We start from the raw sequence: 56,337 nt of genomic DNA, 5'->3' as shown, positions 1-56,337 counted from the left end.
GTTTGGTCGCAAGCCCAGAAAGTTCCTCTTTTTGAGGTGGGTTCCAAAATAGAATATACAATTCGAGTTTTTTCCCTTCCGCGAGAAGCGAAGGAACTCGGCGAAAGTTTGCTAAAGAATTTAGGACTGCAATCGATTAAAGTATATGATTCATCGTATCGTCTCGTATATTCCAGTGAAGAGACGAAAGAAATTTTTAACGGGGATCTTCGTTTAGGGGACTTGAAAATCTTACCTTCTGAAATCAATTTCGACAGTTCTGGAATTCCGATCTATCGAAGCAAAAACGGAGAATGGTTTCTCTGGATGAAAGGTTTTATTTTAGGAAAACATATATCGCTTCCGTTTAACGTCAGAGATAAACAAGTCTATTGGATTTTTAAATCCGAAAATATCGGGGACAATTCTTTGATCGGCTCGAATGATCTTAGGTCGCTTAACTATCCGGATAATCTGGAGGAGATATTGACAGAGTTCAATAAACCTGCAATTGAATGGAAAGATCGTCCTCTTTGGGAAAAAAATAAAATGGGCGATCATGCGATTTTTCTTTCGTATGACAAGGGATCCAGAATAAAACAGTTGTTTCAGATTCTTGTATTCCTGTCTTTTTTACTCGGGACTTGCGGATTGGGAATCATATCCTCCACTTTGGTTCAATCAATCATAGTGGAAAAGGAATTTGTTCATAAGGAAAAAGTTCTTAAGCTGAGGGACGTTTTCTTGAGGATTGTACTGCTTTTGAAAAGGGACTTTTCATGACCGGACTCAAGCTAAGAATTGCAATTTTAACCGTATCGGTCCTTTCCTTTTTTTACTATATGCTCGTGCCGTATTTTCCGGATGGAGTATATTATAAAATTAAAATGAAATCCGTTTTTTTGAATTTAAATGAAGAGCTTCGTCGCCTTGAAGCGGGGCTTGGTAAAATAAATTCTTCCTCGGATTTAGAAAATCTACAGTTGGAATTTCCGATTGTTTCCGGTTTGAAGTTTGTCGCGGAGTCTAATCTCGTTTCCCGCAGAGATGCAGAAGGAAAACTTCTGGCGGAAGTCTTAAAAGCGGGAACAAGTCGTTTATTGTTTTTGAAACCCTCTTTGGTACTTTGTCTTCCGAATCTTAAGGAGAAAAAATTGATTCTCGCCGAGTTCAGAGAGGATTTGTTTCGTGTTTCTTTTTCCGGAGCTGAGTCCATGTTGATTCCCGACTTGAAATTCGGGGGTTATGTGGAACCTGGAAAACAATATGACGGCTTAAGTAAGGGTCGGATTTCTTCCCTTTTGATCGATGAGATGAACCGATCCCAAAGCGCCGTTCATCGGATTCAAATCGGTTCCGTTCCGTTTATTGGATATTATTACGCGATGCCCGAAAATTCTTACGGCTTTTTAAAGGGGATTCTCATCTTAAAACCGGGAAGTGAAGGACTTTTCTTTTTATTCCTTTCGGGGTTTCTCGCCATACTATTTTTGATCGATCTCATGATCAGAATTCTAAGAATAAAACGAAATCTTTTTACGAGTAAAGAAGGAAAAGAAATCCAGGAAATTGTAGGGCAGATCTCAAAGGGAATCGATGGACTTCAAACTGCTAAGCAAAAAGCTTTGGAGTTAACAGAAAAGGACAAGGTAGAAGAGATACAAACTTTAACCTCGGAAGAGGTGGACTTAGACTTAAATAATCCTTCGATCAGTCTGAAGGAGGTCAAACGGGAGGATGGTCCTTCCATTTTTGTTCTTCCTTTTGAGTTAAAAAAAGAAGGTTATATTTCTCCTGCCTTTTTAAGAGATCCAGAAAAATTCAAAACACATACGGATGTTCCGCCCGAAATTGAAAAAAAACGTTCCGAAATTTTTACTCCGGAATTGGAAGATTTGATTTCCAAAGTGAGCGAGCCTACCCGTGAAAAATCCATTTCTCCGGTAGAAGAAATCGCTGAATCGCAGTCGAAGCCGAAGTCAATCCGTTCCCGCGATATGGAGTTGGGTCCGGGCTATATGAAGTGGTTGAATACTCTTCAGATTCGGGACCGAAGAAAAATTTTGGAAGTTTTGGACGAGCTAAGTTATGGACTGGAATCTGAATATTCATTTATTCTAAAATACTATACTTCGGTATTTTCGAGCCTTAAACTTTTCGGATTTTCGATCCACTATTACGATAGAAGAAACGGAAGTTATAGTCCTTTCGTGACCTACGGACTGAAAGAACGCACGTCCGAAAATATGATTTTTCTCTACGACGATCAATACATCGGAAAAGAATTAGGAACATATTCTTACATCGAAATCACTGAAGAAAAAAAGATGGATCGTTTTTTCAGAAAGAAATTCGATCCGATTGATTTGGAATCTTGCATTTCCATTCTTACAATTCCCTTGTCCAATTTCGGAATTCCGTTTCGATTTTTTCTATTTTTCAAAGATCCGCTTATGGAAGAGAACGCTCAGGAAATTGAAAATTTGATCTTTCATTCTTTGGAACCTGTTATTCCTGCGTTCGAGGAATATGATCGAAAAATTCTGGGGGAGTTATTTCGAGACAAACGAGACGTTGTTTCTTCCCGAATTCATTTGATGAGAATTGCAACCGACGGTGAAAGAGGATTTATGAAATTTTTTCGAATAGAATTTCATGGAAAGGATTTCAAAAAACTTGAATCGCTTCGTAAGAAAGTGATGTCTCAGGTTTTCGGAATCATTGGTCCCGAAGATATGTGTTTCGGAATCGGAGTCGGTTCGTTCGGCTTATACACGAAAAAGGATTTGGAAGAACAGATACGTTCTTTGATGGATCAAACCGGAAACTCCTACGATTTTATAGTGGACGTTTATCCGAAAAACGGAAAGAATCTTTTCACATACCTGTAAATTCCTTTCGATTTCATTATGGTTCTTATTCGTTTATCAATCTGGTTTTTATTCTTAGCATTTTTTTGTTCTTCGATTTTTGCGGACGAAGAAAATCGGAAAGAATGGAACCGTGCGGTTAAAGAAAAAATTCTCAAGATGAACGAAGCTCAGGAAGAGACGGAATCGATTCCCTATCTCCAAAAGTTCGTGGAAAAAAATCCCGCAGATTTGACCGTTAAACTCTGGTATGCGCGAGCCTTATTTTATCGTAAGGATTTGGAAATTCCTGGATATGCAGAGGATATTTTTTCTAGGATGGAAAAGCTTAAGAAAATTAAAGGGAATTATTTTCTCGCGGCAAAAACGTTCGAGGAAGTTTTGGGATATCTTTCCAAAGCGACTCCAAGAGATCCCGATCTAGGTAAATGGCATTTTCTGTGGGCAATGTCGGAGTGGTACGCCGGAAGAGAGGATCGGGCGATTCAGATTTTTAAGAAATCTTTTAAATACGACTTTAGATTGAACGAAGCGAACTATAATATTGCGTGTATCCATCAAGGTTTGGGTCAATTGAAGGACGCTGATATCTATTTTAGAATGTATCTTAAAAACGATAGAGAGATGAGAGAAGAAAACTAATGGCGAAAGTGGATAAACGATTTCAGCTTCTGATGGCGGAGGAAGAACTGGAACTTCTCAAAAAAGAAGCCGAAAAAAGGAAACTTTCAGCAGGTGAGATGTTGAGATTATCTTTGAGAAACGAAGTGTATCGATCTGATTCTTACGAAAGATTGGAAGCTCTCCGTATTCTTGCAAATCTAAAAGAAGAATGAAATATTATCTTTCCAAGTCCTTATTGGAAAATCTTGTTTGGGATTCTTCCGGTTTAAAAAAGATCATCACAAATTCGATCGGAAAATTGATCAAGGAACAACATCTTTTTTATACAGGTACAATTTCCATTCTTCCTTTATTAGAAAAAGAAAAAGACCCTATCAAAAGAGAAATCTTCTGGAATCAAACGAAACGGCTTTGTTTGGACATTTTGGATTTTAGATCCGAAAATCTTTCTTTGGCACAAAAACTTTCCAAAGAATTCGGAGATTTGGAATTGATTTGGAACGAAATTGCAATCGCAATCGAAAAGGATTTAGATGGTTTTATCACCGTGGATAAAAACTTGCCTGATCAGAAAATGATTAAGGTTTTACTCGCTCAAGAAATAAACTTCGACGGGATCGCTTAGGGCGGAAATCTGATCTTTTCCAGTTTGGAAATGATAGAACTTGTTGTAAGCACTTATCCTAAAAAAGTAGGTCGTTCCTTTCTTTAAAAACAATTGATTTTTTTCCAAAAGGATTTCCGAGTTCAAGGAAATAGTTCTATTGTCCACACAGGTTGAAAGTTTATTATAATATTCTTGAATATTGCCCGAATTCTTTCCCGAAGGAAGGCCCGTGATGGGATCAAGATAGTCGGAAGCTGGGTGTTTTGGGCGGTTTTTTTTATTCGGTACTTCGTTCGGCGAGAAGGTTCCACGAATAATTCCTACCATTCGATCCGGATGAATTCCGTAATGAATGAAATAACCACCACCATTGATTACGTCTCTTTCCGGATTAGACTTCCAATTTAGGCATACGCTCGGTCCGAAATCGTCTACTCCATTTTCCGCAACTTTTAAACCGAGAGGACGTACGGGAGGATTAGTCTCTCGAAATGTTAAGGATATGTTTTTTAATTCGGGGGTTTGATTTCCGTTCGGATCAGCTTTAAGTTTAATTCTCCATTGATAATATCGGAATGGAAGCAAGTCTTCTTTGTCTTCTGAAATCCCTAAAAACTTTTTAAGGGAATTTTTTAAAGGAATCCTGTAGAGGTCAGGTTCGAGAGAGAGTATTTTATAATTTTCTAATTTTCTTAAGTCTAGACTAATCCATGCAGGAGATTCCGAGTTAGGAGTAAACGGAGTTGGAGATACTCTGAAATACAGTTCCATTGCAGAAGAAGTCGGAATTATTGCTTTCAACTGAATCTCTTCCAGAAAGGAACTCGAATACGCGCTCTTATAAACGGGAGAGATTCCGGTTCCGAACTTGGATTCGGAAGTATGCGTTTCAGGATCAAAATCTTGGACAGAAAAGAAAGAATCTTCTGAATTCGGTTTTCCTTGAAAGACCGCGAAGTTTTCCATCCAACCATAATACGAACTGGCGATTCGAAAGGAAGTTGTATCGTCGGGATGAAATCCGATCCGAATCAAATTTTGATTATTTGGGATTGAACCTCTCGCTGACTCTTTACCGTTCAGATATAATACAATTTCTCCGTCTACGGGATTGAAATGGAGAAGAACTCGATTCCATTGATTCTTTTTCAGAGTTGTATTAGAAGTTAGATGCAGGGAAAGAAAACGTTTTTCTTCCGTTTCAAAGAAGGAATAAAATCCCGCTTTGAGTTTATCGTCTACGATCTTTAAATTCCAACCATAACTATTTCCGGATGTTTCGTAAAGTTTGGAAATTAAAGTTGCGTCTTTTTCAACCGTTCCTGGAAGAAAGTTGAAGCCGATGTAAAATTCCTTTGTTAGATCTTTGGAGGTTAAAAGACCTGAGTTGGAATGTGCGATTTTGATTCCGGTGCGTTTTCCGGAAAAACGCGCGCTTCTTTTCGAATGAAATACATTTTCCGAATCTGGCAAATAGGAAGACATAAGAATTTTATAATTTCCTGATAGATCCTTCAGATTGGAAGGATCTCCGGATTCAAAATTCAAATAAAGATCGGAACCGATGCTACGATTCTTAGTTTGTAATTTTAGAGTTTTACTGTTTCCGTTTTTTCCCGAAAGTTCGAGTCCGTTTTTTTGTAAGTCTTCTAGCGGAAGAATTTTGGTTTCGGGAAAAAGCGAAAAAGATGAAAGGAGGAGAAGTAAAACAGCAGAAGAAAAGCTGACTTTAGAACTTGGAATCAATCCCATTCGGTTTTTTTGTTAAGAATTTAAAGATTCGAGTTGGCTGACTCTTCTTTCGTGACGACCACCTTCGAAAGCGGTATTGACCCAGGTACGGACGATATTGAGAGCGAGTTCCTTACCGATGATTCTTCCTCCCAAAACAAGAACATTTGCGTTATTATGGCGTTTGGACATTTCCGCGGTGAACTGATCGTGACAAAGTGCGGCACGGATTCCTTTCATACGATTTGCGGCAATGGAAGCTCCGATTCCGGTTCCACAAAGAGCGATTAAACCTTCTACTTCTTTGGAAAGAACTTTTTTACAGGCTTCCGAAATAACGATCGGATAATCCACTGAGGTTTCGTTTTTGGTTCCGTAGTCTACGATTTCCAATTCTCTGGAAAGAGAATCGCGGAGAAATTCCTTGAGTTCAAAGCCTCCATGATCCGAGGCGATTCCGATTTTTTTCATGACCTATATTGGTTATGTTCTGATTTGATTCAGGTTTCAAGCAAATAATTCTTTTAATACTTAAATCATCCCGTTGAACGATCCTAAAGTCTAAGGTTGGCTAACTAGAACCAAATGTAGGCTCTTTGCGAAAACAACAAGCGGGTTTAAAGAACAGAATCTTTGTAAGTTTTAGGCATCGCATCCCAAAACTCTACTTGGAGGAGGAATAACGAAAGATAGATCATTGAAAAATTTTCTTCGGAGATTTTTTCTCCTTTGAGCGCGAAACCGGTCGCATGGTTGAGCCGGGTCAAAAGCTCTTTTTTTTGTTTAAGGTATGTCATGAGAAGTTCCCATTCGATTGAGTTTAAGGACCTTGTCTTTTCATCCGAAAGAAGGTAATTTTCATAGTAAGAATTCAGTTCTTCGTATGTGAATAGATGACGATTCCAATCCAGAAGAAGTTTTGCATGGTCCTCCTCTGATAAATTTTTAGTTTGAATACAGGAGATTGATTGAAATCTAGATTTTCCTTCTTTGTATGAGATCTTTTCTGCGATCCTTTTTTTTTCTTCCAAAGGAAGCGAGGATTTATATAAGTTCGAAAGTTCGGAAGAAGTGATCTCGTTTGTAAAACAATCTTGAATCGGGGATTGTGTATTGAAATTCAGTCCGGAAGCAATAAGACTTCCGGAATAAATTCCGATTAATATCAAGGTCAGAAAGTTATTTCTAAAAGGTGAAAATTTCATCAAGTTTTGAATTCGAATTCCTTCATAAAAGAGACGAGTTTTTGAACACCTGCCAGAGGCATGGAATTATAGATCGAAGCTCTAAATCCTCCTACCAATCTATGTCCGCCTAAACCGTGCAAGCCGTTCTTTTCCGCTTCATCCAAAAACTTAGAATCCAAATTCTTGTCTTTGAGTAGAAATACGACGTTCATCTTGGAACGGGATCTTTTTTGAACCGGGCACATATATAAGGACGAAGAGTCTATAAAGTCGTAGATCAAATTTGCTTTTTGCTCGTTAACCTTTTCGATAGCTTCGATTCCGCCTAACTTTAAGAGCCACTCAAAAACGAGTTTGGCGATATAAATAGAATACGTGGAAGGAGTGTTGTAGAGAGATTGGTTCTTTACCATCACGGAATAATCTAAAAGAACCGGAATTTTTCTTCCTGAAATTCCGAGTAGATCGTTTCGGATAATTGCAAGACTGAGTCCGGAAGGTCCGATATTTTTTTGAGCACCGGCAAAAATGACTCCGAAATCTTTCACGTTGATTTTACGGGATAAGAGTTCGCTCGTCATATCGGCAACGAGAGGAACCTGTTTAATTTTAGGGAGTTCGGGATATTGAGATCCGTAGATTGTGTTGTTAGAAGTAATATGAAGGTATTTTCCTTTTCCGGAAAGGTTTGCGTCGGTCAATACCGGAGTGTCTGTGAAATGATTTTCCGTTGCGTCGTGGATAACGTTAACTCCGTTGAATTTAAGGCCTTCTTCCCAAGCTTTTTTTGTCCAGATTCCGGTGTGAGCTATGTCGAAACTTTCTCCTTCTTTCAGAAGATTGAGAGGTAAAGCGGAGAAATGTAAAGTGGCCCCTCCAGAAAAGAATGCGACGGAGTAATCGTCTCCAAGATCAAGAAGCTCGCGCAAAAGGATTTCCGCTTTTTTGATCACATCTTCAAAAAGAGGCTCTCTGTGACTGACTTCCATAACGGACATTCCGGAGCCTTTATAATTTAAGAATTCGGCCGCTGCGATTTCCATCACTTCGTTGGGAAGCATTGCCGGACCCGCGCCGAAATTATAGATTCTTTCTTGGAACAGATACATAAGGGATAGGGTTGCAGAAGGGAGGTTGGGGATCAACTTTCTTCCGACAAAGAAAACTCCAGATCGGGAAAAATCCTTGTCTCAATAGAATGCTTGAGAATAACATATTCTCCGATCAAACGAGTCTTTCACTTCGGGAAATAAAAGGAGAATTTTAGAATGTTCAGAATCTGGTTCATATTTGTATGTTTTGGTTTTTCTTTATCGTTATTTTCTCAGGATAATTCCAAGCTCGGAGAAAAAGAAATTCGATCTTCTCAGAGAGTTCGGTTTATCAATCGATCCTCTGCGAGAGCAGGCGAGGAGGTGCGAGGAACCAACGAGAAAGTAGGTTTAGGTCTTGCGGACATTCTGAAAAAGGAACCCGATAAAACTCATACACAAGGTGGAATTAGCGTGACCAGAATCGCTCCCGAGGGAAAGAAATTCGGAGCGGACGTTTTTGCGATTTCAGAAGATTCTGATTACGGACATGTCAATTCGATTCAAAGAATCCTAGCCGGATTTGTAAAATCTAACTTCGGTTATGACGATAAAAATTCTGAGATTCTCGCCACTTATATTTTATACTACAACGCCATTCATAGGAAAGATAAGAGTTATATCGGAAGAAAATATTCCAATTCCGTAATTAAGTTTGTAAACCCGAATTCCATTGGAATTTCCAGACGTTATTCCGAATGGCCCGGAAAAACTCAGATTTTGATTCCTCTTGTCGAAGACGTTCTTGGTAAGGACGTTCATACAGACGAATTGGAAGACGAGGTCAATAAGGAGTTGGATAAGAAGAAGGAAGGGCAGTCCGAAAAGGATAAGTTTGGTGATCTTCAGAACGAAAAAAACAAGAAAGAATTAGAGGAAGTAAAGCGCAGAAAAGAAGAGAACCAGAACAAACAAAAGGAAATTTCCGATAAGGAAATAAAAACCGATAAGGAACTCCAAGAGCTCAATAAAGATCCGGTAAAAAATAAAACTCAGATTGCAGAAAAGAAAAAAGAAAAAGAACAGATTCAAAAAGAAAAGGAATCCGTTCAGAAAGAAGAGCAAAAGTTAAAAGAAAAGGAAAAAGAGGTCGTTAAAAAAGACGAAGAGAGAAAAAATAATAAAACGAATTCTTCTACTTCTTCCAGCTCCTCAAGTTCCTCTAAATCTGATTCTAAGAGCAATTCCGGTGGTAGTAAATCCGGAAGTGATAACCGACCTTCTTCCGATAACAAAAAATCGGAGGCGGAGTTAAAGAAAGAGCTCGCAGAAACTAAGAAGGAATTGGAAATCAAAAAGGAGGAAGAAAAGAAAAAAGAAGAATTCGATAAAAACGTGGTCGGAGGAAAAATTCTTTTCTTAAAAACTCTGAAATACTTGGATAAAGGACACTATAATAACGAGCTCCAAGTTTTAGATCCTACCAAGGACGACACGATTTTTAGAGGAGACTTCAACAAAATCTGCGGTAGGACTTTTGAGATCGTGGATGGAAAGGCTTTGGTTATAGGCTTTGAAGACGGTCATTCTTCCAATCATAAGTTGATTTTGATCGATCAGGAAACTTTGAAACCGACTCTTTCGGCCGTGGACAATATTTTCTGGAGATCTCCTATGATCGTAAAAGGTGATGAAATCTACGCCTTTGAAGAAGTTGAGGAAAAATATTATCTTTCGCGTTTCGGCAAGGATCTGAAAAAACAGGCCAAGTCTTCGGAAGAGATCAGTCCGAATTCAAACGTCACCTTTTACGGAGAAAAGATCTACGTTACCGGCAAGGAAGAAAGTTCCGGTAGTATTCAGATTACCGTTTTCAACAAAGCGGATCTGAAACTGATTAAGAAGATCAAACCGTAGTTTTAAAAAACAGCCGTCGTGCCTTTCTTTAGGTCGACGGGTTTTTGTTTGCGAACGTTTTATAGGGATATTGAATTTATAATTCAATCATTTGATATGCGGATGTACAAATTGCGATTAAGGTTTATCTCAAACAATTCCAATTATCTTTTAAGGTTTTGGGACGGCTCTAAAAGGTGAATTTTCTACGTTATATATTCCAAAGTTCATGCAACGCAGATCGGGCAAAATACACTCTTCCAACTCTTTATAAATCCTTGAATCGATTTGGAAAAGCAATTTGTGAGGTTGTCCCGGTTAGGGACAAAACCTTATCTTAGGGAGGTGAGTTCTCTATAAGCGCGGACCACTCCGTCGGCGATCGTCTTTGTGAACGTCAGAGCCACTCTTGCCTTTTCAGAAGCGATCATCACTTCGTGAGCGTCTACGGAATTCGGATCGAAAACCATCTTTTGAGTTAGCTCGTCTGCTTCCACTTGAAGATCGTTTACGGAAGTTAGGGCGTTCTTCATCGCCTCCGAGAAACTTTCCGCGACGTAATCGGGAGAAACCGGTTGTTTTACGTCTTTGTAATGTCTTTCCTCTGTAGTCGATACTTTTACGTTATCACCCTTGGGATTGAGAGGATGAGGTTTATTTCCCGTATAACCGGAGTTATATGTATACCAAAGAGAAGAATTAGAATTGATTTCCATGATTAAGCTCTACCTATTTCCAAAGCTTTATTGAACATCGCTTTGGATCCGTTGATCATTTGAACATTTGCTTCATAGGATCTGGATGCCGAAATCATGTCCGTCATTTCCGTTACGATGTTTACGTTAGGCATTTCCACATATCCTTTTTTAGGGCCGATTTGAATCGCGTCCGGATGCGTCGGATCATAAACCAATCGAAGAGGGGTCATGTCCTTTTCTATTTTCATCACCTTCACGCCCTTGCCTTCTCCGGGAGCGACTCCAAACGGGTAAACTGGACTTCTCCATCTGGTCCTCAAATTGATCGGAGTCATCACAACTCGATCTCTTCTAAATGGACCATCCCCGTTTGTATTTCGAGTTGTGGTCGAGTTTGCGATGTTATTGGAGATAACATCCATTCGGAGTCTTTGGGCGGATAAGCCGGTTGCAGAAATATTAATCGATGAAAAAAGTCCCATGGCTGCTTCCTAAAATGTAAAATTATGCCTCATTAAAATAGATACAAAAAGATTCAAACCAAATTTTTAAGCCATTCTCATAACCTGTTTTAGGTCTCTGTAGTTCTGATTGAGTCTTTCGGTCATTATCATGTATTGCATTTGAGAATTGGAAGCTTCCACGACTTCTTTTTCGACATCCACGTTATTCCCATCCGCTCTCATGGTCGTTAAGTAATCTATGTTTGCTTTCGGCTGGACCTCTCGATAATCCAACGGTTTGAAAAATTGAATATGGCGCTCATCCGAAATTTGAGTCGGTACTTCTTTTAAAGTTTCGATTTTCTCGGACTCGATTGCTCTTTTCATCATCGATTCGAAGATCACTTCGGATCTTTTGAAATGAGGAACATCGGCGTTTGCGATATTGTCCGAAATTACTTTTCTTTTGAGAATAGAATTATTCATTCCTCTTTCCAGGAGGTCCTGGGTTTTCATGAAATGGGTTTTCTCGAACATTATTTTTTCTCCCTCCAAAAAATCGGTTGAATTTGCGATTTCCAAGAGAGATTTTTTCAAAGAGAAAGTTTTTTGTCCGAAGTTTGCGGGGCATAATGGAGAAACTTTGAAATGAATTCTTATGTCAGAAACACCTGAAACGATCGAAATCACACCTGATCTTACGACCCTTTTTAATGATTATTATACGTTCAGAAGAATGCTTATGGACGCGATCGATAAAAAACCGAAAAGTATCGTTCTCAACTTGGGAAATATTCCTATGATGAATTCCATTTCAATCAGTTCTCTCGTTTGGTTTTTAAAGAATGCTCGTTCTGAGGGAATTTCCTGTACAATCAGCGCAATTCATCCCGACCTTCTCAATACGTTCGAAATTCTAAGCTTGAAAGAATATTTGGACATTCGATAAACCCTCGCTTGAATCTTTGAAAATTATTTCCATTCCGTGTTGGACCTCTTGATTTGTTTCTTAAGAGGGTGTGATTTTCATTGGACAGTGAGAGCCGGATCTCTATGTTTGAATCTATGAAAAAAATCTTTCTCGTTTCTACTTTGATTCTATTTTTATTTGTCGTTTGTAAAAAAAAGGAAGAGTTGATTTTAGGAAATTGGATAAAAGTCAAAGAATGTTCTGAAAAAGGAGAATGTGTAAGTCCTGATAAAGGAAGTCATCTACTTATTCTTCCTGATGGTCTTGCCAAATACAATAATTTCCATCTTACTTATAAAATGAAAGAGGACGATATTAATTTCAATCTTGCCGATCTTGCATTTGACCTTGAATATAGAATTCTTAAAGTAAACGAGAAAGAATTACAACTCCTCAATAAGAAAGAAGATGGTATTGAATATTTTGTAAAGGGCGAGTTCAGCGAACTTCAGAACGAAAAAGAATTAGAAGAAATCAAATATAAAAAAGAAGAAAATCAAAACAAACAAAAGGAAATTTCCGATAAAGAGCTCCAGGGTCTGAATAAGGGCTCCGTAAAAAACAAAACTCAGATCTCGAAAAGTAAAAGAGAAAAAAAGCAGATCCAAGAAGAGGAGGAAGTCGTAAAAAAAGAAGAGCAGAAGTTTAAAAAAGTCGTTAAGAAGGGAGAAGACAGGAAGAGCAGTGACAATTCTTCGAATTCCTCTAAATTAAATGACTCTAAAAGCGATTCCGGAAAACTTGGAAGCGACAGTAAATCTTCTTCGGGCGAAAAGAATTGAATCAAGTTTGATTCTTTTCGGATAAAGACAATCGTATGAATCGTCTTTTGTTTTCATGTCTGTTATTGATTTTTCTTGCAGGAGAAATTTTTCCGGATGACGAACATGAGAATCATAGTTCTCCCATTTTTAATTTGGATAATTCTCCGGGAAATCTCGACACGGCCCGTCGTAGAGTTCAAATCACCGCTTTGAACACTGAAACTGTAAATCTCATTCGTGCCAACAACCTCGCTAAAGCTTCCGTCAACATAGATAAAATCAGAAAATTGGATGCAAGTTCGGTGGAATACCACTATTTGAAGGGTTCTTATCTTTACGCGCAGGGAAAATATCCTCAGGCGGAAGATTTTCTTTTGAAAGCGGTTCAGATTCATCCGAGTCACGATCCGTCTTATTATCTGTTGGGAATGATCTTTGTTCAAAAATCCAAATGGGCAAAGTCCTTGGAATATTTTCAGAAAGCGGCGGAGCTTTCCAATTATAATCCGTTTTATAGAATCAATTTGGCGTTGGCTTATTTTGAAACCGGAAACTTTCTTCGAGCGAAGGCCGAAGCGGAAAGAGCGATCGAACTCAAACCGAATTTTAGGGCCGCAAAACTTCTTCTTCTGAAATCCAATTTTCTTTTGGGCAATAAGGCGGATGCTTATTCTCAGTGTGTTGATTTCGTTAAGGAAGGATTCGTATCTCGAGAGTATATGCTGATCTATGCGAGACTTGTAATGGAAATTCATCAGAATTATAGAAAGGCGATTGAAATTTACACTCAATACGGAGAACTCCCTTTTCAAGAAAAGCGATTCTTAGCTCGCGCTTATTACAATATAGGAAATTATAGAGCGGCAGCCATAACGTATCAAGCTATCGTTCAGTTGAAAATTGCCCAAGAAGAAGACAAGATCGAATACATTCGTTCTCTTTCTTTTATTAAAGACTATAAAAGACTCGAATCTTTTGTGAATTCCTGGCTTCAAGAAGAACCGGAGAAGAGAAGTAAAATTCTAGAGATTTTGGATGTTGCGGAACTTCTGAAGGAGAACGATTCTAAGGTATTTCACATGTTTCCTTCGCGATCTCCATACTGAGCGCTTTGAATTGCGGTCCATAAAAGCCAAAACCAAACCGTCTAATGTGTAATTCTTTACGGAGATTTTTCGCGAAAAAACGGTTTAAGATCGCAAAAATAATGTAAAGCAACATAATCTTTGGGAATTTCCATACTTTTCTCTTCGAGTTTTGGAACAGGTTCTTAGTTTTATTGCCTAAACTTCCTTACATATCGAATTCACGTTAAGTACAAATTTTTTTGATTGAAGTACTTCGTAAAATTGAGCCAATATAAAAATGATGCGTCGTCCTACGGACTTACCGAAACTGAACGAATTAAGTCCGACTTTACTACATGTAAAATTTTATAGAATCGTTCTGTCTCTTTTGACCCCTTTTGTCTGTTGTGGTGTTTATTTCTATTGTGCAATACAAGATCTTTGGTTTTTCTCTGTTTGTATCCTTATGTATTTGAGTTTCGTTACGTACGCTTCTGTTTCTCACGATTTAGTTCATCGTACGTTAAAACTTCCGAAATTTTGGAATCATTTTTTTTTGACCTTAATAGAACTCTTAGCGTTACGTAGCGGCCATGCCTATCAAAGGGCGCATTTACATCACCATCGAACTTTTCCAACAGATAAAGACATTGAAGGGAACGCCTCTAAATTGCCGTTTTTAAGCGTTTTGTTTTGTGGGATTACATTTCAGAGCAGAATTTGGTTATGGGCGCTCAAAGCGAACGGACGAGAAAGAGTGTTTGTTTTGATGGAAGGTTTATTATGTTTTTTGATTATTCTAAGCGCTTTACTTCTTTATAATGTATTTCCGATATTTTCCGTTTACGTAAGTTTGATGATCGCCGGTAGTTGGGTAATACCCTTTTTTACTTCGTATATTCCTCACGATCCTTTTCAAGAAGATCTTTTGAAACAAACTCGATTATTTCGTGGAAGAGTAGCTTCCTTTATCGCTATGGAACATCTCTATCACCTGGAGCATCATCTTTATCCTACGGTTCCGCATCACAATTGGCCGAAACTGGCAAAACTACTTGATCCTTATTTCGAAAAAAAAGAAATTAAATCGATTCGGTTTTTATTTTGAACTAATGAGATCGTTTCCACACGTTCCGTCGTTATTCCCGAAAAACAACCCAAAAGCAATCGTTTACTTTTGGATACGTTATTGGATGTTATTTTTTATTTTTCTTCCCTGGATATTGGTTCGGCAGATAGGGATTTCTTTTTTTAATCTATTGGCTGCGTTATGGACTTGGAATAAAGAAATTGTTTTACTCTCGGATACGTTACGATTAATCTACATGAATCATATTTCTTCTTTATTCTTGTCCGTGATTTTCGGAGAACGTTTTACGGCTATTCATTACCGTGATATATTGTTTGATCCGGGGCCTATTTTTAGTTGGAAAAAAATTAAAAAGTACGTCGCAAGGCGACCGAACGTCATTCATACTCTTGTCCTTACCCACGCGCATGAAGAACATATCGGGAACGTCCCTACGGTTCTTTCCGAACTGGACGTCCCGGTTTACGCGACTTCTACCACGTTGCAAGCTATAAGGAATCCTGAAAGTCTTTCGATAGTGCGAAAAGTATTTATCGGACAACCTGTTTCAAATGATACAGAGAATATGAAATCTCTGGAAACGACGGTCGATACCCCGGACGTTTCACTGCAGGTAATCCAATCACCGGGACATTGTGACGGTCACGCTTCTTTCTATGATCCTGAACATTGTATTTTGTTTGCCGGGGATTCTTTTATGCATACCGTATTTACATCTCCTAACCGCGATGTGTCCGGCGCCGACTGGATTAGAACATTACAAAGTTATAGTAACCTGGATATACGCACTATGATTGGTGCTCACGGTTACGTTTATACTTTGGATGAAACGATCCTACGGAGTCGTTTTGTAGTTCGTCGTAAAGATCCTAAACAAATGATCCTGGATAAACTTCGTTTTATGGAATGGGCTCGTGATGTAGTGATGGAAGGCGAGGGTCGCAGACTACCTTATTCCGTAATCGAAGCTTGTTTGTTTCCGTGGCAAAGTTGGTGGTCATGGTATACTTGGTTTACGGATGAATCGGGGCGTTTGTTTAGTGCGGGAGAATTTTCTAGGACCCATTTCTTACGGAGTTTTTCGTCCTTTCCTGAGAATGTGCCTTTTCGATTTCCTATGTTTGCCAATTTGGTAAATCGGTTTAAAAAAACTTTAACAAGAAAAAGTTTCTAAAGTTCCGTGGTTTTTCTATATTAGAAGATCTGCATTTATGTTCGGATCCAAGTAACTTGGGAGTAAGCTTTCTCAAAATCAAAATGAGGCGTTTTATTCTCGTTTTTCTTTTACATCAATGATCTTTTTCTAAGACAAAATGGCGCCCCTTCTGGGCTTGAAAAGCGTGGGTTAGATGCAAGCATTTACCACAAAACAAGAAAACCAACAGAAGGAACGTAATGAAAAGAAAAGTATATGTAGGAATGGATGTCCACAAAGAAACGATTAGAATTGCGAATTTAACGAACAATACAAAGGAAATAGTAAAAGAACAGCAGATAAAACATAATGAGGTTCAGATCAAAAAGTTCGTCAATAAACTAAAATCAGAATGGAACGAGATACATAGTTGTTACGAGGCGGGAGTAACCGGTTATCCACTTTACAGATATCTAAAGTCTTTGGGAGTGAATTGTATCCTTGTAGCACCCGGAAAGATACCAAGACAAAGTTCGGATAAGATCAAAACGGATAAGAGAGACGCGATCAAGTTAGCAAAATTATTACGAAGTGGAGAATTAGAATCGATTCATGTACCGAGTGAAGAGGACGAAGCGGTAAGGGATTATTTGAGATCCCGTGACAGCCTTCGTTTGGATTTAGGAAGGAATCGTCAAAGGTTAATGAAATTCTTATTAAGAAAGGGTATAACTTACTCAGCAACAAAGTATTGGACAGTCAGTCATAACAAATGGTTGAACAATCTACAGTTTAACAACGAGATCCTTCAAGAGACATTTAACGACTATTATAGTCGAGTAAGAGTTCAAGAAGAGAATTTAAAAGCGATGGATAAGAGAATACAAGAGATAGCGGAAAGTGAACCGTATCGAGAGAAAGTAGGAATATTAAGATGTTTCCGAGGAGTGGATTATCTAACCGCAATGTTTTTACTTTGTGAGGTTTGTGACTTCAAACGATTCAAAACAGCCGGTTCGTTCATGAGTTTTTTAGGACTTGTTCCGGGAGAATATTCCAGCGGTTCCAAAAGAAAACAAACAGGGATAACAAAAACTGGAAGTCCCAGACTTCGAAGAATATTGACAGAAGCAGCTTGGCAACATCGTTTCCCTGGAACAGGAAGTAAGATTGTAACCGCACGTAGATCGGGACAACCTGCGTTAGTTGTTGCTTTGGCGGAAAAAGCATCTCTCAGATTACACAAAAAGTTTCGTAATCTACAGCAAAGAGGAAAAACTCCTCAGGTAATGATAACGGCAGTTTCAAGAGAGTTATCCGGATTTCTTTGGGCGGCGATGAATCTGGTTGCATAGAGTTAGAGTAATGTTTCATCCAATAATTGAATTCGTTAGAGAAGATGTACGATAAAGGAGGAATACTTGTTGGCTCAGTGTTGAAGCAAATTTGACCTTCGTTTTAAGACTAAGAACAGCTCCCGATGTATAGATTATCCTGCGGTATCCAACCCGCGAATATCAGTCTGATCAATCGTCGCGAATGCTTTTCTCTAACGAGTTAAATTATTGGGTGATTAAAAAAAAATGCGAAAAAATATTTACAGCTCCGGATGGGGGCGCCATATCAGGGCCTGTCTTAAAAATCGTTCAAGAAATCAGTTACAATGATTCAGTAAGTTCGTAATAAAATATGGAAGCTCCACAAATTACGTCCCTTTGGTAGTTTACGAGCTTTCAAGCATATTTTATAACTGTTAAGTTCTCGTCGAGGTTCCTATATTCTGAGTTATTTAGAACAGGCTCTAAAATTCAGACTCTTGGTTTTGTAGGAATCTGAATCAAGTAAATCACTACAAGAATTCCGATCAGTGAAACTAGGATTTTTACCGCTAAAATCGGAATAAAGAAAAAGACCGTGGTTCCAATCGTCAAAAAAATCATGGAAATAGCGACGATTTTAGCTCTGAGGGGTATCGTTCTATGAATTCTCCAATCGCGAATATAAGAACCAAAGTATCGGTTGTTCATAAGCCAATTGTAAAATCGGTGGGAAGCTCTTGCGTAACAAGCTGCGGATAAAAGTAAAAAAGGAGTCGTCGGAAGAATCGGTGTAAAAATTCCGATGATCCCTAAAATTAACGAAACAGAACCGGCGATCAAAAGTAAAAAACGAATGATCTTCGATCTATGCAAACGAACTTCGTCACTGTAATCTTTTTTTTCCATATTCATAGAATTGAAAACATCCGAAGGCAGTTCAATTCTTTTCGCCGTTTTGCTTTTAAGAATTCAGAATTGAAAGAAAGTGGTTTTGGCTCGTCGATCTTTTAATCCTTCCAAACACGATCGTCTTCCAACCAATCGTTTAGGAGTTGCACGTTCGTATCTTTCGCAAATTTTTTGAGCGGTTCCAGTTGAGAGGAAGAATACTGTTTTGCAAGACTGAAAAGAACGTCCAATTGAGCCACGGTATGATCCAAATCCAAAGAGGCCAGGTATCTTAAATACAAAGGAAGATACGCGAGATTTTTTTGAAGCAATCGAAGAATCGTGAATGTTCCGGTTTCCAATTCTTCGTGCGTAGCAAGACCTTCTCCGGCCGTTTTCTCAAGATTGTATCGGATTAAAGTTTCCATATAACGCACCAAAGACGTTTCCAGAACAGGGTCCAAGGATTCCAGTTCGGAGAACAGATCCTTTTCATAGAAAATCTTTCCTTTTAAAGAAACGCCGAATCCGAACCAAGGATCGGATTCTTCGAAAATCGGATCGGAAAGGACGAGGTCTTCCGCGTGTTTAAGGATTTCCGTCCATGTGTCCACCGCTTTGCAAAGTGTCGGCGAAGTAAGATCTTCCACAGGAATTAAAACGAGATTTCCGGTGAATCCGACCTCCTCGTCCATTTCTACTATTTTGATCGAAAATTTAATTTTCATGAAATTAATTCTGTATTTTATAATACTCTAAAATATTATCCGATTAGGAATAAACTTCCGGAAAAAAATCTATATCCAGAATTCTCTGTGCGAGAACCCGCAAAAGAATCTGTCCGAACAGAAATTGGTCGGCCTCTTCGATTCGAACCAGTTCACAATCTTCGTGGGAAATGAATAAATAACCCGGTTCCTTATGAATCGTTTTTTGAGAGGATCGCTTAAGATCCAATTCTGACCGAACTCGATGATACAAGGAACGTCGTCTATTGAAAGTTCTTTCTCTTCCAGGGTTTCGAGGTATTCTTCGTTATCGCCTTCTTCCAGGGCTTCCGGTTCCCAGCCGCCTTCGATAATTTTTCCCTTTTCGCTGATTCCAAAATAACCGATGGCGCCTCCGCCGAGGTCTTCGAAATAAATTCCGTTGTGAACTTGAGCGGTCTTCACATAACTTTTCGGTAATCCTTTTGGGGGCGCCCCGGTGAAAGGAGGATTACAACGAATTTCGCAAAGTTCCGAAAAATCGGGATCGCTGTATTTCAGTTTCACGATGAGAGCTTCTTCCTGATCGACATGTATATGCACGACTTGTGCGGCGAGTTTTGAGAGAATTTCCTTATCTTCGTTCGATTCGGCTAAAAAAGAGAAGTGTTTAAAAAATTCTTCCTTGATATTTTTGCTTGCGCAAAGTTCTTTCCAAGTTTCGAGATAGTTCGAGGAAGAATTTTCCTTATAACCTTTTTTTAATTTTTCTTTTAATAATTTCTCGGCTTCTTTTATGCAGGTTTCTTCGTTTTCGAACGATTTTGTTTGAGTCTGTCCGGCTGTTCCCGATTTACCGTATATTACAGTAAACGAATTTCCCGATGTTTCTATGTTCCAAAACTTATCGGATGATTCGTCTTTGTAAGTGAGTTGATGTTTCACGAAGGTGTTCCTATTTGACTTTGTTGCATTCTATTAAGAGGTTGTCCCAAAACCTCCTTGTACTTGTAGTCTCAGGAAATAGATATGACATATGAAATCAGATTTAGGTCATTTAGATATCCCTGAAGAGATTTGGAAACGCCTTCATCCCTTGCTACCAAAGCGTAAAACAAACTCCAAGAAAGGAGGTCGTCCTCGGCTTGATGATAGAGTGGCGATGGCCGCAATATTTTACAGGGTAAGAACAGGAATTCAATGGAGATATATACCTCCGATGTTCGGTTCAAAATCAACGTTACATAGAAGATTTCAGGAATGGGTAGCCAGCGGAGTTTTTGATAAAATTGAAAAAGAAGCATTAAAACTTTATGAGCGCACTGTTAAAATTAGAACTAAAAGAATGGCATCTGATGGTAGCTTCGCAAGAGCTCCCAAAGGGGGGCTTTCACGGGTCCAAACCCGACGGATCGCGGCAAAAGAGGCCTTAAAAGGCATATTCTCGTCGATCGGCGTGGAGCACCTGTAGCTTTTGTAATCGCTTCGGCAGGAACTCACGATTCTAAATTACTTTTTCCTACTTTAGAAAAGTTCAAAGTATTTAGAAACAAAAAATTGCTTAAACCAGAAATCCTTTCTTTAGATAAGGCTTACTCTAACAAAACGATTAAGAGCCGGTCTCAAAACTGGTTGTACAGAGAAAGTGTAAAAATATAAATGTGAAATGGACAAATATTATTCAGAAATCCCCGATGCGCTTTGGGAAAAAATAGCACCATTGATTCCTAAAGAAAAGCCCAATCTTCAAGGAGGTCGCAATCGTGTTCCTTCAAGAATAGTAATGGCAGGTATCATCTATCGAATGAAAACAGGCTGTCAGTGGCGTGCAATTCCCAATGAATTTGGATCTGGTCAAACTTGTCACAGAAGATTTCAAGAATGGGAACGGGCAGGGGTATTCAAAAAGATCTATAAATCTATTTTAAAATATTATGATGTAAAGAATCAGATAGCATGGGACTGGGCTTCGATGGATTCGGCAATGGTTAAGGCTCCCAAAGGGGGAGTTTAACCGGGAAAAATCCTACAGACCGTGCCAAATTAGGGGTTAAACGGCATATCCTTACGGATGGAAATGGAATTCCTTTGGCAATTACGTTGACTGGAGCTAACGTTCATGACAAACACGGTGTAAAAGATACGTTGAATTCAATCCTAATATTTTCCGGAAAAAGAAGAAAAAAGCCAAAACATCTTTGTTTAGATAAAGGTTATGACTTCCAAGATATAGAAGTTTTAATCAAAAGAAGAAACATTCAATCTCATATTCGGAAAAAAGGTGAAAAGCCTCTCATCGGTAAATACAATGGAAAATCTAGACGATGGGTCGTTGAAAGAACTAACAGTTGGCACAATCGATTCAGAGCTATCCTAATTCGTTGGGAAAGAAAATCTGAAAATTATCTTGCATCTCTTTATCTCGCAAGTTCTATCATTGCTTTTAACTTTTTTGATAGGTAGTTTTGAGACCGGCTCTAAGAACAATTTAAAAAAGAAGAATATTCAATATCGAATTCCAAATAAAAAGAATGCGAGAAATCCTGAATGGATTGCTCCGCTAAATCCTTTTAGATGGACAGTCGAACGTACTTTTGCTTGGTTTAATGCATTTAGAGCCATAAAAACTTGTTGGGAATTCAAATTTGAAAATTATAAGGCATTATTCCAAATCGCATTTGCTATCATTTTAATTAGAATGTCCTGGAAATAGGTTTTGGGACAAGCTCTTAATAAATTTTTTCGTAGTCGGATTATAATTTTTTTCGAATGTTTCCGGATTGTATTTTGCGAAATGTCATTTTATGGATTGTACAGTTGAAAGAAGTTAACCGCTTCTTGATCCGCGTTCGGTTTTGCGATCACATCGTTATTGTCGAATTTGGAAGAAACACTTTGGGCCTCGTCGAAGCTATGATGTGTATTTGGATATACGGTCATCGAGATCGAGTTGTTCGTTGCGGCACTTGCGCCTAAGGTTTGAGCCCTTGAAACTCTCGTATTGCAATAACCTACTGTATAAAGCGGGTCCGCTCCGGCTGCAAGAATTTTAATATGCGTATATGGAAGGTATTGACTTGCAGAAATTCCACCGAATGCGTTGTTGAGTCCACATCCAGGATAAAAGGAAATAACCGCTTTAAACGGTTTCAGATTTCCCGGACGATATTGGATCGTCGAATTTGTATCCACTGTTGAAAAAGTGCTACTTCCTCCGTGAGACCATCCAAGTAAAACGATTTTATCGTTGTTGATAACTTTGGATCTTTTTACGTAACTCAAAGTTGCGTACGCATCCGTCGGTCTGTCCGTAACCTCCGATGTTCCGACGTTGGCACCGTTATTACATTGATTTTGTCCTGCGTTTCTTGTTGTAAAGCTATCGATTAAGAGAGTAGAATATCCTAAGTTTTTTCCTCGGTTGGCCCATTCTGTGTAAAGAGAAGCAGGAGGTTTTGTGACGTCACTATTCGAATGTGCGCCTGCACATCCGTGCATCATGACGATCAAGGGAAACGGTCCCATTCCTGCTGGTTTCGAGAAATAAGCTTCAAGAATGAATTTTTGAGTCGGATTATAAATTTTAAATTTGTAGTTTGTAAGTTCTGTTTCTTGATCGATCAACACCGGACCGGAGATTAAGTCTTGAATTTCAGTTTGTTGTGTGATTGCTAGAAGAGTTCCCGCTAAAAGTAGAGGAGATTCCTCGCTTGGATTCTTACAGCCGAAAAGAAGAAAAAAAAGGATCAGTCGCGGATTGATTTTGAATAACTTCATATAAGATACAACAAGATAATGGGAAAATCTTCCATTTAAAATGAGGATTTATTTTGAGATATTACACCTATTTTTTTAGGGTAGGTTTTAATATTATACGTAATCAAAATTCTAAGAAATTTATGAAAAAGTTTGGAATTTTAGAGTCGGCATCAAAATAAGGCCTGGATCGCACTTAAAATATTTGTGTTCTCGGAATAAGTTCCTTTTCTTATGAATCAAGACAACGTTAAGTAAATGCAAGAAGAATGAACACAACCTCCCTATTTTATTTCTTAGAAAGTTTTACGACGAGCTTACAAGATATGAAAATGCTAAAGAACATTGAATCGGACTGGATAGAGCAATCCAATGTAATCGGGAGCAATAGAAAATGAAAATCTTGTTCAGAATGATGATAATGATCTCGATGACCGCTCAGATGGATTGCGCCACAATCCTAATGCTTAAAGAAGCCAAAATTTTACCCACACGTGTTTGGTCCATGGCAAGATATGCAGATAAAACCATTTCTCCGGAACTGTCTAAAAATCTTAGCGCCTTGGATCCTCCTCTCTGGATTTATCCAGGGACACGACTCTACTGGATGATTGGTATAGATAAGCATTTTCCTTTTAGTATTATCGATCTTCCTTTGTCCTTCTTGGCGGATACAATCCTACTTCCTATTACAATTCCGTTGACGGCATATTACTATTCGGAAGTCCCTGAGGCCTGGAAATCAGGCCTTCTGATCGGAAGTATCGAAAACAACGATCTATCCGGGGTTCGCCGTTGCATCGAGACTGACGCCGCGGTTGTGAATTCCACATTCATTGGTCCATCTCCATTGTATTTTGCTATTAAGAACGAGAACGTTGAAATTGTAAGGCTCCTCTTAGAGAAAGGCGCCGATGCAAATGCGAAGAATTGCGATGTTTTTCGTCGTTGTAATTATCTATTTTTCAACGTGATAGAACACTATTCTAATCTTCCGCCAAAAAATGATAGAAGATCCGAAATAATTAGGCTGCTCTTAGAAAAGGGAGGAGTCGATGTCAATGCTACTTTGGCGGAAGACGGGAGGAGTCCTCTACACTACGCAGTAGAGAAAAGACACAACATTCAAATTGTAAAACAATTAGTAGAACACGGCGCTAATGTAAACGGTAAGGATGTTTATCAGCAGACTCCACTGTATGATGCAAGCTCGAAAGAAATTGCACAATATCTTTTGCAACAAGGCGCAGACCCAACCGTAAAAAACGGCTCTGGGGAAACTCCTCTGAAATATGCAAAATATTTAATGAACTTGGGCAGAAAAAATAATTATGATGCGCTCAAGTTTCTTGAAGACGCTCCATAGTTGCCAGAAGTAGTACGGATGTTTTTAGCAAATCCGTTTTTAAAAGGTTTTGGTCTTCTACTCATCATTATTTCGGAATCGGAAGAACTATAATCCTCAGTTGCGTAGAAATGAGTTGGCAGATGATCTCTATAAGGTATTCAAAGAGACTCTCAAAGTTTTGATATCTGTGTCATTGATTTCCTGGACTTTATCAGTTGTTCAATCGTGTTCTTCTTGATTCTTCGTCATATTGTGGTTTACGGGTTATGCTTTTTATCCTTTTTCTTGGGTAGGCACTGTCCACGAATTCGGGGGAGATTTAACTTAAAAATCGAACAAGTTTGATCCTTAAGTGATGCTTAAAAGCCGATTCAGTTTTAAGCTTATATTTTCATTCTTACTGTAAAAAAACCGTCTTGATATTTTTTAAAAAGACAATCGAATGTTTTTGTAAGCAGAATTTTATTTGAAAGTTTAGTTTTCTTTTACGGAACTGAAAAGAAATTATTTCAATGATAAAAGAACGGATTTAAGATTTCGGATATAAAATGCGATCATTTTATTCAGGCTTAGAATGAAGAAACGAGTCTAAGTCTTTTCACTCTAAAAAGAAGTGGCCGACACTTGACTTTGAAGCCAATTTCGTATTAGAGGTATTAGTATCATTTATAACAAAGTTTGGAGACGTAAATGAAGACCATGTCTGGAATGAACTTGATCCTTTGTATTATGATAGAGTGGGTTTAAACATTTATGCTCAAAACGTTCAAAAAATTCTGTAGGGGTTTCTTCTCTAGGTTGTAGAGTCAAAAGCCACTTGGGACGGGCCCTTTGAGTGGAGTGAATTCATTTCAGTTTTTAAGGAGGCATCTATATAAGTTCGGATTAAAAATCCGAAGTTTTCCGGTTTTTGTTATGCGGCTTTAAGCAGAACATGGCCAAAAAAATTCTTTCTAGGTAAAAGTCTATGAAACAAACACTTAAAGCAAAAGATATCTTAGCGGTTCATCCTGATTCTTCCCAAGCAAAAGGATTGGAGAAAAGTTTAGAAAACTATATTGTAGTCGAAAAAAGTCTTTTTCGCATTTCAAATCGTGCCTTTTTTCTAGGCCTTTTATTTTTACTTCTGGGTCTTTATACTTTAAAATCTTTTCCAGATGCAAAAATCTCGGAAGGATTTGGGGGAATTAGCGTATACGGTCTTTTTATTACCTCCGGTATCATTTTAATGTCTTGGTTTAAAGCTGGTGAGATTTTAAAAACCGTCGGTGACTTTATTTCCAAAGCCAAAGGGGGAAGTTAATAACTTATGGAGCGTCTTAAGTTGTTGTAATTTTCAAAGAAATCTTATACTCAAAAATTTTTAAGAGAATGATGTTTGAAGGAACTGTTTTCCAAACGTAAAACCGTTTCTTCAAACACATGAACTTTTACGACTCCTTCCTATTATGTCGTTTTAACAAAAACTAAAATTTATGAGAGATTATTCTTTTTTATTTTCAATAGAGATAAAATAAGTCAATTTGCGTCTTTTATTTGTCATTTTGAATTGTGAATCTTTTTCTTTGTAGGAAGATGACAAACAATATTGTACGAGGCGAAAATTATGAAAAAAATTCTAACGGTATTTGTCAGTTCTCTCTTTTTGGGAACTGTGGTGAATCTTTATGCACATCGCGGAAAAGTGGTGCAAAATCCAATCGACATTTTTGAGAAATCGCACGAGAATAAGGTTCTTAGTTTGCAAAGAAAAACCCAAGTTGATATGAACCTTCCGATAACTCGGGCACTTTTTTATGGAACTCGTAATTCTTACAGCAGTAGCGCTTACACAAAAAGTGGCTCCTTTTTTACGAACCAGAAATACACAATTGGTGATCAACTTCGTTTAGGTGCGCGTTATCTCGAATTGGAAGTTCATTGGACTACCGGAAGTAAAAAAGGCATCAAAGAACTTCTTCTTTGTAGCGGTGCAGCAAATCATTCTGGTTGTAAAACTTCCAGTCGTACTTTTCATCAAGGTTTGGAAGAAATTCGTGATTGGATTTCCAAACCCAATAATAGAAATGAAGTCCTGCTTATTTATATAAAAGATCATCTAGACGGGCATTATCCCGAAGTTCTTAAGATTTTGAAAGATTCCTTGGGCTCATGGTTATATCATTATTCTGGAAGTTGTTCAAAACAACCTTCCTCCGCAGATATGCCGAAATTGAAAGATATGGTTAACGCAGGTCAAAGGATTCTCCTTATGAGCAACAGCTGCCAGAGCGGTCAAGGTTCGGAAGAATGGAATAAGTATTTCAAAGTGCAGTTCTTTGGGGGAACTAAGGAAGTGCCAAGCATGCAACTTTCGCCAAAGGTATTTCGCAATCACAATTGTGTTTTTCCCAGAACACTTTATCAGTCAGCAATCGTTCGTGTCGCAGATAGTTCAAACGGTCATGGAAAGATCCAAAGTTCATTCACAAATAGTGATATTCAGTCCATGCTTGCCTGTGAAGTAAACGTTTTTGGAATTGATCAGTTTGATGTCGATTTTGCGAAACAACCGGTCTGGTCATGGGGCAAAGGTGAGCCGCGCAATGCAGAGGACAAAGAACATTGTGGACGGATTTGGTCGGATGGAAACTGGTCCACTTGTCATTGCGATATCTGGCATCAATTTGCATGCAGGGAGAGGAAAACTGGAAAGTGGGTCGTAACCAATCGTAAAGGTCGTTGGGGTGATGGGCTCAGCGTATGCCTTCATTACTCAGAACTTGGCAGTTATGTGTATGCCTCTCCCGAAACCCCTTATGAAAATAAAAAACTTCAAGAAGTTGTAAAATTAAACGGTAATAATCTACCCGTTTGGATCAATCTGATCAAGAAAGAAGGGGAAGACGTTTGGGGCCCGGACGATCGGTTGAATGCCTTCCTTCCGCCACTTTGAAAAAATCGAACGAACCATTTTATTCTACTCAGATCTAAAAGTGGTATATAGTCAGCATGTGACACGGAATATTCGCAAAGGTTGGAGAAAGAAATATTGAATGAATTTGTCAGGAACTACTTTTGTCAGTCGCGAACTTTTTTAGTATTTTTCTTTCTCCTATCGTTTTGGCCTACTTTTCCTAAACGGATATTCCTAACTTGAAAATCTTTTGGAAAGAAGAATGTAATCCGTTATATATCTTCTTTTAATTTGGAAAAATATTTTAAACACAGATAATTTTTTTGATGGTAATGTTGGTGATTTATCTGATTTTACCAGCGCTCTACTACGTTATTTCTTGAATTCTTTATCACATTGTGTTTTAGGGATTATTCTTGATATCCTTTTTCTTACACACGATAACATTCAATTTTTCAGGGAAAATTCTCTTTTGATCAAAAGCAAAATGAACGCAATCGCACTATTTTAATGTCGCATATGTTCTGTTTTCAAGTAGGTTCACTTCGATTGATCTCTTTCAGAGTGCTGATTGTCCTATAGTTTCCGTTTTCTTGTTATTCCTTTTTAAGAGTGTCAGAGATTAAATTGAGGTTTACGGATAAGTTATCGAAAATGAATTTTTTAAATTTATCTCTATTTTCAAACCCTGTCGTCGATTATTGTTTTAATTGGCGAACTTCGGATGTTTCTTTTTACTTTAGAGTCTGTCCGCAAACCTCAGAATATAGGAATTTCGACGAGAACTTAACGGTTATATAATGTGTTCGAAAGCTCGTAAACTACCAATAGATCGCTTTTGTAAGTCGTTCGATGGTTTTGGGACAAACTCTTATCAATCCATTGTCTTAAAAACCAAACTCGCACAAGTTCCTCTGTGTTTTTCACTTTTCAGGCAAAATTCTGCGTCAATCAACTGAGCGAAATCTCTGCAAAGTTTAATTCCGAGCCCGGATCCGTTTTCATTAAGAGTTCCGATTGAGGAATAAAATTCTTTGGAAAAAATCTTTTCTAATTCCTCGGAGGACATTCCTATACCTTCGTCGATTATTGAAATATGTTGATAATCCGGAGAAATTGTTCCTCTTAGAAAAATCTTTCCACCGGAATTTGAAAATTTAAGCGCATTTACGAATAAATTACGAACAATCACTTTGAAAATATTCACATCACTAAATATTTTAAAATCCTCGTCAAATTCCAGATTTACTTGAAGACATTTAAGTCGGATGTAATCTTTATAAAGCATCGTGATTTCCTGCATGATCAAGATCGGATTGAAGGAGATCTTGTTTGCTACGATACTTTTCGAGTTCGTTTTCACCCAATTCAGCGTGTTGTCGATCAAGTCGATTGTAAGATGGGTTTGAATGTTTAATTTTGAAAGATGTTGATGAAGATCGATGGAGGGGATTTCCTCGTTTTTAAACAAAGAAAGCAAAGAAATGATCTGTATCAGAGGTGTTCTTAAGTCATGTGCAAGAATAGAAAGTAATTGAGATTTGAAGGAATTACTGCGAATTAACTCTAAGTTCAAAGTTTCAAGATCGTGAATGTCCTGAAATGCAAACGCATTTAACTCTCCGAACTCCGTGCTTCGTAGATGGAACCACTTTTCTCCGTGCGATTTGGTTCGAATTTTTGTCTTCATTAAAATGTTATGTTTTTTACTTTTTCTTAATTTGGTCAGCCAATCTAATTTGACCTTCTCTCTATAATTCTCGTCCGGATAGGCTTGGATAAACCAATCTTCTATGGTGGGGATTTCCTTAATTTTATAACCGACAATTTCTCGAAAACTTCGATTTAGATAAAGAGTTTGGAATTGATCTCCTTTCACTTTTGAGAGCAACACAGGATACGGAATAAATTCCACGAGATGGATCTTATCTCCTATGTTGTCTAAAACTTCCTGAATCAATTCCATTTTTTTAAAATCCCAAGTTAATCCAAAATTATATTTTTAAATTTTTATAATATAGAAGCATCTATGTTATAAATAAGATTGTTATAATATGCCTCAAAGCCTGAAAAGAAATCGATTGCAGTCATTCCATAAGTTCATAATAAAGCGCAGTAGTTCCTACGGATTGGGTGGTATGGGATTTCTGATAGACTCTTATATAGAATCTGTCCTTGAACGAGTCTTAGCAAGCTTATAATTTTATTTTGTGGAGATTTCATAATAAATATCAGACGACCTATCCGACTAAAATGATCATCAAACAGAAACGTCTTTTGCAAAGATAAAATCGGCTTATATACGTGTGAGTCTATCATAGATACTAAATGGGTATACTTTAAGATCAGATTTGAAATCGAAATATTCCCTCACTCCTTAAGAAATATATAGTAAAAATAGAATATATTTTTTCAAGTAAACAGAGGCAATTTTTAAAATTCGTGAAATTGTATGTAAAAATTATAATATATTTGATTTCTATTTGTAAAATTTAAAAACGATGTAATCAAGGTCTTATCTGATGTGGGATGAAATTTCTGAATATGAAAACAGAGTTTTCGAATGCGAAAGCTCTGAAAGGTAAATTATCTCAAAAATATCTTAGAATGATCGGAATCGGCATTTTAGGTAAAGGTAAAGTATTTTCGGGATGGCATACTATAGCCTAAATTCTATTTTTGAAGGACGTTTTTTGACGATCTTAAAAAAAATGTCGGAAAAATAAGGCAAGATTGGAATATAATCCTGGAATTTAAGGAGCTGATGCTTTTATGAAAGTTGCACCGACTTATTCTATTTTATTGGCTGAAGACGACGAAAATAATGCGGAACTTTTAATTCGTTATTTGGAAAGATATAATTTCGACGTAGATCATGTCATAGACGGAGTCGCTGCCGAAATAAAATTGAGAAAAACCCGTTATGATCTTATTTTAACGGATAACCGAATGCCGAAATTCGACGGAATCGACCTTTTGGAAAGAATTCCTGAAATGAATGGAATGACTCCGATTATATTCTTAACCGTAAGCAACGAAAAAGAAACGATCATCCAAGCCGCTCATAATAGGAAACTCGTAGCCTATCTTTTAAAACCGATCGATATGCGGGTATTAATCGAAAAAATATGTCAGGCGTTGAAAATCGGAGCGGATTCATTGATCGATAAAAAAGAATACCCTTTCGAAATTACTCTCCTTAACCATACACAACAAGGAGTGGAAATTGAATTGAAAGGTTGTCCCTACGGTAAGAATATAGAAAAACTTGTTCAGGAAATTTTCCTCTTTTTAAAAGAACTTCCTAAACCTAATAGTATTTTAATCAAAGTGAATCCGGAATTTTTTTATTTTAAAAACGGGACCCAAGTTCTTTACGCTTTAAAAGTTCGTTTAGCGGCTAAATACGAAATTGGAAAAGAAGAGGTTATCATTCAAACGGAACATTGAACTATCGAAATTCAAATTTCCACTGCAAAATCCCAAACCGTAAGGTGTATTATTTCGTTTGAACAAGCAATAAACTCTTATTTTCAGATTTGAATTTTTCAACGAACTGTAAAATTGTATCCTTTATGTTTTCTTTTGAAAGTTTTGTAGAAAGAGATTTTAACTTGTTTTTAAAACGAAATTAAGCGCTGGGAAGTAGGGGCCACACATGAGACAATTTGAAAACGTAACGGTCATTAAAAAAGCGAATGTTTACTACGATGGAAAGGTGACAAGTCGGACCGTTTTATTTCAGGATGGAAGTAAAAAGACTTTGGGGATTTTAATGCCGGGTCAATACGATTTTGGAACCGACGAAAAAGAAATTATGGAAATCTTGGACGGAGATATGCTCGTTAAACTTCCGGGTGAGGATTCTTGGAAGGAAATCAAAGGTGGCCAATCTTTTGAAGTTCCCGCAAAATCCAGATTTCAAATGGATGTGAAAAAAATCAGCGATTACTGCTGTTCTTACATCGTTTAATCTGATTTTAGATCTTTTTTGTTAGTTTAGGTTATTCTTCGGAATGTAGACTTTGCTTTTAAAAATTTTGTATTAATTGCTATCAATAATAAAGTAGAATTGAAAATCCAAAACCTTATAAGAGTTTTAAAGATCCTTTAAAATAAGTTTGATAAACAGATTGTTTATCGAAGGAATTATATGTCCAAATTGAAGTTGGCTGAATTATATAAACTGCTTTTTTTGGAATTCAATCCCAAGAGACTGAACCGATGAAATTTTTATCCTGGATAACTCATCCAGTTTTGATTCTTCCTTGGGGAATTGTCATCGCTTTTAATACAGGCGGTAAATACAAACCCTGGCAAATCGCAACTGCGAATATTCCTATCTTTTTACAAGGCGGAACGGATTGGGGAGGATCTTGTCTGTTTGCCGGTTGGATGGCAAATTATATATTTTTTTCTTTTGCAGCTCCGGTTTATGCAATAGGCTTAGTCGTTAACCCTGAACAAAATTTCATAACGATTGTAGGATTGATCTTAAGAAGGATGAAATGGCATATTCTTTTCTTTCTTATTTTAGGACCTATTATGATTTTTGATGATTCGAATATAACTCCGAATGATCATAGAAATTTATTTCTTTTCTTTTTGGTTTATTATTCATTCTTAATTCTTTTTATATCAATACTTTTGCGCTTTAAGACGCATTTCAGTTTGATTTTTTGCATTATGCCGTCTTTGTTTCTTCTTTTTCTGTTGAGCGATGGTGTGACTACTAAGGCGGGGCAATGGAATCAGTCAGGCGTGGATCCTGAAATCAGGATCCGCGGCTTTCGGCATAAAATATTCTTAGATTGGCATTCGATTTGTGATGGAATTTTTGGGAACGTTGAAATGAATTACATTGAAAAGATATCAATAAAGATTGAAGATATTTTATTTTCAATCTCAAAGACGTATTCGAATTAAGGATTGAAGTGCGAATAAAAAAGTCGAGGTCTGATTCCTCGGCTTTTTTATGCAAGGACGATTGTATTCGAAGTCGATATTCACTGGTTCCCCTTTACTTTACAAAAAAGTGCAACGACTTCGTTTAACAAATTACTGGTAGCTTTCCACCGGAAGACAAGAGCAAACTAAATTCCGATCCCCATATACGTTATCCACTCTTCCTACAAAAGGCCAAAATTTATGATCCCTGCTCCAAGGAGCAGGATATGCTGCGCGCTCTCTGGGATAAAGATGATCCCAACGATCCGAAGTCGCCATTGCCGCGGTGTGCGGAGAATTTTTAAGAGGGTTATCGATTTTATCTAAGGTTCCGTTTTGGACATCTACAATTTCCTGATGGATGAGAAGCATCGCTTCGCAGAAACGATCCAATTCTTCCAAAGACTCCGATTCCGTCGGTTCAATCATCAAAGTTCCTGGAACCGGAAAAGACATTGTAGGCGCGTGAAAACCGTAGTCGATCAATCTCTTTGCAACGTCTTCTACTTCGATTTCAGCGGACTTTTTAAAAGGTCTTACGTCGAGAATACATTCGTGAGCGACAAAACCGTTCTTTCCTTTGTAAAGAACCGGGTAGGCTTTTTCTAGACGTTTTGCAATGTAATTTGCGTTTAAGATCGAAATCCGAGTCGCATTTGTAAGGCCTTCGGCCCCCATCAGAGCAATGTAAATCCAAGAAATCAAGACGATACTCGCGCTTCCCCAAGGTGCCGCGGAAACCGCCCCGTGTTCATTACCGGTTGTATTATCGATTAGTACGTGTCCGGGTAAAAATGGAACGAGGTGTTTTGCAACTCCGATCGGGCCTACTCCGGGACCACCTCCTCCATGAGGTATGCAAAAAGTCTTATGTAAGTTGAGATGGCAAACATCCGCTCCAATTTCACCTGGACTTGTTAATCCGACTTGAGCGTTCATATTCGCTCCGTCCATATAAACCTGTCCACCACGAGAATGAACTATCTGGCAGATTTCTTTTGCGGATTCTTCAAAAACCCCGTGGGTGGAAGGATAAGTGATCATCAAAGCGGCGAGGTCGTTTTTATGTTCTTCCGCTTTTATTTTTAGATCTTCTAAATCTACGTTTCCGTTTTGATCGCAGGAAACAACTACAACTTTAAAGCCCGCCATCGCCGCACTCGCAGGATTTGTTCCGTGGGCGGAGATGGGAATTAAACAAACGTTTCTATGGGCTTCTTTTCTACTTTCATGATATCTTCGAATAGCCAAAAGACCGGCATATTCTCCTTGAGAACCCGCGTTCGGTTGTAAGGAAACTCCTGCAAATCCAGTAATTTCGCAGAGCCATTTTTCCAATTGCTCAAAGATGATCTTGTATCCTTTGGTTTGTTCAGAAGGCGCAAACGGATGAATTGCTCCGAATTCGGGCCAAGTAACCGGATACATTTCCGTCGTAGCGTTGAGTTTCATTGTGCAGGAACCGAGTGGAATCATCGAAGTTGTTAAGGAAAGATCTCTAGATTCAAGTTTACGAATATAGCGGAGCATTTTCGTTTCAGTATGAAATGATTGAAATACGGGATGAGTTAGATAAGAAGTACTTCTTTTGAAGGAATCGGAAATATTTCCCGAATTTGAAAAAAGTTTTTCTATATCCGACTGCTTTACTTGGAAAATCTTAAATAGATCTTCGATGTCCTCAAAATTCACAGTTTCATCTAACGCGATCCCGATTCTTCCGTCCTCGTATTCCCTTAGGTTGATCCTTTCGGAACGAGCCCTATTCAAAATATCTTTTGCTTTTGAGCCTGCCTGAATCGTAATCGTATCAAAGAAGAAATCGTTTGAAACTGTAAAACCCGAAGACTTTAATGCGTCTGCAAGGATTGAAGCAAATTTATGAATTCGAGTCGCAATATCTTTGAGTCCTTCCGGCCCGTGATAAACCGCATACATAGAAGAGATCACCGCAAGTAAAACCTGGGCCGTGCAGATATTGCTCGTAGCCTTATCTCTTCGGATATGTTGTTCTCTGGTTTGAAGAGAAAGTCTGAGTCCTGGATTTCCTTGGGAATCTTTGGAAACTCCAATTAATCTTCCTGGCATACTCCGTTTAAATTCGTCCTTGGTCGCAAAGTAACCTGCGTGAGGACCGCCGAATCCCAAAGGAAGACCAAATCTTTGAGAGGAACCGACGGCGATATCGGCTCCCATTTCTCCGGGAGATTTAAGAAGGGTAAGAGCTAAAAGATCGGCGGCAACGGCGGAAATTGCTCCAACGTTATGCGCTCTTTGAATAAAAGAAGTATAATCAATTATTCTTCCGTCGGTCGCGGGATATTGAAGAAGAACCCCAAAGAAATCCTCATTCAGTTCAAGTATTTCGTGGTTTCCGATTTCAACCTCGATTCCAAGCGGATTGGCTCTTGTAACGACTACGTCTATGGTTTGAGGATGACAGAGTTCCGACACGAAGAATTTTTTAGCGGTTTCGTTCTTGCGGACGGAATAAGAGAGAAACATCGCTTCTGCTGCCGCGGTTCCTTCGTCTAAAAGGGAAGCATTTGAAATCTCAAGCCCGGTCAGATCGATAATCATCGTCTGAAAATTTAAAAGCGCCTCAAGACGACCTTGGGAAATCTCTGCTTGATAAGGAGTATACGCAGTATACCAACCCGGATTTTCCAGAATGTTCCTTTGAATTACGCTGGGAATAATACAGGCATTATAACCCGCTCCGATGTAAGAACGAAAAACTTGATTTTGAGAAGCGATATTTTTCAAATCCTGAAGGATCTTGTGTTCAGTGGAAGCCTTTGGTAGATCCAGTTCTTTTTTAAGACGAATTCCTGCAGGGACCGCTTTATCGACTAACTCCTCCAGAGAAGAAAGTCCCAATTTTTTCAACATCTTATTGATTTGCTGTAAATCCGGCCCGATATGTCTTCTTGGAAAAGTATCCAAGGGATCCGTACTTACCCTTTCAAGATTCGTTATGTTTTGATTCTGGAGCGTGGAATTCATGTTCATCTGTTTCTATCCGTATATTAGACTTTGATGTTATTCGAGTTTGGCGACGAGCGCTCTGTATTTTTCTGGACTCAAAAGTTTCTCCAATTCGGAGGTGGAGAAACCTTTTACCTTAATCATCCAAGAATCAAATGGTTTTGCGTTTACGTCGCCTGGGTTTTTAGAAAGAGCCGAATTAGATTCGATTACTTCTCCGCTGACAGGCGCATATAAATCTTCCGCCGCTTTTACCGATTCGATTGTGCCAAAGGTTTCAAACTGTTTAACGGCCTTTCCTGGTTTTGGAAGATCCACAAAGACAATATCACCGAGAGCGGATTGAGCAAAGTCTGAAATTCCGATAAGGGCCGTGTCTCCTTCTACTTTTACCCATTCGTGTTTTTCCGAGAAGAAATAACCTTCGGGTGCTTGTGTTTCTGCCATGATTCGTTTTTCCTGATTTAATTTTTTCTGATACTGCCCGGAATAAAAGGCTTTGTTGTTATGATAGCTTGTTTGGGTTGCTCGCGGATTTCAATCTGAATCGGTTCGCCATCTTTGATTTTTTCGGTTCGAATGGAAGCCAAACCAATTCCTTTTTTTAAAGAAGGAGAGAATGTACCGGACGTGGTTTTACCAATTTCATTTCCTTGAGAATCTAAAACTCTGAAGTTTTCTCTTGGAACACCCGCTTCCGTTAATGCGAACGCTACAATTTTAAATTTAGTTCCGTTTTTCTTTTGGGAAAGAATTTTCCCGGAAGAGAAATAAGAATTTTCTTTTTCCTTCACAATCCAACCGATTCCCGATTCGATCGGAGTCCATTGGTTGTTGAGCTCATGTCCGTAAAGAGGATATTTTGCTTCGATTCTCAGAGTATCTCTTGCGCCGAGCCCACACGGAAGGAGTCCCTGAGGTTTCCCGAATTCTAAAAGTCCATTCCAAAGTTTTAAACCGAAAGGAACGGAAGAATAAATTTCAAATCCGTCTTCACCGGTGTATCCTGTTCTGGAGACGATGATTTCTTCTCCTTGATGGTTTAGAAGAGCGAAATGATAGTATTTAATTGAATCCAATTTTCTATCTAAGAATTTAGATAAGATCTCATTTGCTTTCGGACCTTGCAGAGCGATCTGGTGCCAGTTTGGACTTTGGTCATTCACTTTGACACCGGATGTGGGTAGATATTTGAGTAAGTGCGCAGCCACTGTTTCGTAGTTGGAAGCGTTGGAACAGATCATATATTTTTCAGTGGAGAATTTATAGATCGTCACGTCGTCTACAAGTCCTCCGTTTTCGTTCAAGATAGCGTTGTATTGAACCTGAAAATCGGAAAGAGAAGCGATTGAATTACAAGTGACCGATTCCAAGAAATCAAGAACTACTTTCGGTTCACCCGTGATAAAAATTTCTCCCATGTGAGAAACGTCGAAAAGTCCTGCCGCCTCTCTGGTTGCGTTATGCTCTGCGATAATTCCGGAATATTGAACCGGCATATCCCAACCCCCGAAAGGAATCATTTTGGCGCCTAGGGCGCGGTGAGTTTCATAAAGTGGTGTTCTCTTAACTTGGGACATAAAGCTTTCCGAGTACCAATTTTTACGGCTTTTGTACCCGGACAAATGGATTTTTTGGGAAAATTTTGATTCTAACCCGAAAATGCCTTTCTCTTGAAGGCCCTGAATTTTTTATCGAGTAAATTATTGACATCTTCTTTTTAAACTTTAGACAAAATCGAGACCGATTTTAATTACGAATCTCGTTTTATGATCGTTTCCGTTTTTCATGCGGTTTTAAAAAAAATAGATTCAATTTTTTTGATGTTCTCAGCCAATTGCGTTCGATTTTTATACTTTATTTCGCAATCGTTCTCTCCATACATCCAAGACTATTATAACCCGTCTCGTTTTTATTTAGAGTGTCCCTTAAATAAGCTTTGGGACAAACTCTAAATACAGTCATTGAATTCCCCAGTATGTGATTTTATGTTCCTATTTAAGTGTTTCTAGGTATTTACCAAGTTTGCCAATGTGTTGAATACCACCTTCAATTGCACCATATTTGTTGTTAACTCTTTCAAGTTCTTCTTTGCTCGGGAAAATCTGTTCCATTGTTAGGTTTGTACCTTCACCAACTTCTTCGAATATAATTTTCGATTGAAAATCTACATCCTCAGCACCTTCACCATCACCAAGATGTTTATAGTAAATGTAATGAGGTTTTTTAATGTCTATAAATTGAATTCTGTTTTTATAGTCGTGTCCGTCAGGACCATGCATGATGAAGTCCCAAATTCCACCATTTGAAAAATCCATACTTTTAATCGTCAATGTAAAGCCATCTGGTCCCCACCACTGCGAAAGATGCTCTTGAGATGACCATATCTCAAAGAGAAGATCGATTGATACATCAAAGTATCTCTTATAAGTGACTTTGTTACCTTTGATGATTGTCTCAACGTTATTTTTTATCACGGGATTTCTCCTTTTTTATTTTTAAAACATATTTATCCAAATTATCTAAGCGTTTATTCCATAGATTTTTAATATCTAATAGCCAGTTTTCCATTTCATTCATCCCCGAGTCGTTAAGGCTGTAGATACGTTTTTGGGCCTCTTTCTTCATGTGAAGAACTTTCGCCTCTTTTAATACTTTTAAGTGTTGTGAAATAGCGGGTGGACTCATTTTAAAATTTTGGCTTATCTCGGTCGAGGTAAGTTCTCCGTTCTTAGCCACCAATTTCACAATTTCTCTTCTCGTATCGTCTGACAAAGCTGCAAAAGCATTCATGTAACCATATTAAAGTATTTGTTTAATTAAGTCAATTCTTAAATATAAATTTAAAAGTATGGAACTAACAATTTCGGAGAGTGTAAAATTCCAGACTGAGGAGTAAATATGGCAACCGATTTCCAATGATGTATTCATAAGAAAATGAAGGTTTTACAATCATGCCAAACAATCCTGTAATGTCTCGAAAACATGTGGGTATTTTGGAATATCAAGAGAAACCTTTTACCAATTGAAAAAAGCTTTTGAGAAATATAGAGAAGAAGGATTACTACTTGGACGTATAAAAAGAATTCTGTAATAAATTTATTTCAAAAGTTAGAATGTTAGATCTTCTTCAAAAAAGCAAATGATTTCGAATTTGGCGCAATTTTGTGAGGACTTCTATATCTTTGCAAAAATCACCTGTTAATTTTTGGTACCATTTTGACGCGTCCGAGTAGTAATTGATAAAAAGCCGGGTTTTCGCCTTGGTTCATGTTTATAGGAAGAGCAAGGACATAGAAGAAAAATATTATATTTATGTAAAGCTATCATTTTAGCCCGCAAGATATCTCGTAGTATTTGGAACGATATCCTGCAATCAAAATTATAGCAACCACTGCATACTATGTTTTAAAGTGAAACGGGATAAATAAACTCCTAGGAGAATCAAAGAAAATGATCAATCTCTACATCGTTTATCCGATATGGAAATATATTATAATTTTCAACGATTTTCTTAAAACTTTCTGCTTTTATTATGGAAATCTCATTTATTTGAAAAATTTTTTCTCTTGAAGCCGTTTGAATTCAAGGCATTTTGAATTATAGCGACGAAATATGAATCATTCAGGAAATAGGATATGAGTTTAAAAAATTACAACGGAAGCTGTCATTGTGGTAGGATTCGCTACGAATTGGTTCTTGATCTTTCCCAGGGAACTAGCAAATGCAATTGTTCTTTTTGTTCCAAAGTAAGAAACTGGAGTTCTATGGTAAAACCGGAAGCATTACGTTTACTTTCCGGCGAAAACGAACTTCAAACTTATCAATTTGGAACAAAAAGTGCGATTCATAAATTTTGTAAAAACTGCGGAGTAAGAATGTTTACCGAAGGTTATCTTGAAGAACTAGGTGGAGCGTTTATCAGCGTAAGTTTAGCTACATTAGATAATATAAACCTTGAAGAATTGGTTGCGGCACCTCTTCGGTACGCGGACGGACTTCATAATAACTGGCGGAAACAACCTGCTGAAATACGCCACCTCTGATAGATATATACATCAAATCGAACGAAAAAGGTGAAATCCTATCTTGTCTTTGGAATAAAATCTCCGAGACTGGGAAAGATTCAACGTCGGGTTGATTTTGGTTTGTACGATTCTTTGGATGTAAATTGGGTATGTGGGATTATGATCGATCTAAATAATCCTAAAATGCCAATTAGAACCCTTAAGGTTCGTATTAAAAAACATTTCTCTCCTACTAGAGTTATCTCAAAAATTCTCTATCTTAATTTGGGTTTGGTGTAAGAAACCCATTTTTTAAAAGTTAACCTCTTCCGCAAAATAATAAAATTAAATGTGGGAACTACTATATTTTTAACCTTTAGAAACCAGAAGATAACCGAGTTCTATCTTCGTAAATATAGGAACTTTTACTTTTAGAAAGATTTTTCTAATTTTTTTATGCCGAACTCGCGTTATCTTATTCTAAAATACTGTCGTATAACATCGTAGAATGTTTTTGAAACAACTTTAGTAACATAAATTGATTTTTAAAAAATGCTTCCCGCAATTTGAAAATGAAAAAAAATCCGCTTAAGATGAATACAAAAATCAAAGCTATCTATTCTTTAAAAATATTATTCGTTCTAATTCTTTACTTTGGGGCAAATTCCTGTTCAAATGCGCCGGTTATCAACAAACCCTTGGATAAAAGTTTGGACCTACAGGGCCACCGAGGTGCGAGAGGTTTAAGGCCTGAAAATACTTGGCCTGCTTTTGAAGAAGCGATTCGATATGGAATGACCACCTTGGAATTGGATACGGTTCTGACCAAAGATAAGAAAATCGTTATTCATCACGATTTGGATACGAATCCTACGATTTGCCAAAAAAAGGACGGAGCACCGATCGTTCCTATTTCTCTGTACGACTTAACGTTTGCTGAGCTGAAAGAGTTGGATTGCGGAACGAAAAAGAATCCGAAATATCCCGAACAAATTTCTGTTCCCGGGACCGAATTGATTACGATCGAAGAATTTTTCGTTCTTGTTGCAAATATCGAAAGTAAAATTCCGAACCGGCCAAAATTAAAATTCAATATTGAAGTAAAATTTCCGGACGAAGATCAAGAGACGTTTTCCATTGAAAAAGTAAAGGATCACGTAAACTTATTGGTCCAAGTTGTAGAAAAAGCGAAAGTTGCAGATCGAACCACGATCCAATCTTTTTACATACAAGCACTCCCTCTCGTAAAAGAAAAAAATCCGAAAATTAAGACAAGTTCTCTTTTTTCTCTTACTTATTTTCAAGGAATAATGATGAAATTGGGGTTCGGAAATGGAACACGCCAAGACGTTCTTAAAAAGACACTGGAAGTAAAAGCAGACATTATTTCTCCCTATTTTTTATATGTAACTAAAGAGTTTGTAGAGGAAGCTCATTCCCATAAAATATCGGTGATTCCTTGGACAGTCAATGATCCGGAAGATATGAGAAAATTGATGGATGCGGGAGTTGACGGAATGATCAGCGATTATCCGGATCGTTTGGCTAAAGTGATTAAAAATTGATTATATTACAAAAATTTGAATTATTGTTTCAAATCTTCAGAAACCGTCTGGAAATAATTTTAAATATTACATAAAACCTTTTGACGAATAAAAAGTTTCTGAAGGATTCCTATAGATCCGTACCTCAACGTACCCGTTTTTTCCATGGTCGGCCGACATAACTGTGACACGTCGTTCGATTTGAGAAAAATCTCTAAGTTCTGCGTAAACAACAGATACTGATTCGAAACATTTTGAACGATTCTCGTTTTTTAAAATAAAATCTTCACTTTCGGTCTTAGTTTTTTAAACTTTGCTAGATTTTCTTCCGGAATTTTTAAAGGTATTTCCGTTTCCTACAGCTTTTCAATTCCACGAGAGGAATCCGATTTCCGTCTAACCAAAGTGTTTTGATCTTCGCAAGATTCAGCAGGGAGGTTCATTTAGCACGTTTCAATATCTGTAGGAAATCTTTTTTTTGTTCCTTTTCAAGAAACATCTCCATACGACTCAAGACATGATCGATGATGATTTGTTGTGCGTCGTCGTCACCAACGAGCGTTTTCATTTTTCTGATGGATGTGCAAACTTCATCTAGACTTTTCTTGTTGATTGTGTACGAATTGTCTAATTCCGAAATGATCTCTTTAAGCAGTTCTCTGTTTTGGGGTTTTGCAACCTTTAGCTTTTCCAGTTGGTTTTTGTAAGTTGCTAATTTTCTTTGAAAAACGACTTTTGGTTTTGGCAATCCTGTTGCCGCCTGGAGTCGTTGGTCATAACCTTTTTCTTCGCTTCCGGTCAAGCCGATCAAAATCGATTCGCAAGCGGTGCATAACTTGGTTAAAACAATTATTTTGTCTTCTTTTGAGATTTTATCCAATAATTTTTCACCAATGTCCACAATTTCATGAAACTCGCTCGTACTGAGAAAATCGCCTATGGAATACATCTCGGCATTTGGAGACGCACTTTTTCCGTTTTTTTGTGAGAGGTTAATCTTCACGTATCCCTTCTTCAACTTCTCACTCAAAAGCTGAACTGCTTGTATATTCTGAAAGAGAAATGAATCGAATACCTTTAGGGCTAATTTTCTGAATTTCCGAAACTATACTTTCATGTATTATATAATAGTCACAACCATAGGACATCTTGAATATAGCGCGTCTTTCAAATGGAATTTTTTTTAAAATCGTTTTATCTAATACAATGGAATCAACTTCGAATATCTGTCCGCTTGGGTGAATTGTCAAAGCAGACTTTTTTTCATCAAGGCATTGAATTGTCGCTACATGAAGAACATAGTAGTTTGAGAAAGTTTCTTGTTGTGTATCGATAGTAGCAGGAATAAAATTGATATTGCAAACTGGAAGCTGGTCAATTATTTTTTTTATTCTTTGGGAGACGACAGGCTCAGGCAAACTATGATGATCAACTAAAGTATATTTTTTAGGAATCGGAGCTCCCAGCTTTAGCTTTAACTTAAAGTCAGAGGGTGCGATGAAATTTTTCCCTTTAAATCTATAAAAAAAACTTATGCCATCGTAGTACGATAAGAGAGGGTGTGAATCATTGTTTTCACGTTCTATAACAAAATAATTCATTTCTGATTCAGGGATATCTTCAGGAGAATAGTTTTCATCTTCAATTTCAAAAAAGTACTTTTTAAATAGTGCTTTGTATACGGTTGAGTTTTTGATGTCCTTAAAGTCATCATGATTGAACAAGTGATAAGATTTTCTTTCTTCCAGAAATGTCTTTAGCCATGCAACAGCTTTCTCTGGATCATTTAATTTACTATATAGCGTAGCTATCCCGTAAGTTGGAAATGTCTTAAATGAAGGGAACAAGGTGATCATTTTTCCATACATCGACATTGCTTCAGCATAATCTTTTTCATGGTTTAATAAAATAGTATAATGATCATAGGATGAGTAATTCATCGGATTGGCATCTATTGCCATCAAATAATGTTCTCTAGCTTTTTGAAACTCTCCCAATTCATAAAAGTAACGACCAGTCAGAGTTTCCAGTTCTGCTTTTTGAGAGTTCGATTGAATAAGCGGTTTAGCTTGCTCACATAATTTGGCTACTGAAGCCAAATCCTTTGATCCCAGAAGCCTGTAAATAAGGCCGTGATAGGTTTTCCAATCTTCCACATAACCTTTCTTTAATTTTTCACTGAGTAGTTTCTTTGCCTCTTTCAGGCATTTCTCTTCGCTGTCAAAGTCCTTCGTTTGTGTTTGTCCGCTCGTTCCGGTTTTACCGTAGGTTACTGTGAACGAAGTTCCGGAAACTTCTATGTTCCAGAATTTATCGGACTTGTCGTCTTGATACGTTAAGTAGTATGTCATGTTTTATCCTATAGATTTATTGAGTAGAGTAGTGTTTTTAAAACTCAAGGTTTGTAACTTTAGCTCGTGTGTCGTAGGTTGATGTTGAGATAGACTTCTTCGAAGAAATCTATGTCCAAAATTCTCTAAGCGAAAATGCGGATCAGAATTTATCCGAAGATTCGTCTTTGAAGAAGAATTGGTGTTTCACGCTGTGATTCCTATTGATTTTGTTCGATTGATTTTAAAAATTTCGTATGTAATCGCTTGAGCCGTTTTCGTTTCTATTTATAAATTACAAATTTTGCATGAAAAACGCGTGAACTCATTCAGCGACTGTGATCTCTTTCAACGCTTTCTTAAAATTGTCTTTTGTGGCTAACGTATATTCCGAAACCGTTTTATTCTTTTGAGATACGGTGATCTTATCGACGGATCCGGAATTCGTAAGAAGTTCTTTGGCCGCGGTTTCGTTCATATAAAAGTAAAGAACGATGGCGCCGGAAGAGACATCGTATTTATAATAACTTCCGTTCAAACTCTTCTTTCCGGCTTTGAAGGAAATCTGTGAAAATTCTTCCCCTCCCGAGTAAACGTAATTATTCATCCAAAATTCCACGTTGTAAGCGATGTAGGAGTTGTTCGGAGTTATGACCTTCGTGAATACGAGGAAGTGATTGTATCCATCTTTATCCTTTACGGTGATATCAATGTTTTTTGTGGAATGAGTTTTCTTTTCGTCTTCTTGTGCGGACATTTCGAAAGTCGTAAAAAGAACCGCGAGAAGAAGGAAGGAAATCAATGTCGCCGAAAATTTCTTGAGGGAGCCATGGAAGAAACGTTTCATCTTGTACATCCTTTTGAGTTTTGATTCTAACAATTTTACCAATCGTTAATGCGAAGAGGGTAGAAGTTTGCGCTTATCGAAATTATACTGAAACTCCAAAGAATATCTTGCCACGTTATAGAATGGACTTGTTTTTACTTTGAAATACGTGCCTGATTTTAGGGATGTGATACAAATGGGAATTTTTCCTTGCTTTTGGTTCAGAACAGGCACGAGAAGATGAGAGAGATCGAGCGAAAAAAATCAAAGCGATTCGCAAATCTTAAAATTTAAAATTCGAGATAAGCAATTTCGAAAAATTTCGAAATCGGCAACGCGACATTCTGAATTTTTTAAAAATTGAATTCGTTTTAATTCAGGATTGAGTTTTCGGCTTTAATGAAAAACAAAACCAGATTATCAAGCAATATACGGTCATGATAAGCGGGCTGAACCACCACGGAAACCAGGCAAAATAAGACGAGTCGGCGGTGTACATATAATACAGATGACCGGGAATGCTGGCGGTTACATAATAGGTTATCAACCAATAACCTATTTTACGACCGGTGCTTTTATCAAAGCCGTAGGTTTTAAAGAAGACTTTGTATTCCCAGATGAGCGCAATAGAACTGTATAACATTACGACGAATAGACCAAAATCAACGAGCGGCGACATGAACAGACCCGGGTCTAATTTTCCGTTTCGTAAGTAGGTGGACAAGTTTATTAAATGAACCATAAAGCCCATTGTGAATAGAATTGGTAGGGATCTTTCTGCGTGCAACTTTAGCATTGTCTTTTACCTTATGTTGATTATATAGATTTATTTTTATAAATCTTGTTTCTTTTTATATCTCTTTGAAATTTTGAAAGCGTTATAAGTAATGACTCAATCAGGATTTTCAATTAAAAGGTCTGTCGCTGGTTCTTGGATTATCCCAATCTACGAATTTTATGTCCGACTCCGTAATAAAGTGATCAAACTTCTTTTAAGATCGCTTTCACCTTTTGTTTTTTGTAATTCATGAGAATTTTCTAATGAGAGTTATTTTTGGGGAGAAGAAAAATCGAATGATATTATTGTATAAACGTGAGTTCGGCGTAAGAACGCCATGATTCATTTTTCTGTAGGAAGTTGGAATTTGAACTTTGTAAATTGATTCTTAAAATGCGGGGAAATTACTACAAATCATGATTTTACGAACAAATTCTAAAATTGTAGGAATTCTCGCTTTTAGAAAATTCTTTCTCATTTTCTTACACTGAACTCATGTTTTTTAAGATACGTCCTTATTGTTTTAATAATACACCTTGCACCATGGCATGGCATTTTTAATGTCTTCAGTCCTATCAACCGAACCATCAGACAGATCAATACTTTTTAATGATTCTAATTTATAAAGCGGCTCAAGGCTTTGAAGAGAAAAATCACGAAGCTCGAGTTCCTCCAATTTTGTTAATGCTGACAATGGCTCGATCGATATTTTTTCACGGGTCGTTGAGCGGATATTCATAAGGCTTAATCTTACTAACGATTTGAGTGCATGTAACGCGTGAAACGACTTTACTCGAATTTGTTCTTCTTCACCCTTGACATAGATTAGTAGGTCGTCCAATTTGGTTAGGCTTTCCAACCAGGAAAGATCTAATTCAATACTTTTCGTGAAAATGATCGTAAGTTTTTCCAAATTAACGAGTTTACCGATAGGTGAGAAATCCAAAATATTTGTACTTTGTATGCGCAGATCTTTTAGTTTCTTTAAGTTTATTAAGGGAGAAATGTCATTTATATTTGGGACAAAAAGACTCAACGTCTTGAGAAGTTTCATGGAACGCAAGGGTTCAAGCGTTTTGATATAGGTATCCGTATTATCACCAAGACTTTTCAATGCCAAAGCTTCCGCAGCCGGTTCTTCTTTCCTATAGCAGCTATCAGTGAGAAATTTTTTCCATTCGCTATCGAGACTATCCCACCATACTTGATAATCTGTGGCCTTTGCTCCGGATAATATTTCTTTCATTGCCATTTGCATACTTAAACATTCAGCAAGTTTTTTCAAAAATACACTACCCGCATTACAAGATTGAGGGTTACAGATCATTTCGCCATCAGACTCAAGATAGTAAATCGTCGGTTCGCCCAAGGAGTTTTTTTTATTGGGATGATAAATCCAGAAATTACCGCTCATACCGTCAGCAATCGGAGCATGAAGAAGTTTTTTCGCTTTTATGAATTCAAAAATGTGAGAATCTCCCATTTCCTCTTCGCCAAGATCTTCAAACCAAATATCTTGAACTTCTTGATCAAAACGACCATGTTCACCGAGCACACATTGATAGTCGGAAAGTTCGATAGTCTTGTGCTTTTTCAGAATATCTTGATAGGACCGAGGATATTCGGCGGGGATTTGTTTCAATGGAGATGTGCATAACATTCTATATTTTGGAAACGTCACCTCTAAAGCTTCCTCGCTACAACTCACATTCACGACCTTTTTCAGAATGGCTTCCAATAGCTTTTTAAAACGTGGATTGTCCCCCAAATAACTAAAATGTTCGATCAGAGCCTTGTGCAAATCTTTGGCATCTACAATAGCTTGCCATTCTTTGAGGTAATCAATCTTGGGTTCCTGACTTTTCATTATTGTATCAGTGGTAGAGGATTTCGTATTAGCAAAATTACTTCCTTCCACATAACCTTTCTTTAATTTTTCACTGAGTAGTTTCTTTGCCTCTTTCAGGCATTTCTCTTCGCTGTCAAAGTCCTTCGTTTGTGTTTGCCCGTTTGTTCCGGTTTTGCCGTAAGCTACAGTAAATGATTTTCCCGAAACTTCAATGTTCCAGAATTTATCGGATTTGTCGTCTTGATACGTTAGTTGGTGTTTCATGTTTTTGTTTTTAAGATTCTTTCTTCTTCAACAACGCCGATATCTTCGCTTTGTCTTTATCGAAGAGTTGATTGAACATTTTTTTGGAACGTGGCTTTCCGACGCTATCTCGTTGATATTGACTGAGAAATAGGTTTGATTTTTGGATGGAACGGTTTTTTTCATAGAATCCTTTATGGAATATACGTGAAATAAAAAAGCCGAACTTTACAATCCGGCTTTTTAGCGCATTCTTGAAAAAAATAATTTTTTATATTTCTTTCAGAGCCGTTACAATTTCCTGAGTCGCTTTTTTGCCATCTTGGAAATACATCAAAGTATTGTCCTGGATAAAGAGAGGATTTGGAACTCCGGCAAATCCCGGGCTTAGACTTCGTTTAATAACGATGACCGTTTTTGCTTTATCCACGTCCAAAATCGGCATTCCCGCGATTGGGCTGCTCGGATCCGTTTTAGCAAGAGGGTTTACCACGTCGTTTGCGCCGTTGACGATTACAACATCGACTTGTTCGAAAGAAGGATTGATTTCGTCCATTTCTTTCATCTTGTCGTAAGGGATGTCGGCTTCCGCTAAAAGAACGTTCATGTGACCGGGCATTCTTCCCGCAACGGGATGGATCGCAAATTCAACATCGATTCCTTTATCCGTTAGAATATTATAAAGATCTCTTACAGCATGTTGAGCCTGCGCAACCGCCATTCCGTAGCCGGGAACGATTACAATTCTCTGAGCCATATCCAAAAGCATCGCAACTTCTTCTGCGGAAGTGCTTTTGGTTTTTCCGGCGTAGATATCCTCTCCACCTTTGGAAGTGTCGACCGCCGCACCAAGCCCGCCGAAAAGAACGTTCGGAAGAGAGCGATTCATTGCCTTACACATAATCTGTGTTAGGATAATTCCGGAAGCTCCCACGAGAGAACCCGCGATGATAAGAACGTTGTTGCCGAGGACAAATCCGGTGGCGGAGGCTGCAATTCCCGAATAAGAGTTCAAAAGTGCGATGACGACTGGCATATCCGCTCCACCGATCGGCATTACGAGTAAAATTCCTAGAATAGAACCTACTACGACTACATACCAATACCATTCTATCTTTTCAGGTTGAGTTACAACGAAGTAGCTGAGGGCGATAGAACCGAGAAAGAAAAGAACTTTTACAAGTTGATCACCCGGATAACGAACCGCCTTTTCGGAAAGAATTCCCTGGAGTTTTCCATAAGCTACAAAACTTCCAGTAAGAGTCACGGCTCCGATAATTCCAGATGCGGCGGTGGAAATCGTAAACTGATACGATTTTAAAACTGCGAGGTTGGTTTCTTGATGAAGAACTTCCATCACTGCGGCGCCTGCAACGAGGAAAGAAGCAAGTCCCCCGAATCCGTTCAAAGCCGCGACAAGTTGAGGCATCGCGGTCATTTCCACTTTCACGGAGAGATAAACTCCAATTGCGGTTCCGACGATGAATCCCGCTAGAATGTACTCATATGCAAGACCTTTTTCAACAAGGGCCGCCGCTATCGCAAAGAACATTCCTACGGCGCCTGTAAAGTTTCCTTTGACTGCGGTCTTTGGGTGAGAAAGAAGCTTTAATCCTACGATAAAAAGGACCGAGGATAGAAGATAAACTAAATTGATGATCGACTTTTCCATATTCTTATTTTTCTTTCTTCTTGAACATTCCTAACATTCTATGAGTCACTAAGAACCCGCCTACAACATTGATCGTTGCGGCGACCATCGCGATAAATCCGATGATATTGATCAACGGTCCATTCACGGAATGAAGAGAGAGAATCGCTCCAATGATCGTGATTCCGGAAATAGCGTTGGAACCTGACATCAAAGGAGTATGTAAAAGAGGAGGAATTCTTGTGATCACTTCGAAGCCGACAAATACGGCCAGTAAGAAGATCGTCAGGTAACCTACGAACTGTTCCATTTTAACTTTTCCTAAACAGAGATTCCTTCCTTTGGAGAGTTAGGAAGGTCGGGTTAACAAATATCAACCGATGAAATCACTTTTCAGAAACTCCGGTCTCCTGAAAACCTTTTTTTCTCAAGAGACAAGCATCACACCTTCCACACGCTTTCTTGTTCTTTGGGTCATAACAGGAGAATGTAAGATGAAAGGGCACTTGTAGTCGATTTCCCAGAAGAACGATTTCTTTTTTAGAAAGATTTTGAAGAGGAGTCACGATTTTGATCGAGGAACCTTGACTTCCTTTTTTGGTTCCGAGCTGAATTGCCATTTCGTACATTTTGATAAACTCCGGTCTGCAATCCGGATAACCGGAATAGTCCATTGCGTTCACTCCGATGTAGATAGAGCTTGAACCGGTGCCTTCTGCGAGACAAACCGCAAAGGAAAGAAATAGAATATTTCGCCCGGGAACATAGGTGTTCGGAATCTTTTCTTTTCCTAAGGAATTTTTGGGAACTTTAAGCGATTTCTGAGTCAGTGACGAACCTAAAAATAATTCCGGTTTTAACTTTTGAATTGTGTGAGATATTCCTAATTGACGGGTTATTTTTTTTGCATAAGACAATTCGATTTTATGTCTTTGTCCGTAGTCAAAGGAAAGGGCTTGGATTTTTTTTCCGTCTGCAATGGCTTGGTAGAGACAAGTGGTCGAGTCTAATCCTCCGGATAAAAGTACGACGGCCTTATCATTTGCAGATTTCGAACTTGGATCGGAATGTTTTCGGCTCGAATTTTTATTTTTCCTAGAATTCAAAAACGATCCTCTTAAACAGATCCTTTCGGACCTTCATAAATACAAGCACTTGTGCAAGTTTCATTCAAAGTGATTTTATAAAGCAAAGGTAATAAAGGTTTAAGGTGCTTCCAAAGCCAGATGGCTGTGTTTTCGGAAGTTGGATTTTCAAGACCAGGAACTTCATTCAGATAATAATGATCCAGATGATCTTCAATCAAAGGTTTCACGATTCTACTGACTTCCGCGTAATCAATCAGCCAGCCAGTATTTGAGTCGATTCTTCCCTTTAAATGAAGTTTAAATCGAAAGCTATGACCGTGTAGTCGTTTGCATTTATGACCGTCGGGTACGTTCGGAAGAAGATGGGCGGCATCGAAGCGGAATTCTTTAGTGAGTTCGATTTCTTCCATGAGGTCTGCCCGGTTTTATAAATTCGGAAGATCTAAAAGTGGACCGGGATCAGGTTGAAAAGATTAAAAAAAGCCGATTTATTTCACCAGCTCTTTCAAAATCTCCTGTCTTTTTTGATCTTTCTGATGTTCGTTCAAAACTAACCATTCTCTTTTGATTTGTTTAGAACTTACACCCTTAAGTTCTGCGTATTTGTTAAGAAGTTTTGCAGTTTTCTGATTCATATCGACCAAAAAAATGAAAAGGAAATCTCTGTCAAGCAACTCCAATAAGAAACGTTTCCTTCACTTCCGATAATTCTTTTTCAAGACGATCACTTTCTCTTGAAGTGCATCTTTAAATGGTCCATCATCCGTCAGATACTTTTTCTTCCAGTTGCTCAAGCATGTTTACCGAGACTCCCAAGTCTTTGGATATCTGAGTTATTGACTTTTTTGTTTTTATCAATAACTCAAACAGCGTTTTTCTTGAAGTCTTCATCATATGTCTTTTTCGAGACATGCTTTTTTCGCCTTTTGTTGATGCACGGCTCATGTCCACCAATTCGGGGAGTTTATCTTGAAAGCGTAGAAACTCCTAATTTTTTGAATTCTACAGAAGAATTCTTTTTTTCGAGTTCGGATTTGTTTACAGAAAAACACCTTTTCCTGGCACAATTGAAGATCAAAAATCGTAAGCGAATTGGATACCTTGAAAAAAAGGATTTTTACTATGATTCTAAAACAAATAGCTGCCATATCACTTTTTTTGTTCTTTTTCTTCGTAAACTGTCAGAAAGAAAAAGAGGACGAACATTTACCCATCTTCAGTTTAGCTAATTCTTCAACGCCAAATAGCCCTACTACGAGTACACAAACTCCCGGTTCCAATTCCGGAAATGCAGGCGGGGGGCTTCCGGTGGCAAATCCGGATCCGGAAACTCCGACGGCAGCCTGCACAACGAACGTGCGTCAATGGACTCAAAATGAATTACCCGGAACGGGAGTGAATCAAACTTTCACTGGTCTCGGTAACGGAATCGCCGTTGCCAGTGGCGGATGGGATACTTGGAACGGGGACGTCCTAACAAAAGTTACTCGCTTCTATAATATCGCAAATGGAGCGATATGGGCCGGTCCTGACCTGAATATAGAGAAAGAAGACGCGGCGGCGGTTCCTATCTCTGCTTCTAGAGTTCTGATAACCGGAGGATTCGATTTTACATCCAATGAATCGAATGTCGCTGAAATTATCGATACCGCCGCAAATCCGGTTTTTGATCCAAACACAGGACAGATCATCAACGACCCGAGACACCTGAATACAAACCCAATGAACACCGCGCGTGCTGCACACACATTGACTGTGCTTGCAGACGGTAGGGTGCTTGCGGTTGGAGGGACGTTTATAAGCGGGGTCGACGCAAAAGCCGAAATCTATAATCCTGCAACCGGACAATGGACTGAAACAGGTCCGCCTCTCTCGGGAAGAGTTTATCATACTGCCACTCTTCTGAACGATGGAAGGGTAATGATTGTCGGTGGAATGGATCCTAACGAAACAGGAATCAGTGCCACACTCCTTTACAATCCGCAGACGAATCAGTGGGTGAACGGTCCGGGCTTAAATGAAGGCCGCGAGTCTCATACTGCGACATTACTGCAAGACGGTCGTCTGCTCGTTGCAGGGGGAGGGGCCAGTGATTGGGTCGGAGGAACATGGGTTAGTAGATATAGAAATACACTGGAGATCTTTGATCCCAATACAAATCAATGGACAGTATTTACAATGCCGGGACGTCGGACGGAGCATGGTGCCTTTCTGGAAGTGGATGGTTCTGTCGTGATGGTCGGTGGCAGCGGCTGGGCAGTTCCTCCCACGCTCCGCTATGCACCGAACACGGATACTTGGTGCCACTTGCCCGATGCGCCTCCCTTTTTTGGAACCTTATCTCGCCGGATGCTTCTTTTCCCTACAGGAGGAGCGGGTTTCGTCAATGGAGATTCTAACATATCTCTAAGATGAGAATTTTTACCGGAAAAACTCAATGTTTCATGCGATAAAAGTTTCCTCTCCGGGGTAATGTTTTGTAAAAAACACCCCGGGGATCCCTCTCCAACTCTTTTTAGGAATCAGTGAAGGAGTCAGATGACTGTGTAGCGTCCTAGAAAAAGTTGTCAGGAAGAGGTAGTAAAAAATCCTAAATGCTGATGAAGCCGAACACTGTTGTAAAGAAAGACTACTTGATTGATAGGGTATCGAACTTCCTTAAAATTATCGAAAGTATTGTATGATAATCCGAATTTAAGAGTTTTATTAATTCTTTCCGTTACGGAATTTTCATAACAATAGAGTTGTTGAAAATTCCATGATTCAGATTAACAAAACCGCTTCAAACGCCCATTTCAATACAGCAGAAACGGATAGAGAATTAATTTTTCAACAACTCTAACGATTCCTTCGATACCGATCTGTGGCCCGGCGCTTACGTGGAATATCCGTGTAATCCTTCGAACAAAGGTCGGAATGATGGATAATCTTTTTATTCTTAGGGACTTGTTCGAGAGCCGTATTGAAAGTATGAATACAACTGAATGTGGAAACTACCGAATTTCATTACGAATTTACTAAATGATTCAAACTGATTTCTCTTCAGGTTTTGGGGCAGACTCTAAATCCGTTATCAAAGAAAGACGATTCGAAAACACATGAGTTTGACCTAAGGGGACGTAATCTGTGGAAACTACTACATTTTATTACGAACTTGCCGAATGATTGTAGCTGATTTCTTTTAGGTTTTTGGAGGACGGGCATTAAACTTTTCTTGCTATTGAAATGGAATGCTCCTAGCCTAAAAGGAGGTGAGGTTGTACGTTTTCGAATTTTATATCTTATCTAAAATGCAAGTTTTATAAGACAAACAAATTCAAAAAAACAAGATGACGATTTCTTTCTTTGGGTTGGGATATACGAAAATCCAAGTTTGTAAGAACGTTTAAATTAAAATTTCTTTTTAGAATTATAGAAACTGGTTAAACTATGAAAAACATCATCCACACAATATTAAGTTTTTGGAATCGTATGCCGACTTGGATCCGCCGATTCTTAGTTACGTTTCTTGTTCTCATCGTTTTTGTAAAAATAGTCTTTTTATTTTTGATTTTTTGGAAAGCCCCTCGTTTGTCGGGAGAGTTGGCGGTCCCCGGACTTACAAAACCAGTTTCTGTCGTCCGAGATTCTTACGGAGTTCCTCATATTCGATCCGACGATTCTTCCTCCGCCTATTTCGCGTTAGGTTATGTAAGCGCAAGTGATCGTTTGTTTCAAATGGAAATCCTAAGAAGAGCGGCCAGGGGCGAATTATCTGAAGTTTTAGGGGCTGAATTAGTTCCAACCGATACTTTTTTAAGGCAGGTACTATTAAAGAGAACTGCGGAAAAGATGTTACGGGAATCCGTAAAAGGAAACCCTCAAATTTTGAAAGAATTGGATTCTTTTTTGGAAGGAATCAATTACTTTTTAAAAACGGAATCACTTCCGATTGAGTTTACGATTCTGGGATATCAACCCAAACCCTTCGATCGGCTCGACGTACTGAGTGCTCTTTCTTTATTATCTTTTTCTTTTGCGGAGGCTTTGCGAAGTGATTCTCTTTACTCCATTTTAGAAAGAAAACTTCCGAATCGAAACGTAAGCGAGCTATTTCCAAGACACGATACCGAAGATCCATTTTCGATTCGAGAGAATCAACCTTCCTATTCCCCTAAAAGATTAACCGAAACTCGAAAAAATTTTTTCCTCTTAGCAAAAAAATCCAAATTCACAAAATCGAACGAACTTTCTGACTTCGGTTCCGTAATCCAAAAAACGAATCAGATCCTAGAGGAACTTCCTTTGTTTTTGGGAAGCAACTCTTGGGTAATTGGTCCTTCTCGATCAACGACCGGCGGTGCAATTTTAGCAAACGATCCGCATATCGGTTACAGTAATCCCGGAACTTGGTATGAAGTTCATTTAATGGCGGGAAATTACGAAACGTACGGATATCACCTTCCTATCTTTCCTTTTCCAATAATCGCGCATAACGCAAAAAAAGCTTGGGCATTGACTATGTTGGAAAATGACGACATGGATTTTTATGAGGAGATCCTACATCCGACAAAACCAAATTTCGTAAAAGAAAAAGGAAGTTGGGTTCCGGTTCAAGTTTTTAAGGAATTGATTCCCGTCAAAGGAGAAGAAGCACGTGAAATTACGATCCAAGTAACCTCTCACGGTCCGATCCTCTCCAAACCGATAGCGGGATATACGGGACCGGTTGTTTCTCTCTATTGGATCTTTCATCATCTTCCTGTTTCACTTTTGGAAACAATTTATTCCCTTGGGCATTGTTCTTCTTTGCAAGAGTGTTTCGATGTTGTTTCCGTTTTACCGGCGCCCGGCTTGAATGTCTCGTATGCGGATGCAAAGGGTAACATAGCTTGGTGGAGTGTTGGAAGATTTCCGATTCGTAAAAATAAAACCAATACTCGTAAAATTTTAAACGGGGCTTCGGGTGAAGACGAGGTAATCGGTTATCTTCCGTTTACTCAAAATCCCAAACTTATCAATCCGCCGGAAGGGATTATTCTCACAGCAAATCATCTGCCTACCTACGAACTCAAAGGTTATGGAAAACCCGAAGGTTATTGGCAAGAATCGGATCGGGGAAGAAGGATCTACGAACTTCTTTCCGGGAAAAAAAATTGGTCCGTGGACGATATGAAAAAAATCCAGACGGACATTCATTCTTTTTCCGCAAGAACCATGGTTCCTTTGATCTCTTTGGAACTTGAGTTGGATAAAAATTGGTCAGGAGTATTTCGAGAAGCTCTGGATGTCTATCGAAAGTTCGACGGGGAAAACACATTGGATTCGCCCGGAGCCACGATCTTTCATACGCTCAATCAATTCGTAATGTTGAATTTATGGATGGACGAATTCGGAGAATCGAATCTTCAAGTTTTCGGTCACACTGCGGAACGTTGGAATTCTTATAAGTCGATTCTTGCTAATCCGAAATCCGATTTTTGGGACGATCTTTCCACTCAGGATCTTCAAGAAACGAGAAGAGATATTCTCATCCGTTCTTTTGCACAAACGGTTCGTTATTTGTCCAAAGAACTTGGCGGTTCTCCCTCTTCTTGGAAATGGAAAAAGGCACACGAAATCACGTTTGAACATCCAATGGGAAAAGTTCCCCTTCTTGGTTTGATTTTCAATCAAGGACCATTCCCAGTCGCTTCGGGAGAAGCCGTGATCAATCTAATGAATCAAAAAGAAATCAATCCAAAGATGACACCTCGAGTAGGACCTTCCAAGCGAAGAATCATTGATCTTGTAAATCCTGAAAATTCTTGGTCAGTATTACCAACGGGAAATTCCGGAAATCTGGGCTCTCCTTTTTATGGCGACCAGATTCAAATGTTTCTGAACGGAGAACATCGCGCAATTCGATTTACACAGTCTCAAATTGAAAAAGACTCAAAGTATGTATTGAAATTTGTGCCACAGTGAAAAATCAGTTTTTCTAATATATATATGATAAAACACTTCTGGTAGAATGGATTGGATATGTTCGTCGATTAAAAATTCGAGCCCAAATTCTACCGAACCATTGGCATTTTTGGGTTCAAAGCTTTTTCCAAAATATAATTTATAGTATTATGAAATATGAATTCTTATTTTATCAGATGTGATGCGGTTTCCGGAAGCCGCTTCGGAAATAAACGTATCGCATTTCAATCGTTTTGCAGATTGGATCGAAAGCGGTTTTTATGTTTTAATTTTTCCCCAATCATTCTTGAATGAGGGAAGCTCAGATTCTATGCAAAGATAATAGCGGGCATGATCAAGAATGAGCTGCGTGAAATCGCCCTTGGAGATCCGCGTATACGTACTGTGGAATATAAGGTTCCGCTTCTATAAGATGATCATTTCCATTGACTCCATAGAAATTCTTTGTCAAATTGGATGAAACGTATTTCTATGAGCAATGAAGAAAAACTAAGAAGACTCGACCTCATTCAATCTGAGGTATTTGCATGTAAGCTCTGCAAACTCCATACGACCCGCACTCGTACGGTTTTTGGAGAGGGGAATCCAGATTCGGAAGTGGTTTTCATCGGAGAGGGGCCCGGTAGACAAGAGGATCTCACCGGCCGTCCTTTTGTGGGCAGAGCCGGTGAACTACTTACAAGAATCATAGAAAAGGGAATGAAAGTTCCGAGAGAATCGGTTTACATCGCGAACATTGTGAAGTGTAGACCGACCGTTGACATGAAGTTCGAAAAGGACAGACCTCCCGAAGACGAGGAAACCAGAGCCTGTGCCCCGTATCTTCTGAGACAACTTGAAATCATTCAACCGAAAGTGATCGTAACACTCGGAAATCCTTCCACAAGATTTATCTTAAATACAAAAGAGGGAATTACGAAACTCAGAGGGACCTGGGGAACTTTTTTCGGAATTCCTGTGATGCCTACGTATCATCCTAGTTTTGTGATTCGTAACGGCGGAGAGAACAGTCCTCTCAAACGCGAGGTCTGGGAGGACATCAAGAAGGTTATGGATCTGCTGGGCTGGAAGTGGTCTTAGTGATTTCTTTTTCTTTTAACCAATTGGCGATTCTTTGATAAATGTCGGAAGGAG

At 38.4% G+C, this 56,337-nt stretch carries 57 protein-coding genes and 3 pseudogenes (2 of these 60 only partly in view); 30 read left to right on the top strand and 30 right to left on the bottom strand.

The genetic code is table 11. From position 1 onward, the window contains the following. The 5 genes in view from LEP1GSC190_RS16085 to LEP1GSC190_RS16065 are tightly spaced (at most 18 nt apart) and all read left to right on the top strand, a layout consistent with a single transcriptional unit that may run on beyond the window. Positions 1-762 carry the 3' portion of a hypothetical protein gene (locus tag LEP1GSC190_RS16085; protein ID WP_002747496.1) on the top strand. It extends 171 nt beyond the left edge of the window, so 762 of the gene's 933 nt are visible here — the last part of the coding sequence; its start codon lies beyond the left edge, outside the window; the stop codon is at positions 760-762. Then, the gene (locus LEP1GSC190_RS16080) at positions 759-2,870 is read left to right on the top strand and encodes a hypothetical protein (RefSeq protein WP_002747430.1); all 2,112 of its coding nucleotides are present in this window, start codon (positions 759-761) and stop codon (positions 2,868-2,870) included. Before LEP1GSC190_RS16085 ends, LEP1GSC190_RS16080 begins: the two co-directional genes overlap by 4 nt. 18 nt (positions 2,871-2,888) lie before the next feature. Beyond that, positions 2,889-3,491 carry a hypothetical protein gene (locus tag LEP1GSC190_RS16075; RefSeq protein WP_002747287.1) on the top strand — a complete coding sequence of 201 codons (603 nt, stop codon included), beginning with the start codon at positions 2,889-2,891 and terminating at the stop codon, positions 3,489-3,491. Further along, a complete protein-coding gene (locus tag LEP1GSC190_RS16070) occupies positions 3,491-3,685 on the top strand; it encodes a hypothetical protein (protein ID WP_002627857.1) in 195 nt (64 codons plus the stop codon). Before LEP1GSC190_RS16075 ends, LEP1GSC190_RS16070 begins: the two co-directional genes overlap by 1 nt. Then, entirely contained in the window at positions 3,682-4,098 is a 417-nt protein-coding gene (locus tag LEP1GSC190_RS16065) for a hypothetical protein (protein WP_002747524.1), read from the top strand. Before LEP1GSC190_RS16070 ends, LEP1GSC190_RS16065 begins: the two co-directional genes overlap by 4 nt. Here the strand turns inward: LEP1GSC190_RS16065 and LEP1GSC190_RS16060 are convergent. The 4 genes from LEP1GSC190_RS16060 to serC form a co-directional block, all read right to left on the bottom strand. Further along, the gene (locus LEP1GSC190_RS16060; protein WP_002747388.1) at positions 4,060-5,832 is read right to left on the bottom strand and encodes a LamG-like jellyroll fold domain-containing protein; all 1,773 of its coding nucleotides are present in this window, start codon (positions 5,830-5,832) and stop codon (positions 4,060-4,062) included. The genes LEP1GSC190_RS16065 and LEP1GSC190_RS16060 overlap by 39 nt on opposite strands. A 12-nt stretch (positions 5,833-5,844) precedes the next feature. Then, positions 5,845-6,282, bottom strand: coding sequence for a ribose 5-phosphate isomerase B (rpiB, locus tag LEP1GSC190_RS16055; RefSeq protein WP_002747358.1), 438 nt, complete (start codon positions 6,280-6,282; stop codon positions 5,845-5,847). A gap of 146 nt (positions 6,283-6,428) precedes the next feature. Then, positions 6,429-7,016, bottom strand: coding sequence for a hypothetical protein (locus tag LEP1GSC190_RS16050; protein ID WP_002747236.1), 588 nt, complete (start codon positions 7,014-7,016; stop codon positions 6,429-6,431). Beyond that, positions 7,016-8,143: a 3-phosphoserine/phosphohydroxythreonine transaminase gene (gene serC / locus LEP1GSC190_RS16045; protein ID WP_002747594.1), complete on the bottom strand. Its 1,128-nt coding sequence runs from the start codon at positions 8,141-8,143 to the stop codon at positions 7,016-7,018. The genes LEP1GSC190_RS16050 and serC overlap by 1 nt, the downstream gene beginning before the upstream one ends. Positions 8,144-8,266: 123 nt before the next feature. Here serC and LEP1GSC190_RS16040 point away from each other — a divergent pair, with 123 nt between their 5' ends. Then, the gene (locus LEP1GSC190_RS16040; RefSeq protein WP_002747489.1) at positions 8,267-9,946 is read left to right on the top strand and encodes a P83/100 family protein; all 1,680 of its coding nucleotides are present in this window, start codon (positions 8,267-8,269) and stop codon (positions 9,944-9,946) included. Between the two features lie 311 nt (positions 9,947-10,257). Here LEP1GSC190_RS16040 and fliE read toward each other — a convergent pair whose 3' ends face one another. The 3 genes from fliE to flgB form a co-directional block, all read right to left on the bottom strand. Continuing rightward, positions 10,258-10,641, bottom strand: a complete 384-nt coding sequence (fliE, locus tag LEP1GSC190_RS16035) for a flagellar hook-basal body complex protein FliE (RefSeq protein WP_002747550.1) — start codon at positions 10,639-10,641, stop codon at positions 10,258-10,260. A 2-nt stretch (positions 10,642-10,643) separates the two neighbouring features. Next, positions 10,644-11,105, bottom strand: coding sequence for a flagellar basal body rod protein FlgC (gene flgC, locus LEP1GSC190_RS16030; protein ID WP_002627830.1), 462 nt, complete (start codon positions 11,103-11,105; stop codon positions 10,644-10,646). 66 nt (positions 11,106-11,171) lie between these two features. After that, positions 11,172-11,603, bottom strand: coding sequence for a flagellar basal body rod protein FlgB (gene flgB, locus LEP1GSC190_RS16025; RefSeq protein WP_036034828.1), 432 nt, complete (start codon positions 11,601-11,603; stop codon positions 11,172-11,174). Between flgB and LEP1GSC190_RS20470 the strand changes: the two genes are divergently transcribed. From LEP1GSC190_RS20470 to LEP1GSC190_RS20850, 8 genes and pseudogenes are all read left to right on the top strand, one after another. Continuing rightward, positions 11,581-11,718, top strand: coding sequence for a hypothetical protein (locus tag LEP1GSC190_RS20470; RefSeq protein WP_237578323.1), 138 nt, complete (start codon positions 11,581-11,583; stop codon positions 11,716-11,718). The two genes, flgB and LEP1GSC190_RS20470, sit on opposite strands and share 23 nt — an antisense overlap. A 6-nt stretch (positions 11,719-11,724) precedes the next feature. Then, a complete protein-coding gene (locus LEP1GSC190_RS16020; protein WP_002727566.1) occupies positions 11,725-12,015 on the top strand; it encodes an STAS domain-containing protein in 291 nt (96 codons plus the stop codon). Between the two features lie 104 nt (positions 12,016-12,119). After that, a complete protein-coding gene (locus LEP1GSC190_RS16015; RefSeq protein ID WP_002747278.1) occupies positions 12,120-12,818 on the top strand; it encodes an LIC10301 family lipoprotein in 699 nt (232 codons plus the stop codon). Positions 12,819-12,853: 35 nt separating this feature from the next. Continuing rightward, positions 12,854-13,906, top strand: a complete 1,053-nt coding sequence (locus LEP1GSC190_RS16010) for a tetratricopeptide repeat protein (protein WP_002747427.1) — start codon at positions 12,854-12,856, stop codon at positions 13,904-13,906. A 259-nt stretch (positions 13,907-14,165) separates the two neighbouring features. After that, positions 14,166-14,975 (top strand): fatty acid desaturase family protein, encoded by an 810-nt coding sequence (locus tag LEP1GSC190_RS16005; RefSeq protein WP_002747323.1) that lies wholly within the window; start codon positions 14,166-14,168, stop codon positions 14,973-14,975. Between the two features lie 4 nt (positions 14,976-14,979). After that, positions 14,980-16,131, top strand: a complete 1,152-nt coding sequence (locus tag LEP1GSC190_RS16000; RefSeq protein ID WP_174232265.1) for an MBL fold metallo-hydrolase — start codon at positions 14,980-14,982, stop codon at positions 16,129-16,131. Positions 16,132-16,352: 221 nt separating this feature from the next. Next, a complete protein-coding gene (locus LEP1GSC190_RS15995; RefSeq protein ID WP_002764036.1) occupies positions 16,353-17,447 on the top strand; it encodes an IS110 family RNA-guided transposase in 1,095 nt (364 codons plus the stop codon). A 184-nt stretch (positions 17,448-17,631) separates the two neighbouring features. Beyond that, a pseudogene (locus tag LEP1GSC190_RS20850) lies at positions 17,632-17,728 on the top strand (histidine kinase); the annotation flags it as partial. A 172-nt stretch (positions 17,729-17,900) separates the two neighbouring features. On the opposite strand, the gene LEP1GSC190_RS15990 reads toward LEP1GSC190_RS20850, so the two are convergent. The 3 genes from LEP1GSC190_RS15990 to LEP1GSC190_RS21235 all read right to left on the bottom strand — a co-directional run bounded on the left by LEP1GSC190_RS15990 (position 17,901) and on the right by LEP1GSC190_RS21235 (position 19,951). Continuing rightward, positions 17,901-18,317 (bottom strand): YbaN family protein, encoded by a 417-nt coding sequence (locus LEP1GSC190_RS15990; RefSeq protein ID WP_036036993.1) that lies wholly within the window; start codon positions 18,315-18,317, stop codon positions 17,901-17,903. A gap of 101 nt (positions 18,318-18,418) precedes the next feature. Further along, positions 18,419-19,027 (bottom strand): hypothetical protein, encoded by a 609-nt coding sequence (locus LEP1GSC190_RS15985; RefSeq protein WP_002747398.1) that lies wholly within the window; start codon positions 19,025-19,027, stop codon positions 18,419-18,421. Between the two features lie 69 nt (positions 19,028-19,096). Next, positions 19,097-19,951: a WGR domain-containing protein gene (locus LEP1GSC190_RS21235; protein ID WP_002747423.1), complete on the bottom strand. Its 855-nt coding sequence runs from the start codon at positions 19,949-19,951 to the stop codon at positions 19,097-19,099. 91 nt (positions 19,952-20,042) lie between these two features. On the opposite strand from LEP1GSC190_RS21235, the pseudogene LEP1GSC190_RS15975 reads away from it, so the two are divergent. The 3 genes and pseudogenes from LEP1GSC190_RS15975 to LEP1GSC190_RS21230 all read left to right on the top strand — a co-directional run. Next, positions 20,043-20,647 (top strand): annotated as a pseudogene (locus tag LEP1GSC190_RS15975) (IS5 family transposase); the annotation flags it as partial. A gap of 79 nt (positions 20,648-20,726) precedes the next feature. Further along, positions 20,727-21,469, top strand: a protein-coding gene (locus LEP1GSC190_RS15970; protein WP_237578353.1) for an IS5 family transposase whose coding sequence is annotated in 2 segments (ribosomal slippage) — positions 20,727-21,018 and positions 21,018-21,469 — 744 coding nt in all. Because the reading frame shifts where the segments join, the coding sequence is not laid out codon by codon here. 16 nt (positions 21,470-21,485) lie between these two features. After that, a pseudogene (locus LEP1GSC190_RS21230) lies at positions 21,486-21,719 on the top strand (transposase); the annotation flags it as partial. 89 nt (positions 21,720-21,808) lie between these two features. Here the strand turns inward: LEP1GSC190_RS21230 and LEP1GSC190_RS15960 are convergent. Beyond that, positions 21,809-22,783, bottom strand: coding sequence for a dienelactone hydrolase family protein (locus LEP1GSC190_RS15960; protein ID WP_002747309.1), 975 nt, complete (start codon positions 22,781-22,783; stop codon positions 21,809-21,811). Positions 22,784-23,156: 373 nt separating this feature from the next. Here LEP1GSC190_RS15960 and LEP1GSC190_RS15950 point away from each other — a divergent pair, with 373 nt between their 5' ends. The 3 genes from LEP1GSC190_RS15950 to LEP1GSC190_RS15940 all read left to right on the top strand — a co-directional run bounded on the left by LEP1GSC190_RS15950 (position 23,157) and on the right by LEP1GSC190_RS15940 (position 27,045). Next, positions 23,157-24,128, top strand: coding sequence for an ankyrin repeat domain-containing protein (locus tag LEP1GSC190_RS15950; RefSeq protein ID WP_036048169.1), 972 nt, complete (start codon positions 23,157-23,159; stop codon positions 24,126-24,128). A 949-nt stretch (positions 24,129-25,077) separates the two neighbouring features. Next, positions 25,078-25,413: a hypothetical protein gene (locus tag LEP1GSC190_RS15945; protein ID WP_002747321.1), complete on the top strand. Its 336-nt coding sequence runs from the start codon at positions 25,078-25,080 to the stop codon at positions 25,411-25,413. Positions 25,414-25,716: 303 nt separating this feature from the next. Beyond that, on the top strand, positions 25,717-27,045 hold the full coding sequence (locus LEP1GSC190_RS15940; RefSeq protein WP_036048166.1) for a phosphoinositide-specific phospholipase C-related protein: 1,329 nt from the start codon (positions 25,717-25,719) through the stop codon (positions 27,043-27,045). Positions 27,046-27,880: 835 nt separating this feature from the next. On the opposite strand, the gene LEP1GSC190_RS15935 is transcribed toward LEP1GSC190_RS15940, so the two are convergent. Continuing rightward, positions 27,881-28,972, bottom strand: coding sequence for a PAS domain-containing sensor histidine kinase (locus LEP1GSC190_RS15935; protein WP_002747312.1), 1,092 nt, complete (start codon positions 28,970-28,972; stop codon positions 27,881-27,883). 578 nt (positions 28,973-29,550) lie between these two features. Here LEP1GSC190_RS15935 and LEP1GSC190_RS20640 point away from each other — a divergent pair. The 4 genes from LEP1GSC190_RS20640 (at position 29,551) to LEP1GSC190_RS15920 (ending at position 31,932) form a co-directional block, all read left to right on the top strand. Next, on the top strand, positions 29,551-29,676 hold the full coding sequence (locus LEP1GSC190_RS20640) for a hypothetical protein (protein ID WP_002747419.1): 126 nt from the start codon (positions 29,551-29,553) through the stop codon (positions 29,674-29,676). 102 nt (positions 29,677-29,778) lie between these two features. Then, a complete protein-coding gene (locus LEP1GSC190_RS15930; protein ID WP_002747488.1) occupies positions 29,779-30,456 on the top strand; it encodes a response regulator in 678 nt (225 codons plus the stop codon). A gap of 208 nt (positions 30,457-30,664) precedes the next feature. Further along, positions 30,665-30,979 (top strand): pyrimidine/purine nucleoside phosphorylase, encoded by a 315-nt coding sequence (gene ppnP, locus LEP1GSC190_RS15925; RefSeq protein WP_002747251.1) that lies wholly within the window; start codon positions 30,665-30,667, stop codon positions 30,977-30,979. A gap of 251 nt (positions 30,980-31,230) precedes the next feature. Continuing rightward, positions 31,231-31,932 carry a hypothetical protein gene (locus LEP1GSC190_RS15920; RefSeq protein ID WP_002747548.1) on the top strand — a complete coding sequence of 234 codons (702 nt, stop codon included), beginning with the start codon at positions 31,231-31,233 and terminating at the stop codon, positions 31,930-31,932. 132 nt (positions 31,933-32,064) lie between these two features. Here LEP1GSC190_RS15920 and gcvP read toward each other — a convergent pair whose 3' ends face one another. The 5 genes from gcvP to LEP1GSC190_RS15890 all read right to left on the bottom strand — a co-directional run bounded on the left by gcvP (position 32,065) and on the right by LEP1GSC190_RS15890 (position 37,734). Next, the gene (gene gcvP / locus LEP1GSC190_RS15915; protein WP_036048151.1) at positions 32,065-34,959 is read right to left on the bottom strand and encodes an aminomethyl-transferring glycine dehydrogenase; all 2,895 of its coding nucleotides are present in this window, start codon (positions 34,957-34,959) and stop codon (positions 32,065-32,067) included. Between the two features lie 36 nt (positions 34,960-34,995). Beyond that, positions 34,996-35,388, bottom strand: coding sequence for a glycine cleavage system protein GcvH (gcvH, locus tag LEP1GSC190_RS15910; protein WP_002747329.1), 393 nt, complete (start codon positions 35,386-35,388; stop codon positions 34,996-34,998). Positions 35,389-35,405: 17 nt separating this feature from the next. After that, complete coding sequence (gene gcvT / locus LEP1GSC190_RS15905; protein ID WP_036048149.1) at positions 35,406-36,521, bottom strand: glycine cleavage system aminomethyltransferase GcvT; 1,116 nt, start codon at positions 36,519-36,521, stop codon at positions 35,406-35,408. A 414-nt stretch (positions 36,522-36,935) separates the two neighbouring features. Then, complete coding sequence (locus LEP1GSC190_RS15895; protein WP_036035174.1) at positions 36,936-37,418, bottom strand: SRPBCC family protein; 483 nt, start codon at positions 37,416-37,418, stop codon at positions 36,936-36,938. Beyond that, on the bottom strand, positions 37,405-37,734 hold the full coding sequence (locus LEP1GSC190_RS15890; RefSeq protein WP_036035171.1) for an ArsR/SmtB family transcription factor: 330 nt from the start codon (positions 37,732-37,734) through the stop codon (positions 37,405-37,407). The genes LEP1GSC190_RS15895 and LEP1GSC190_RS15890 overlap by 14 nt, the downstream gene beginning before the upstream one ends. 208 nt (positions 37,735-37,942) lie before the next feature. Here LEP1GSC190_RS15890 and LEP1GSC190_RS21225 point away from each other — a divergent pair, with 208 nt between their 5' ends. The 3 genes from LEP1GSC190_RS21225 to LEP1GSC190_RS15875 all read left to right on the top strand — a co-directional run bounded on the left by LEP1GSC190_RS21225 (position 37,943) and on the right by LEP1GSC190_RS15875 (position 40,513). Beyond that, positions 37,943-38,035: a hypothetical protein gene (locus LEP1GSC190_RS21225; RefSeq protein ID WP_367191056.1), complete on the top strand. Its 93-nt coding sequence runs from the start codon at positions 37,943-37,945 to the stop codon at positions 38,033-38,035. Between the two features lie 544 nt (positions 38,036-38,579). Then, positions 38,580-38,987 carry a GFA family protein gene (locus tag LEP1GSC190_RS15885; RefSeq protein ID WP_002747263.1) on the top strand — a complete coding sequence of 136 codons (408 nt, stop codon included), beginning with the start codon at positions 38,580-38,582 and terminating at the stop codon, positions 38,985-38,987. Positions 38,988-39,520: 533 nt separating this feature from the next. Next, complete coding sequence (locus LEP1GSC190_RS15875; RefSeq protein WP_036035167.1) at positions 39,521-40,513, top strand: glycerophosphodiester phosphodiesterase; 993 nt, start codon at positions 39,521-39,523, stop codon at positions 40,511-40,513. A 418-nt stretch (positions 40,514-40,931) separates the two neighbouring features. On the opposite strand, the gene LEP1GSC190_RS15870 is transcribed toward LEP1GSC190_RS15875, so the two are convergent. From LEP1GSC190_RS15870 to LEP1GSC190_RS19930, 11 genes are all read right to left on the bottom strand, one after another. Then, a complete protein-coding gene (locus tag LEP1GSC190_RS15870) occupies positions 40,932-41,495 on the bottom strand; it encodes a hypothetical protein (protein ID WP_237578322.1) in 564 nt (187 codons plus the stop codon). A gap of 19 nt (positions 41,496-41,514) precedes the next feature. After that, positions 41,515-42,843, bottom strand: a complete 1,329-nt coding sequence (locus LEP1GSC190_RS15865) for a WGR domain-containing protein (RefSeq protein ID WP_002747228.1) — start codon at positions 42,841-42,843, stop codon at positions 41,515-41,517. Between the two features lie 304 nt (positions 42,844-43,147). Continuing rightward, positions 43,148-43,669 carry a hypothetical protein gene (locus LEP1GSC190_RS15860; protein WP_002747434.1) on the bottom strand — a complete coding sequence of 174 codons (522 nt, stop codon included), beginning with the start codon at positions 43,667-43,669 and terminating at the stop codon, positions 43,148-43,150. 355 nt (positions 43,670-44,024) lie between these two features. Further along, on the bottom strand, positions 44,025-44,444 hold the full coding sequence (locus LEP1GSC190_RS15855) for a hypothetical protein (RefSeq protein ID WP_081586279.1): 420 nt from the start codon (positions 44,442-44,444) through the stop codon (positions 44,025-44,027). Positions 44,445-44,949: 505 nt separating this feature from the next. After that, positions 44,950-46,539, bottom strand: a complete 1,590-nt coding sequence (locus tag LEP1GSC190_RS15850) for a WGR domain-containing protein (RefSeq protein ID WP_002747462.1) — start codon at positions 46,537-46,539, stop codon at positions 44,950-44,952. A gap of 250 nt (positions 46,540-46,789) precedes the next feature. Continuing rightward, a complete protein-coding gene (locus LEP1GSC190_RS15845; RefSeq protein WP_002747295.1) occupies positions 46,790-48,190 on the bottom strand; it encodes an NAD(P)(+) transhydrogenase (Re/Si-specific) subunit beta in 1,401 nt (466 codons plus the stop codon). A 4-nt stretch (positions 48,191-48,194) separates the two neighbouring features. Further along, on the bottom strand, positions 48,195-48,479 hold the full coding sequence (locus LEP1GSC190_RS15840; RefSeq protein WP_000434762.1) for an NAD(P) transhydrogenase subunit alpha part 2: 285 nt from the start codon (positions 48,477-48,479) through the stop codon (positions 48,195-48,197). Positions 48,480-48,555: 76 nt separating this feature from the next. Beyond that, entirely contained in the window at positions 48,556-49,275 is a 720-nt protein-coding gene (gene queC, locus LEP1GSC190_RS15835; protein ID WP_002747348.1) for a 7-cyano-7-deazaguanine synthase QueC, read from the bottom strand. Positions 49,276-49,286: 11 nt separating this feature from the next. Beyond that, positions 49,287-49,667, bottom strand: coding sequence for a 6-carboxytetrahydropterin synthase QueD (queD, locus tag LEP1GSC190_RS15830; RefSeq protein ID WP_002747566.1), 381 nt, complete (start codon positions 49,665-49,667; stop codon positions 49,287-49,289). Between the two features lie 78 nt (positions 49,668-49,745). Continuing rightward, complete coding sequence (locus LEP1GSC190_RS19935; protein ID WP_046690929.1) at positions 49,746-49,892, bottom strand: hypothetical protein; 147 nt, start codon at positions 49,890-49,892, stop codon at positions 49,746-49,748. Positions 49,893-50,016: 124 nt separating this feature from the next. Next, complete coding sequence (locus LEP1GSC190_RS19930) at positions 50,017-50,202, bottom strand: hypothetical protein (RefSeq protein ID WP_036048147.1); 186 nt, start codon at positions 50,200-50,202, stop codon at positions 50,017-50,019. Between the two features lie 177 nt (positions 50,203-50,379). Between LEP1GSC190_RS19930 and LEP1GSC190_RS15825 the strand changes: the two genes are divergently transcribed. Further along, the gene (locus tag LEP1GSC190_RS15825) at positions 50,380-51,672 is read left to right on the top strand and encodes a Kelch repeat-containing protein (protein WP_002747598.1); all 1,293 of its coding nucleotides are present in this window, start codon (positions 50,380-50,382) and stop codon (positions 51,670-51,672) included. Positions 51,673-51,824: 152 nt separating this feature from the next. Here LEP1GSC190_RS15825 and LEP1GSC190_RS15820 read toward each other — a convergent pair whose 3' ends face one another. Then, positions 51,825-51,968 (bottom strand): hypothetical protein, encoded by a 144-nt coding sequence (locus LEP1GSC190_RS15820; protein ID WP_081606738.1) that lies wholly within the window; start codon positions 51,966-51,968, stop codon positions 51,825-51,827. Between the two features lie 718 nt (positions 51,969-52,686). On the opposite strand from LEP1GSC190_RS15820, the gene LEP1GSC190_RS15815 reads away from it, so the two are divergent. Continuing rightward, positions 52,687-55,203, top strand: coding sequence for a penicillin acylase family protein (locus LEP1GSC190_RS15815; protein WP_002747420.1), 2,517 nt, complete (start codon positions 52,687-52,689; stop codon positions 55,201-55,203). A 471-nt stretch (positions 55,204-55,674) separates the two neighbouring features. Beyond that, positions 55,675-56,283, top strand: a complete 609-nt coding sequence (locus tag LEP1GSC190_RS15810) for a uracil-DNA glycosylase (RefSeq protein ID WP_002761228.1) — start codon at positions 55,675-55,677, stop codon at positions 56,281-56,283. On the opposite strand, the gene LEP1GSC190_RS15805 is transcribed toward LEP1GSC190_RS15810, so the two are convergent. Beyond that, a protein-coding gene (locus LEP1GSC190_RS15805) for an alpha/beta hydrolase (RefSeq protein ID WP_036048184.1) crosses the window boundary here: on the bottom strand, positions 56,252-56,337 show its 3' portion. 871 nt of this gene lie beyond the right edge of the window; 86 of the gene's 957 nt are visible here — the last part of the coding sequence; its start codon lies off the right edge, out of view — the gene reads right to left on this strand; the stop codon is at positions 56,252-56,254. The two genes, LEP1GSC190_RS15810 and LEP1GSC190_RS15805, sit on opposite strands and share 32 nt — an antisense overlap.

Source organism: Leptospira mayottensis 200901116, from assembly GCF_000306675.2.
Taxonomy (GTDB): Bacteria; Spirochaetota; Leptospiria; order Leptospirales; family Leptospiraceae; genus Leptospira; species Leptospira mayottensis.
Note: the sequence above shows the minus strand (reverse complement) of the source record. Positions and strands in the feature narration are given on the sequence as shown.

Bases quoted from the DNA above. Each gene is read 5' to 3' on its own strand.
- LEP1GSC190_RS16080 (WP_002747430.1), top strand. From the start codon at position 759: ATGACCGGACTCAAGCTAAGAATTGCAATTTTAACCGTATCGGTCCTT.
- LEP1GSC190_RS16075 (WP_002747287.1), top strand. From the start codon at position 2,889: ATGGTTCTTATTCGTTTATCAATCTGGTTTTTATTCTTAGCATTTTTT.
- LEP1GSC190_RS16070 (WP_002627857.1), top strand. From the start codon at position 3,491: ATGGCGAAAGTGGATAAACGATTTCAGCTTCTGATGGCGGAGGAAGAA.
- LEP1GSC190_RS16065 (WP_002747524.1), top strand. From the start codon at position 3,682: ATGAAATATTATCTTTCCAAGTCCTTATTGGAAAATCTTGTTTGGGAT.
- LEP1GSC190_RS16060 (WP_002747388.1), bottom strand. From the start codon at position 5,832: ATGGGATTGATTCCAAGTTCTAAAGTCAGCTTTTCTTCTGCTGTTTTA.
- rpiB (WP_002747358.1), bottom strand. From the start codon at position 6,282: ATGAAAAAAATCGGAATCGCCTCGGATCATGGAGGCTTTGAACTCAAG.
- LEP1GSC190_RS16050 (WP_002747236.1), bottom strand. From the start codon at position 7,016: ATGAAATTTTCACCTTTTAGAAATAACTTTCTGACCTTGATATTAATC.
- LEP1GSC190_RS16040 (WP_002747489.1), top strand. From the start codon at position 8,267: ATGTTCAGAATCTGGTTCATATTTGTATGTTTTGGTTTTTCTTTATCG.
- fliE (WP_002747550.1), bottom strand. From the start codon at position 10,641: ATGGAAATCAATTCTAATTCTTCTCTTTGGTATACATATAACTCCGGT.
- flgC (WP_002627830.1), bottom strand. From the start codon at position 11,105: ATGGGACTTTTTTCATCGATTAATATTTCTGCAACCGGCTTATCCGCC.
- LEP1GSC190_RS20470 (WP_237578323.1), top strand. From the start codon at position 11,581: ATGAAATGGGTTTTCTCGAACATTATTTTTTCTCCCTCCAAAAAATCG.
- flgB (WP_036034828.1), bottom strand. From the start codon at position 11,603: ATGTTCGAGAAAACCCATTTCATGAAAACCCAGGACCTCCTGGAAAGA.
- LEP1GSC190_RS16020 (WP_002727566.1), top strand. From the start codon at position 11,725: ATGTCAGAAACACCTGAAACGATCGAAATCACACCTGATCTTACGACC.
- LEP1GSC190_RS16015 (WP_002747278.1), top strand. From the start codon at position 12,120: ATGTTTGAATCTATGAAAAAAATCTTTCTCGTTTCTACTTTGATTCTA.
- LEP1GSC190_RS16010 (WP_002747427.1), top strand. From the start codon at position 12,854: ATGAATCGTCTTTTGTTTTCATGTCTGTTATTGATTTTTCTTGCAGGA.
- LEP1GSC190_RS16005 (WP_002747323.1), top strand. From the start codon at position 14,166: ATGATGCGTCGTCCTACGGACTTACCGAAACTGAACGAATTAAGTCCG.
- LEP1GSC190_RS16000 (WP_174232265.1), top strand. From the start codon at position 14,980: ATGAGATCGTTTCCACACGTTCCGTCGTTATTCCCGAAAAACAACCCA.
- LEP1GSC190_RS15995 (WP_002764036.1), top strand. From the start codon at position 16,353: ATGAAAAGAAAAGTATATGTAGGAATGGATGTCCACAAAGAAACGATT.
- LEP1GSC190_RS15990 (WP_036036993.1), bottom strand. From the start codon at position 18,317: ATGGAAAAAAAAGATTACAGTGACGAAGTTCGTTTGCATAGATCGAAG.
- LEP1GSC190_RS15985 (WP_002747398.1), bottom strand. From the start codon at position 19,027: ATGAAAATTAAATTTTCGATCAAAATAGTAGAAATGGACGAGGAGGTC.
- LEP1GSC190_RS15960 (WP_002747309.1), bottom strand. From the start codon at position 22,783: ATGAAGTTATTCAAAATCAATCCGCGACTGATCCTTTTTTTTCTTCTT.
- LEP1GSC190_RS15950 (WP_036048169.1), top strand. From the start codon at position 23,157: ATGAAAATCTTGTTCAGAATGATGATAATGATCTCGATGACCGCTCAG.
- LEP1GSC190_RS15945 (WP_002747321.1), top strand. From the start codon at position 25,078: ATGAAACAAACACTTAAAGCAAAAGATATCTTAGCGGTTCATCCTGAT.
- LEP1GSC190_RS15940 (WP_036048166.1), top strand. From the start codon at position 25,717: ATGAAAAAAATTCTAACGGTATTTGTCAGTTCTCTCTTTTTGGGAACT.
- LEP1GSC190_RS15935 (WP_002747312.1), bottom strand. From the start codon at position 28,972: ATGGAATTGATTCAGGAAGTTTTAGACAACATAGGAGATAAGATCCAT.
- LEP1GSC190_RS20640 (WP_002747419.1), top strand. From the start codon at position 29,551: ATGAAAACAGAGTTTTCGAATGCGAAAGCTCTGAAAGGTAAATTATCT.
- LEP1GSC190_RS15930 (WP_002747488.1), top strand. From the start codon at position 29,779: ATGAAAGTTGCACCGACTTATTCTATTTTATTGGCTGAAGACGACGAA.
- ppnP (WP_002747251.1), top strand. From the start codon at position 30,665: ATGAGACAATTTGAAAACGTAACGGTCATTAAAAAAGCGAATGTTTAC.
- LEP1GSC190_RS15920 (WP_002747548.1), top strand. From the start codon at position 31,231: ATGAAATTTTTATCCTGGATAACTCATCCAGTTTTGATTCTTCCTTGG.
- gcvP (WP_036048151.1), bottom strand. From the start codon at position 34,959: ATGAATTCCACGCTCCAGAATCAAAACATAACGAATCTTGAAAGGGTA.
- gcvH (WP_002747329.1), bottom strand. From the start codon at position 35,388: ATGGCAGAAACACAAGCACCCGAAGGTTATTTCTTCTCGGAAAAACAC.
- gcvT (WP_036048149.1), bottom strand. From the start codon at position 36,521: ATGTCCCAAGTTAAGAGAACACCACTTTATGAAACTCACCGCGCCCTA.
- LEP1GSC190_RS15890 (WP_036035171.1), bottom strand. From the start codon at position 37,734: ATGAATGCTTTTGCAGCTTTGTCAGACGATACGAGAAGAGAAATTGTG.
- LEP1GSC190_RS15885 (WP_002747263.1), top strand. From the start codon at position 38,580: ATGAGTTTAAAAAATTACAACGGAAGCTGTCATTGTGGTAGGATTCGC.
- LEP1GSC190_RS15875 (WP_036035167.1), top strand. From the start codon at position 39,521: ATGAAAAAAAATCCGCTTAAGATGAATACAAAAATCAAAGCTATCTAT.
- LEP1GSC190_RS15865 (WP_002747228.1), bottom strand. From the start codon at position 42,843: ATGACATACTACTTAACGTATCAAGACGACAAGTCCGATAAATTCTGG.
- LEP1GSC190_RS15860 (WP_002747434.1), bottom strand. From the start codon at position 43,669: ATGAAACGTTTCTTCCATGGCTCCCTCAAGAAATTTTCGGCGACATTG.
- LEP1GSC190_RS15855 (WP_081586279.1), bottom strand. From the start codon at position 44,444: ATGCTAAAGTTGCACGCAGAAAGATCCCTACCAATTCTATTCACAATG.
- LEP1GSC190_RS15850 (WP_002747462.1), bottom strand. From the start codon at position 46,539: ATGAAACACCAACTAACGTATCAAGACGACAAATCCGATAAATTCTGG.
- LEP1GSC190_RS15845 (WP_002747295.1), bottom strand. From the start codon at position 48,190: ATGGAAAAGTCGATCATCAATTTAGTTTATCTTCTATCCTCGGTCCTT.
- LEP1GSC190_RS15840 (WP_000434762.1), bottom strand. From the start codon at position 48,479: ATGGAACAGTTCGTAGGTTACCTGACGATCTTCTTACTGGCCGTATTT.
- queD (WP_002747566.1), bottom strand. From the start codon at position 49,667: ATGGAAGAAATCGAACTCACTAAAGAATTCCGCTTCGATGCCGCCCAT.
- LEP1GSC190_RS19935 (WP_046690929.1), bottom strand. From the start codon at position 49,892: ATGAATCAGAAAACTGCAAAACTTCTTAACAAATACGCAGAACTTAAG.
- LEP1GSC190_RS19930 (WP_036048147.1), bottom strand. From the start codon at position 50,202: ATGAGCCGTGCATCAACAAAAGGCGAAAAAAGCATGTCTCGAAAAAGA.
- LEP1GSC190_RS15825 (WP_002747598.1), top strand. From the start codon at position 50,380: ATGATTCTAAAACAAATAGCTGCCATATCACTTTTTTTGTTCTTTTTC.
- LEP1GSC190_RS15815 (WP_002747420.1), top strand. From the start codon at position 52,687: ATGAAAAACATCATCCACACAATATTAAGTTTTTGGAATCGTATGCCG.
- LEP1GSC190_RS15810 (WP_002761228.1), top strand. From the start codon at position 55,675: ATGAGCAATGAAGAAAAACTAAGAAGACTCGACCTCATTCAATCTGAG.